Annotated in this window: 54 protein-coding genes (2 of these 54 cut by a window edge); 23 read left to right on the top strand and 31 right to left on the bottom strand. The window is 66.7% G+C overall.

The features are described 5' to 3' along the window. Together IB268_RS13885 and IB268_RS13880 are read right to left on the bottom strand one after the other, a co-directional pair. On the bottom strand, window positions 1-1,289 hold the 5' portion of the coding sequence (locus tag IB268_RS13885) for an MFS transporter (RefSeq protein ID WP_119451939.1). 151 nt of this gene lie to the left of the window's left edge; 1,289 of the gene's 1,440 nt are visible here — the first part of the coding sequence; its start codon is at window positions 1,287-1,289; its stop codon lies off the left edge, out of view. A 46-nt stretch (window positions 1,290-1,335) separates the two neighbouring features. After that, a complete protein-coding gene (locus tag IB268_RS13880; RefSeq protein ID WP_054453774.1) occupies window positions 1,336-1,764 on the bottom strand; it encodes a VOC family protein in 429 nt (142 codons plus the stop codon). An 89-nt stretch (window positions 1,765-1,853) separates the two neighbouring features. Here IB268_RS13880 and IB268_RS13875 point away from each other — a divergent pair, with 89 nt between their 5' ends. From IB268_RS13875 to IB268_RS13855, 5 genes are all read left to right on the top strand, one after another. Then, window positions 1,854-2,198: a GFA family protein gene (locus IB268_RS13875; protein WP_119451940.1), complete on the top strand. Its 345-nt coding sequence runs from the start codon at window positions 1,854-1,856 to the stop codon at window positions 2,196-2,198. Between the two features lie 106 nt (window positions 2,199-2,304). Further along, the gene (locus IB268_RS13870) at window positions 2,305-2,712 is read left to right on the top strand and encodes a carboxymuconolactone decarboxylase family protein (protein WP_192354386.1); all 408 of its coding nucleotides are present in this window, start codon (window positions 2,305-2,307) and stop codon (window positions 2,710-2,712) included. A 9-nt stretch (window positions 2,713-2,721) separates the two neighbouring features. Then, window positions 2,722-3,333 (top strand): LON peptidase substrate-binding domain-containing protein, encoded by a 612-nt coding sequence (locus IB268_RS13865; RefSeq protein ID WP_192354385.1) that lies wholly within the window; start codon window positions 2,722-2,724, stop codon window positions 3,331-3,333. Between the two features lie 57 nt (window positions 3,334-3,390). Continuing rightward, entirely contained in the window at window positions 3,391-4,230 is an 840-nt protein-coding gene (locus IB268_RS13860) for a hypothetical protein (RefSeq protein ID WP_054453784.1), read from the top strand. Window positions 4,231-4,650: 420 nt separating this feature from the next. Continuing rightward, on the top strand, window positions 4,651-5,292 hold the full coding sequence (locus tag IB268_RS13855; protein ID WP_054453786.1) for a phospholipid-binding protein MlaC: 642 nt from the start codon (window positions 4,651-4,653) through the stop codon (window positions 5,290-5,292). A gap of 33 nt (window positions 5,293-5,325) precedes the next feature. Here IB268_RS13855 and IB268_RS13850 read toward each other — a convergent pair whose 3' ends face one another. The 5 genes from IB268_RS13850 to IB268_RS13830 all read right to left on the bottom strand — a co-directional run bounded on the left by IB268_RS13850 (window position 5,326) and on the right by IB268_RS13830 (window position 12,109). Beyond that, entirely contained in the window at window positions 5,326-6,555 is a 1,230-nt protein-coding gene (locus IB268_RS13850) for a PepSY domain-containing protein (protein WP_225591369.1), read from the bottom strand. Continuing rightward, window positions 6,555-9,086, bottom strand: a complete 2,532-nt coding sequence (locus IB268_RS13845; RefSeq protein WP_192354384.1) for a TonB-dependent siderophore receptor — start codon at window positions 9,084-9,086, stop codon at window positions 6,555-6,557. The genes IB268_RS13850 and IB268_RS13845 overlap by 1 nt, the downstream gene beginning before the upstream one ends. Window positions 9,087-9,187: 101 nt before the next feature. Then, window positions 9,188-10,198, bottom strand: a complete 1,011-nt coding sequence (locus IB268_RS13840) for a FecR domain-containing protein (protein WP_192354383.1) — start codon at window positions 10,196-10,198, stop codon at window positions 9,188-9,190. Window positions 10,199-10,202: 4 nt separating this feature from the next. Next, window positions 10,203-10,715 (bottom strand): sigma-70 family RNA polymerase sigma factor, encoded by a 513-nt coding sequence (locus tag IB268_RS13835; protein ID WP_054453792.1) that lies wholly within the window; start codon window positions 10,713-10,715, stop codon window positions 10,203-10,205. Between the two features lie 338 nt (window positions 10,716-11,053). Then, the gene (locus IB268_RS13830) at window positions 11,054-12,109 is read right to left on the bottom strand and encodes an RNA methyltransferase (protein WP_175213487.1); all 1,056 of its coding nucleotides are present in this window, start codon (window positions 12,107-12,109) and stop codon (window positions 11,054-11,056) included. 760 nt (window positions 12,110-12,869) lie between these two features. On the opposite strand from IB268_RS13830, the gene IB268_RS13825 reads away from it, so the two are divergent. Beyond that, a complete protein-coding gene (locus IB268_RS13825) occupies window positions 12,870-13,616 on the top strand; it encodes a lysozyme inhibitor LprI family protein (RefSeq protein WP_225591368.1) in 747 nt (248 codons plus the stop codon). A gap of 523 nt (window positions 13,617-14,139) precedes the next feature. Here the strand turns inward: IB268_RS13825 and IB268_RS13820 are convergent. Next, window positions 14,140-14,430 carry a hypothetical protein gene (locus IB268_RS13820; protein ID WP_054453796.1) on the bottom strand — a complete coding sequence of 97 codons (291 nt, stop codon included), beginning with the start codon at window positions 14,428-14,430 and terminating at the stop codon, window positions 14,140-14,142. A 136-nt stretch (window positions 14,431-14,566) separates the two neighbouring features. Between IB268_RS13820 and IB268_RS13815 the strand changes: the two genes are divergently transcribed. Continuing rightward, window positions 14,567-15,280, top strand: a complete 714-nt coding sequence (locus IB268_RS13815; RefSeq protein WP_119451952.1) for a phytanoyl-CoA dioxygenase family protein — start codon at window positions 14,567-14,569, stop codon at window positions 15,278-15,280. Between the two features lie 63 nt (window positions 15,281-15,343). Here IB268_RS13815 and IB268_RS13810 read toward each other — a convergent pair whose 3' ends face one another. Then, the gene (locus tag IB268_RS13810) at window positions 15,344-15,727 is read right to left on the bottom strand and encodes an I78 family peptidase inhibitor (protein ID WP_054453798.1); all 384 of its coding nucleotides are present in this window, start codon (window positions 15,725-15,727) and stop codon (window positions 15,344-15,346) included. Between the two features lie 188 nt (window positions 15,728-15,915). Here IB268_RS13810 and IB268_RS13805 point away from each other — a divergent pair, with 188 nt between their 5' ends. The 6 genes from IB268_RS13805 (at window position 15,916) to IB268_RS13780 (ending at window position 22,944) form a co-directional block, all read left to right on the top strand. Beyond that, on the top strand, window positions 15,916-16,764 hold the full coding sequence (locus IB268_RS13805; RefSeq protein ID WP_082400960.1) for a MurR/RpiR family transcriptional regulator: 849 nt from the start codon (window positions 15,916-15,918) through the stop codon (window positions 16,762-16,764). A 19-nt stretch (window positions 16,765-16,783) separates the two neighbouring features. Then, complete coding sequence (locus tag IB268_RS13800) at window positions 16,784-18,031, top strand: diaminopropionate ammonia-lyase (protein ID WP_192352217.1); 1,248 nt, start codon at window positions 16,784-16,786, stop codon at window positions 18,029-18,031. Beyond that, window positions 18,028-19,284 carry a M20 family metallo-hydrolase gene (locus IB268_RS13795; RefSeq protein WP_054453802.1) on the top strand — a complete coding sequence of 419 codons (1,257 nt, stop codon included), beginning with the start codon at window positions 18,028-18,030 and terminating at the stop codon, window positions 19,282-19,284. The genes IB268_RS13800 and IB268_RS13795 overlap by 4 nt, the downstream gene beginning before the upstream one ends. 18 nt (window positions 19,285-19,302) lie before the next feature. Further along, on the top strand, window positions 19,303-20,256 hold the full coding sequence (locus tag IB268_RS13790) for an N-carbamoyl-D-amino-acid hydrolase (RefSeq protein WP_192328092.1): 954 nt from the start codon (window positions 19,303-19,305) through the stop codon (window positions 20,254-20,256). A 147-nt stretch (window positions 20,257-20,403) separates the two neighbouring features. Then, a complete protein-coding gene (locus IB268_RS13785; RefSeq protein WP_054453806.1) occupies window positions 20,404-21,735 on the top strand; it encodes an MFS transporter in 1,332 nt (443 codons plus the stop codon). A 66-nt stretch (window positions 21,736-21,801) separates the two neighbouring features. Further along, window positions 21,802-22,944, top strand: a complete 1,143-nt coding sequence (locus IB268_RS13780) for a YgeY family selenium metabolism-linked hydrolase (RefSeq protein WP_192354382.1) — start codon at window positions 21,802-21,804, stop codon at window positions 22,942-22,944. On the opposite strand, the gene IB268_RS13775 is transcribed toward IB268_RS13780, so the two are convergent. Next, window positions 22,941-23,846, bottom strand: coding sequence for a LysR family transcriptional regulator (locus IB268_RS13775; RefSeq protein WP_192354476.1), 906 nt, complete (start codon window positions 23,844-23,846; stop codon window positions 22,941-22,943). The two genes, IB268_RS13780 and IB268_RS13775, sit on opposite strands and share 4 nt — an antisense overlap. Window positions 23,847-23,947: 101 nt before the next feature. On the opposite strand from IB268_RS13775, the gene IB268_RS13770 reads away from it, so the two are divergent. Further along, on the top strand, window positions 23,948-25,234 hold the full coding sequence (locus IB268_RS13770) for an SGNH/GDSL hydrolase family protein (protein ID WP_192354381.1): 1,287 nt from the start codon (window positions 23,948-23,950) through the stop codon (window positions 25,232-25,234). 16 nt (window positions 25,235-25,250) lie between these two features. On the opposite strand, the gene IB268_RS13765 is transcribed toward IB268_RS13770, so the two are convergent. The 4 genes from IB268_RS13765 to IB268_RS13750 all read right to left on the bottom strand — a co-directional run bounded on the left by IB268_RS13765 (window position 25,251) and on the right by IB268_RS13750 (window position 32,314). After that, complete coding sequence (locus IB268_RS13765; RefSeq protein WP_192354380.1) at window positions 25,251-28,475, bottom strand: error-prone DNA polymerase; 3,225 nt, start codon at window positions 28,473-28,475, stop codon at window positions 25,251-25,253. 6 nt (window positions 28,476-28,481) lie between these two features. Further along, a complete protein-coding gene (locus tag IB268_RS13760; RefSeq protein ID WP_192354379.1) occupies window positions 28,482-29,951 on the bottom strand; it encodes a DNA polymerase Y family protein in 1,470 nt (489 codons plus the stop codon). Further along, a complete protein-coding gene (imuA, locus tag IB268_RS13755; RefSeq protein WP_054453813.1) occupies window positions 29,881-30,585 on the bottom strand; it encodes a translesion DNA synthesis-associated protein ImuA in 705 nt (234 codons plus the stop codon). Before imuA ends, IB268_RS13760 begins: the two co-directional genes overlap by 71 nt. A 193-nt stretch (window positions 30,586-30,778) precedes the next feature. Next, window positions 30,779-32,314 carry an amino acid permease gene (locus tag IB268_RS13750; RefSeq protein WP_119448973.1) on the bottom strand — a complete coding sequence of 512 codons (1,536 nt, stop codon included), beginning with the start codon at window positions 32,312-32,314 and terminating at the stop codon, window positions 30,779-30,781. 185 nt (window positions 32,315-32,499) lie between these two features. Between IB268_RS13750 and ypfH the strand changes: the two genes are divergently transcribed. Next, window positions 32,500-33,204, top strand: coding sequence for an esterase (gene ypfH, locus IB268_RS13745; RefSeq protein WP_192354378.1), 705 nt, complete (start codon window positions 32,500-32,502; stop codon window positions 33,202-33,204). Here ypfH and IB268_RS13740 read toward each other — a convergent pair whose 3' ends face one another. From IB268_RS13740 to queE, 7 genes are all read right to left on the bottom strand, one after another. Next, window positions 33,205-34,626 (bottom strand): efflux transporter outer membrane subunit, encoded by a 1,422-nt coding sequence (locus tag IB268_RS13740; protein ID WP_054453819.1) that lies wholly within the window; start codon window positions 34,624-34,626, stop codon window positions 33,205-33,207. A gap of 51 nt (window positions 34,627-34,677) precedes the next feature. Beyond that, on the bottom strand, window positions 34,678-35,592 hold the full coding sequence (locus IB268_RS13735) for an HlyD family secretion protein (protein WP_054453821.1): 915 nt from the start codon (window positions 35,590-35,592) through the stop codon (window positions 34,678-34,680). Between the two features lie 2 nt (window positions 35,593-35,594). Continuing rightward, window positions 35,595-35,807: a DUF1656 domain-containing protein gene (locus tag IB268_RS13730; protein WP_013394149.1), complete on the bottom strand. Its 213-nt coding sequence runs from the start codon at window positions 35,805-35,807 to the stop codon at window positions 35,595-35,597. Next, window positions 35,804-37,855 (bottom strand): FUSC family protein, encoded by a 2,052-nt coding sequence (locus tag IB268_RS13725; RefSeq protein ID WP_119448977.1) that lies wholly within the window; start codon window positions 37,853-37,855, stop codon window positions 35,804-35,806. The genes IB268_RS13730 and IB268_RS13725 overlap by 4 nt, the downstream gene beginning before the upstream one ends. Then, a complete protein-coding gene (locus IB268_RS13720) occupies window positions 37,852-38,328 on the bottom strand; it encodes a MarR family winged helix-turn-helix transcriptional regulator (RefSeq protein ID WP_054453825.1) in 477 nt (158 codons plus the stop codon). The genes IB268_RS13725 and IB268_RS13720 overlap by 4 nt, the downstream gene beginning before the upstream one ends. Window positions 38,329-38,506: 178 nt before the next feature. Beyond that, entirely contained in the window at window positions 38,507-38,950 is a 444-nt protein-coding gene (gene queD / locus IB268_RS13715; protein ID WP_013394146.1) for a 6-carboxytetrahydropterin synthase QueD, read from the bottom strand. A gap of 28 nt (window positions 38,951-38,978) precedes the next feature. Next, a complete protein-coding gene (queE, locus tag IB268_RS13710; RefSeq protein ID WP_192352211.1) occupies window positions 38,979-39,611 on the bottom strand; it encodes a 7-carboxy-7-deazaguanine synthase in 633 nt (210 codons plus the stop codon). A gap of 93 nt (window positions 39,612-39,704) precedes the next feature. On the opposite strand from queE, the gene arfB reads away from it, so the two are divergent. Next, window positions 39,705-40,121 carry an alternative ribosome rescue aminoacyl-tRNA hydrolase ArfB gene (gene arfB, locus IB268_RS13705; protein ID WP_054453829.1) on the top strand — a complete coding sequence of 139 codons (417 nt, stop codon included), beginning with the start codon at window positions 39,705-39,707 and terminating at the stop codon, window positions 40,119-40,121. A gap of 2 nt (window positions 40,122-40,123) precedes the next feature. Beyond that, the gene (locus tag IB268_RS13700; protein WP_119448980.1) at window positions 40,124-40,807 is read left to right on the top strand and encodes a DUF2238 domain-containing protein; all 684 of its coding nucleotides are present in this window, start codon (window positions 40,124-40,126) and stop codon (window positions 40,805-40,807) included. Here the strand turns inward: IB268_RS13700 and IB268_RS13695 are convergent. Beyond that, the gene (locus IB268_RS13695; RefSeq protein WP_192352210.1) at window positions 40,779-41,720 is read right to left on the bottom strand and encodes a LysR substrate-binding domain-containing protein; all 942 of its coding nucleotides are present in this window, start codon (window positions 41,718-41,720) and stop codon (window positions 40,779-40,781) included. The genes IB268_RS13700 and IB268_RS13695 overlap by 29 nt on opposite strands. A 125-nt stretch (window positions 41,721-41,845) precedes the next feature. Here IB268_RS13695 and IB268_RS13690 point away from each other — a divergent pair, with 125 nt between their 5' ends. The 4 genes from IB268_RS13690 to IB268_RS13675 all read left to right on the top strand — a co-directional run bounded on the left by IB268_RS13690 (window position 41,846) and on the right by IB268_RS13675 (window position 45,872). Further along, window positions 41,846-42,832, top strand: a complete 987-nt coding sequence (locus tag IB268_RS13690) for a tripartite tricarboxylate transporter substrate binding protein (protein WP_054453834.1) — start codon at window positions 41,846-41,848, stop codon at window positions 42,830-42,832. A 27-nt stretch (window positions 42,833-42,859) separates the two neighbouring features. Further along, window positions 42,860-44,269, top strand: coding sequence for an amidase family protein (locus tag IB268_RS13685; RefSeq protein ID WP_175181045.1), 1,410 nt, complete (start codon window positions 42,860-42,862; stop codon window positions 44,267-44,269). A 154-nt stretch (window positions 44,270-44,423) separates the two neighbouring features. Further along, on the top strand, window positions 44,424-44,771 hold the full coding sequence (locus IB268_RS13680) for a helix-turn-helix transcriptional regulator (protein WP_054453838.1): 348 nt from the start codon (window positions 44,424-44,426) through the stop codon (window positions 44,769-44,771). Window positions 44,772-44,819: 48 nt separating this feature from the next. After that, window positions 44,820-45,872, top strand: a complete 1,053-nt coding sequence (locus tag IB268_RS13675) for an alkene reductase (protein WP_054453840.1) — start codon at window positions 44,820-44,822, stop codon at window positions 45,870-45,872. 16 nt (window positions 45,873-45,888) lie between these two features. Here IB268_RS13675 and IB268_RS13670 read toward each other — a convergent pair whose 3' ends face one another. Beyond that, window positions 45,889-46,737 (bottom strand): lysostaphin resistance A-like protein, encoded by an 849-nt coding sequence (locus IB268_RS13670; RefSeq protein WP_370540018.1) that lies wholly within the window; start codon window positions 46,735-46,737, stop codon window positions 45,889-45,891. 150 nt (window positions 46,738-46,887) lie between these two features. On the opposite strand from IB268_RS13670, the gene IB268_RS13665 reads away from it, so the two are divergent. Beyond that, window positions 46,888-47,262 carry an MAPEG family protein gene (locus IB268_RS13665; protein WP_175181044.1) on the top strand — a complete coding sequence of 125 codons (375 nt, stop codon included), beginning with the start codon at window positions 46,888-46,890 and terminating at the stop codon, window positions 47,260-47,262. 11 nt (window positions 47,263-47,273) lie between these two features. Continuing rightward, the gene (locus IB268_RS13660) at window positions 47,274-48,251 is read left to right on the top strand and encodes a glycerophosphodiester phosphodiesterase family protein (protein ID WP_192354377.1); all 978 of its coding nucleotides are present in this window, start codon (window positions 47,274-47,276) and stop codon (window positions 48,249-48,251) included. A gap of 6 nt (window positions 48,252-48,257) precedes the next feature. Here the strand turns inward: IB268_RS13660 and IB268_RS13655 are convergent, their stop codons facing one another. The 8 genes from IB268_RS13655 to IB268_RS13620 all read right to left on the bottom strand — a co-directional run. After that, window positions 48,258-48,692 (bottom strand): carboxypeptidase-like regulatory domain-containing protein, encoded by a 435-nt coding sequence (locus IB268_RS13655; protein WP_054453848.1) that lies wholly within the window; start codon window positions 48,690-48,692, stop codon window positions 48,258-48,260. Between the two features lie 119 nt (window positions 48,693-48,811). Continuing rightward, the gene (locus IB268_RS13650; protein ID WP_119448986.1) at window positions 48,812-49,600 is read right to left on the bottom strand and encodes an NRDE family protein; all 789 of its coding nucleotides are present in this window, start codon (window positions 49,598-49,600) and stop codon (window positions 48,812-48,814) included. Between the two features lie 3 nt (window positions 49,601-49,603). Continuing rightward, window positions 49,604-51,583, bottom strand: a complete 1,980-nt coding sequence (locus tag IB268_RS13645) for an FUSC family protein (RefSeq protein ID WP_370540017.1) — start codon at window positions 51,581-51,583, stop codon at window positions 49,604-49,606. Window positions 51,584-51,609: 26 nt separating this feature from the next. Then, a complete protein-coding gene (locus IB268_RS13640) occupies window positions 51,610-52,092 on the bottom strand; it encodes a YbaK/prolyl-tRNA synthetase associated domain-containing protein (RefSeq protein ID WP_192354376.1) in 483 nt (160 codons plus the stop codon). Window positions 52,093-52,211: 119 nt separating this feature from the next. Continuing rightward, window positions 52,212-52,931 (bottom strand): response regulator transcription factor, encoded by a 720-nt coding sequence (locus tag IB268_RS13635; RefSeq protein ID WP_054454806.1) that lies wholly within the window; start codon window positions 52,929-52,931, stop codon window positions 52,212-52,214. Window positions 52,932-53,062: 131 nt separating this feature from the next. Beyond that, window positions 53,063-54,547, bottom strand: a complete 1,485-nt coding sequence (locus tag IB268_RS13630; RefSeq protein ID WP_175164388.1) for an efflux transporter outer membrane subunit — start codon at window positions 54,545-54,547, stop codon at window positions 53,063-53,065. A gap of 6 nt (window positions 54,548-54,553) precedes the next feature. Continuing rightward, a complete protein-coding gene (locus tag IB268_RS13625; RefSeq protein ID WP_054453857.1) occupies window positions 54,554-55,699 on the bottom strand; it encodes an ABC transporter permease in 1,146 nt (381 codons plus the stop codon). Beyond that, window positions 55,696-55,824, bottom strand: partial view of an ABC transporter ATP-binding protein gene (locus tag IB268_RS13620; protein WP_192354375.1) — the end only. The gene runs 837 nt beyond the window's last position; 129 of the gene's 966 nt are visible here — the last part of the coding sequence; its start codon lies beyond the right edge, outside the window — the gene reads right to left on this strand; its stop codon occupies window positions 55,696-55,698. Before IB268_RS13620 ends, IB268_RS13625 begins: the two co-directional genes overlap by 4 nt.

Raw genomic sequence — 55,824 nt, 5'->3', positions numbered from 1 at the left:
GCCGCTGCCAACCCCGCGGTACGCGCTGCGGCCAGGCTGGCCAGCACCGCCAGACCTAGCGCGCCGCCCATCATGAAAGCTGTGTTGACTACGCCGGACGCCAGGCCGGACTGGCTGGGCTCCACATCGCTCATCGCGGCCAGCAGCATCGGGTTGAAGGCCACGCCCGCGCCCAGGCCCAGCAGCAGCATGGCTGGCAGGACATCGACGGCGAAGCTGCCGTCCGCCGGCGCGCGCGCGAACAAGGCCAGCCCCAGCGCGGCAATGAACAAACCCGTGGCCAACGGCCCGCGGATACCAAAGCGCATCACCAGCTTGGCCGACAGCCCCAGCGAGAACGCCGCCATGATGAGATTGGCCGGCAGAAAGGCCAGGCCGACCTCCATGGGGCTGTAGCCCAGCACCAGCTGCATGTACAGCGCCGACACGAAGAACCACGCGAACATGGCCGCGGCCCACAGCACGCCGACGACGTTGGCCGTGGCCACGTTGCGCAGGCGGAACAGCCCCAGCGGCATCAGCGGGGATTCCACCCGCGCTTCGATCGTCAGGAACAGCGCCATCAGCGCGGCTGCCGCGCCCAACAGGGTCAACGACTGCGTCGAGGTCCAGCCGGCCTCGTTGCCGTTGACCACCGCATACACCGCCAGCATCAGCGAGGCGGTGACGCTCAGCGCGCCGGCCACGTCCAGCCGGGCGCCGGCGGCGGCAGGCGGTGCGGCTGGAATCAGCCGCAGGCACAGCGCATAGACCACCACGCCGATGGGCAGGTTCACCAGGAAGATCCAGTGCCAGGACAGCGCGCTGGTCAGCAGCCCGCCCAGCAGCACTCCGATGCTGCCTCCGCCCGCGCAGACAAAGCCATACACGCCCATGGCGCGCGCCCGTTCCCCGGTTTCGGTGAACAGATTCATGATGAGCGACAGCGACACCGCCGACACCACCGCGCCACCCAGGCCCTGCGCCGCGCGCGCGCCGATCAGCAGGGTCTGGCTTTGGGCCAGGCCACAGGCCAGCGATGCCACAGTGAAGACCACCAGGCCCGCCAGGAACATGCGGCGGTGGCCGAACAAGTCGCCCAACCGTCCGCCCAGCAGCAGGAAGCCGCCGAAGGTCAGCATGTAGGCGTTCACCACCCACACCAGCGAGGTCTCGGTGAAATGCAGGTCTTCGCGGATGGAGGGCAGGGCGACGTTCACGATGGTGGTGTCCAGCACGATCATCAACACGCCCAGGCAAAGCACCATCAGCGCCCACCAGCGTTGCTTGCCATGTATTCCATGCGTCATCAGTTGTTGCTCCGTGGATGGCGGTTCGATCCGCCGCGTTGCTTTTCTAGTGGGAAACGCGCCCGCCACTGACCATCCAGCGCGTGCCGTAGCGGTCTATCAGCGAGCCATGGGCCTCGGCCCAGAAGGTCTTCTGCAAGGGCATGGTGATGCTGCCGCCGTCGGCCAGCAGGTCGAAGACGCGTTGCGCGTCCGAAACCGTGGGATAGGCCAGCGCCAGCGCCACGCCCTGCTTGCCGGGATAGGGATGCCCGGCGGTCGCGTCGCTGCCCATCAGGGTCTGCTCGTCCAGGCCCAGGCGGGCGTGCATGATACGGCCGGCGTCTTCGTCCGACAAGACCGGCATGGCGGCGTCGGGCGGGGCGTCCGCATAGCGGATCATGGCCTCCATCCGCCCGCCCAGCACGCGCTCGTAGAAGTGCATGGCCTCGGCGCAATTGCCGTCAAAGCTGAGGTAGGCGGATAGTTGGGGCATGATGTCTCCAGGGTGACGAACGGACGGTGCCAGGAGGGCGGCGCCGCTCTATGATGGAAGCCTGACCCCACGTACAAAGGAGCCCGGCCATGCTGAAAGGAAGCTGCCATTGCGGACAGATCGCGTTCGAAGTCGATGGCGAACCGTCCCAGGTACTGGAATGCAATTGTTCGCACTGCAGCCGCAAAGGCTATCTGCTGTGGTTCGTGCCCCGCGCCAGCGTGCGCCTTGCCACGCCCGCCAGCGCCATGTCGACCTACCGGTTCAACAAGCACGTGATTTCACACCACTTCTGCGCCAATTGCGGCTGCGCGCCATTCGGCTTCGGCGTGGGTGCCAAGGGCGAAGAGACAGCAGCGATAAACGTGCGCTGCCTGGAAAACGTGGATCTGAACGCCTGGCCCCGCATCCCGTACGACGGCCGCAGCGTCTGAGCGCCGCGAACCGCGCTACATCATAGGGCAAGCGCGCGCCGCGCGATATGGCGAGCGCGTGACATGTCTTTTCATCGAATTGAACGAGTTTTCAGGGAAGCGCCGCATGAGTACCGTAAAACTGCTGTCCGACGACGACGTCCGCCAAAGCCCCCAAGCCTGGGCCGTGTTCGAAGACATCCGCGCCACGCGCAAGTCGGATTTCGTCAATAACTTCTGGCGCGCCCTGGCTAACGATCCGCCGCAGCTGGAGCGGGTCTGGGGCCAGCTCAAGCAGGTCATGATGGCGGACGGCGAACTCTCTCCCCTGATGCGCGAAATGATCTACATCGCCGTGTCCACCGCCAACGGCTGCACCTACTGCATCCATTCCCACACCGCCGCCGCCCGCGCGAAGGGCATGACCGACGGCCAGCATGCCGAATTGCTGGGCGTAATAGGCATGGCCGCGCAGACCAATGCCATGGTCACCGCCATGCAGGTGCCCGTCGACGAGGAATTCATCGTGAAATAGGAGGCCGCCATGTCTCTGATCCCGCTGTTTCCGCTATCCAACGCGCTGTTCCCCGCAGGCGTGCTGCACCTGCGCATCTTCGAGGTGCGCTACCTGGACATGATCCGCCGCTGCATCGCGGACGGCAGCGAATTCGGCGTGGTCGGCCTCTTGTCGGGCCAGGAGGTCCGCACGCCGGAAGGCACGGAGACCCTGGCCCCCGTCGGCACCATGGCGCGCATCGACGCCTGGGACGCGCCCATGCCGGCCCTGCTGGAACTGCGCTGCGTCGGCACCAGCCGCTTCCGGCTGCTTTCCAGCGAGGTGGCAAAATACGGCCTTTGGATGGGCCAGGCCGAGCCCATCCCCGATGACCCGCCCGCACCGGTGCCGGCAGCCATGCAGCCCAGCGCCGACGCGCTGGGACGCCTGGTGGCCCAATGGCAGCAAGATGGCGTGTCCCCCGAAAGAATGCCCCTGGGCTCGCCGTTCCGGCTGGATGACAGCGGCTGGGTCGCCGACCGTTGGTGCGAACTGCTGCCCCTGCCGCCCGACGACAAGGCCGCCTTGCTCGCCATGACCGACCCGGTGGCGCGCCTGGCGGCGATCCAGGACGTGCTGCGGGGGCAGGGGCTGGCTTAGGAAAGATGCCAGGGCCTCGTATAGATACCAGGCTGGGCGTAACCGTATTTGGACACCATGGAAATCAGGATAGACGAGGGCCTGCGCGCCTACATAGACCCCTTGACCGACGACGAGCGCGAGGCGCTGGAACGCAGCCTGCTCGCCGAAGGCTGCCGCGACGCCCTGGTGCTATGGGGCGACCTGCTGGTCGACGGCCACAACCGCCATGCCCTGTGCATGAAGCACGGCATCCCCTTCGAAACCCGCCAGAACACCTCGTTCAAATCCATCGAGGACGTGCACCTCTGGATGATCGAAAACCACCTGGGCCGGCGCAGCGTGTCGGATTTCCAGCGTGGGGTGCTGGCGCTGCGCAAGAAGGAAATCCTGCAGGCGCGCACCGCGGCTGCGCCCGCGCCCGACGATCCGCCCTGGGACGAAGACTCCGGCGAACCGCCGCCGCTGCCGGCCGCAGTCGTGTCGCAGGCGCTGAGCCGGCAGGCTCTGGCTCGGGCTGCGCGTATCAGCAGCAATACCTTGGGGCAGATCGAGAAGATACAGAAGGCTGCGGCGCCGGAACTGGTGCGGGCGGTGAAGGATGGGGCTATCTCCATCAATGCCGCGGCGGCTGTGGCGACGTTGCCGCCTGAGCGGCAGGCTGCTGCTGTGGCTGGCGGCAGGAAGGAATTGCAGCAGGCGGCTCGTGAGGTCCGCCAGGCTAAAGCGCCGCCACCGCGTGAGGCTGTGCCGGATATTCCTATTGAGAACATTGCGGATTTGCCGGCGGAGGTGGCGCGGTTACGGGAGTTGCTGACTCGGCTGACGGATGAAAGGGATCAGTTGAAGAAGAAGGTGATGCATTTGACGGTGGCGTTGGCGGAGGCGAGGAATGCGTCGGGGGGAGGGGATGACTAAAGGCCTGGTTGGGAAAGGCTGAACGGCTTGCCAAGCGTGGGCTTTGCGTTGCTCAGCCTAAAGCCAGCTTCCGTCGTCGCTGTGATTAGTCGCGCCAGCCGCTAAGTCGGTTCGGCTTACGGTTGCGCCGCTGTATCGCCCGGAAGGATTGGATTGCTCCTTCCGGGCTAGTTACTTGCACAGCGATCACGAATAACCTATTCGTTAAAAAATGAATGAAGGGCGATCACGAGAAAGTGACGCTGGCACTTGACTACATCGCGGAGCGCGCGAAGTTGAAGGCTGACAGCGACGCTGCAAAACCCTGCCGGGATGCCGCAAACGCCAAACAGTCGCGTCCCACGACCCGCAGTTTTTTCATCGAGTACGGGCGTCTCGCGTAGGACGCTTGCATTCTCCACGGCTGATGGATGAAAAAAGATGCAAAACATGCTTCCGAAACTTCTGCTGCTGAGCTTTCTCTTGATGGGATCCTCTGGAAGTGCAACCGCGCAGCCCTCTCAGAAAACGGATGCCGATGCCAAGAAGGTTGCAGCGGCACTTCTAGCTACAGCGAGCCCGCAGAAGGAGACCAGGCAAGCGTTCGCTCAGCGTGTTGGCCCTACCTTCAAGCGCCTGGTAGCAACCGAGACCATGACGCGAGTTGTATTGGGACCAGCGTGGGGATCAATGTCAGCGTCAAGGCAGGCAGAAGCCGTCGATCTTTATAGCCGGTTCCTGATGAGGACCCTCCAAGGCGCCTTCGAAAACCCGTTGCCCTCGCAGTTTGAGTTGGAGGATGGGGAGAGGTTCCGAAGTAAGCCCGGCTCGGCTACTGTGTATCAGATCACCTGCCTCACGCTGAAAACAGCAGACTGCATTTACTATTCGGCGAAATCGAAGGCCAACGAGTTCACCATGGCGTTTCAACTTCTTTATATTGATGGTAGGTGGCAGGTGGTCGACATGCATGTGAGCGGGATGTCCGTTCAGCAGGTCTATCATTCGAATTTCAGTTCCATTATCAAGTCTGATTCGATCGAAAAGTTGCTGGAAGAGCTTCGCGCGCGAGTCGATAGCTGATCTGGCTGGTATTTCGCCGCTGACCATGGGCGCTCATGGTGAGGGGAGGGAATTTCCTTTGCGGAATTGCAGTCTGGCACCTTTTCCCCGCCGTTTGCGCACCCAGATCACCAATCCAGTCACGCTCAGCGTCGCAACAAAAATCCCCATGAACGAAATCAACACGCGCCCCGGCATGCCCAGCAGCCGGCCGGAGTGCAGCGGCAATTGCGCCTGCATGAACACATCGCCCCAGGTGCCTTGGCCCGGCACTCTTTCGCCGACGATCGTACCGGTGTCGCCGTCCAGGTAAAGCACGTTGTTCCCCATGCCGTTCTCATCCCGGTCGTCTTCCGGCGTGTAGAACGTCACGCCATAAATGCCGAAGCGCTGCGCATAGAAAAGAGACCCGGCGGGGGCAGTCCAGCCTCGACGGCTGCCTTCGGCCTCGGCTACGGCGATAGCCTGCTCTCGACGCAACAGCGGGTCGGTCAGTTCCCGCTCGCGACTGCCCTGGCGTGACTGAAATGGCGAGGGCGTGATCGGTGAGAAAACCGACACGAGCGGCTGCATCACTTGCGTTCCCAGGTTCAGCGACACCGAGGTCACGGCCAGCATCAGCAGCAGGCCCCATACCCATACGCCACCCGAGCGATGCACGTCGAAATTGAGTTTGACGCCGCCCTGGCGCAGCCGGAAGCTCAGCGACTTGCGCCAACTGCGCACATTGGGAAATGAGATACAGAGAGCCAGGAAACTGTCGATGATCCAGACCGCCGACACCACGCCCATCAGCCACACCCCGAATTCGATTCCCCAGCCTTTGGGGATGTGCAGGGTGTAGTGCAGCTTGTAGAGAAAGGGCAGCAAGTTCTCGCGCGACAGCGATATCTGGCCCCACTGCCGCTGCCCCTGGACCTGGCCGGTGGCAGGATCCACGGCCAGTTGATTGAAGCCGAGGACGTAGGGCGCTGCGGTAGCGGGATCGATGCGCGCGGCGACACCCAGCATCGCAGTGTGGCCAGGCTCCAGCGTCAGCGGGACAAAGCTGACTCGCAGGCGCGGGTCAGCCGCCTCGACCCGGCGCGCCAACTCCAAGGGAGCTAGTGCGTTAGCTGTCGCACCGGAGGCGGCCACGTACAGTTTGGGGTTAGCCCACTCGTCGAGTTCGTGATTCCATGCGATCAGCGCGCCGGTCAAGCCGGCGACGAACAGGAAACCCGCGATGAACAGGCCGCACCAGCGATGCAGCAACACCATCGCGCCACGCATGCCGCCGCGCATCAGAATTGGTAGCGTGCCGACAGCGTCACACTGCGCGGCTCGCCATAGACATTGCTCGGAAAGCCCACATTGCCGGACAGCGCGTTGTAGTACTTCTTGTCAAAGACATTATTGATGTTGAGCTGTACATCCAGTTTCGGCGTCGCCTGCCAGCCCACTACCAGGTCGGCCAGGGTGTAGGCGTCCTGGCTGATACGGAAGGGAACGCCGCTCGTGGTGCCCTGGTTGTAGATGGAGCCCTGGCGGTAGACCGAGCCGCCGATGCGCCAGCCTTGCAAAGCGCCAGACAGCCGGTACATGGTCGACAGCTTGAACAGGTGTCGCGGCGTGTCGGTGTCGAACAGCTCGCCCACATTGTCGGGGTTCGCATCCTTGCGATAACGCGCGATGGCCACCGTGTAGCCCAGGCTCACTTGCCAGTTGGGGGTGATGGCGCCCTGCAATTCGAATTCCACGCCCTGGCTGCGTACTTCGCCGGCGGCCGAATAGCAGGCGACAGTCGGGTAACCGGCGCATTGGGTCTGATCGGTGCTGCGGAAGGCGCGGTTTTTCTGGTCCATGCGGAACAATGCTGCCGAGGCATTCAGCGCGCCATTGAAGTATTCGCCTTTGATACCGATTTCATAGTTTTGCCCGATCACCGGATCCAGCAGATTGTTGCTGGCGTCCATGTAATTCTGAGGCTTGAAGATGTCCGTGTAGCTGGCGTAGACGGAGTGCTGGTCGTTCAAGTCGTAGACGATGCCGGCGTACTTTGTCAGTTGGTTATTGATGCGGTATCGGTTATGCGCGCTGACGGATGGCGTGTTGGCGGTAAAGCTGGGATACGTGTTGACGGTGTCGTTGTAGTCGAACCAGTCCAACCGTCCGCCCAGTATCAGTTTCAGCCGATCGGCCAGGTTCAGGCGGGTCGTGGCGTATAAGCTTTGCTGGGTGATGTCGGCGTCCATCCAGTCGCGCAGCGGGATATTGGGATTGGCGACGGCACTCGGATCGAAGTCGTAGAGATCGAGGTTGTCGTAGAGAACCACGCCTTGACGGCTGTTGCCGTCGAAATCGATGTTGCGGTAGCTGGCGCCCAGTACCAGTTCATGCGTGCGGCCAAGCAATTGAAAGGGACCGTTGGCATACAGGTCCACGCTGCTCTGCTTTTCCGTATGGGCGTTGCGTGCGCCTAGTTGGCGGTATTTTGCAGTGGTGAAGTTGTAATTGAGGTAATGGCCCAGCATGTCGACCTCGGCCTGCGCGTAGTAGGCCGAAAGATGCGTACGCCAGCCATTTTCGAATCGGTGGTCGAGTCCCACGAACGCCGAAGTGGTGTTCTTGTTCCAATGTTCCCAGTCATTGGCATATGAGGTGGATCGAGGCAGATCCAGATCGCTACCGTCGCGGGCCACGGGCAAGCCGGTAAAGCCATTGCCATGCAACCTGTTCTCTTGGTGCAACGCGCTGAGCGTGAGCGTAGTGGACGCAGTCAAGTCCTTTTCCAGGATCCCGTAAAACGTCTGGCCGCTGCTGTTTTCGCCACGCTTGTAGCTTCCGTAGTCCTGAGTGGCGATCACGGCGCGGCCGCGTAGACTGCCGTCCTCCGATAGCGGACCAGAGGCGTCCAGCTGGGCTCTATAGTGGTCCCAACTGCCGGCGCTCACGTCGGCGGATACCTGCGGCACATCGGTCGGCCGCTTGCGTACCAGATTGATTGCAGCCGACGGATTCCCTGCACCCTGCACCAGCCCGGTGGCGCCACGCACGATCTCCACGCGGTCATAAATAGCCATGTCGGTGGACAGCAGGTCCTGCGACAGGTTGGAGCTGTCCAGGCTCACGGGCAGACCGTCGAACATGATGTTGTCCACATACATGCCGCGCGCATAAAAGGAGGCGCGCTCCGGGCCGAAGCGCCGGTACGTCAGACCGGGGGCAGCCTGCACCACATCGTTGATCGTCTGCAGGTTCTGATCCTTGATGCGTTCGTTGGTAATGACGGTGACCGACTGCGGTGTCTCGCGCATGGACAGGTTGAGCCGGGTGGCCGTGGCCATGCTGCTGGTGGTGTACGAGTCCGTGCCCTCGGTAGTGCCGTCCGCTACCGATGTTCCGGTTACTGTAACCATGGGCAGCGTGGCGGCGTCGGACGCAGCGGACGAGAGCGTCTCGTCGACTTGCAGCACGTAGGCGCCATTGTCCAGTTGCACGGCCCGCAGGCCGCTGCCGGCAAGCAGAAGGCTCAGCGCGCCCGCGGCGGGATGGCGGCCATTCACGCCGGCCGTGCGCTTGCCCTGGGTTTGCTCGGCGGTAAAGGTCAACATGATGTTGGCCGTGCTGGCCAACTGACGCAAAGCGGGCGCCAGCGGCCCGGCGGCAATCCTGAATTCGACCGCGGCGGTCCCTGCTGCGGGAGGCGCGGCGCCTTGCGCCAGCACGGCGGCCGGAACGCCGGCCGCGAGGGCGGCGGTCAGCGTCAGGGCGGCAAGCGCAGTAGACGATGGGTAAGGGCGCTCCGAATCGTGGGCGCGGTGCAGGTTCGGCATGTTCTTCCTCTGGATTGGACCTCCGAAAATCCCGGTCCTTCCTAGGTAGGTGCCGCGAACATGCCAATCGGGCAGTCAATTCGAAAAATTTTTTTCGGGCCTCAATCGGCCGGTACGATCGTCGCCCAGTAACGGGTGCGCCATTGCACGCGTACCGGCAGCACGCTGGGCAGCGTAGCCAGGATCCTGTCCGTGTCCGCCAATGGAAAGACACCCGAAAGCCGCAGATTCGCGATTTGCGGATCGACGCGCAGTACGCCCCGCCGATAGCGATCCAGTTCGGCAGCGAAGTCGCCCAGCCGCTGCTCGTCCGCCACCAACTGACCCCGCGCCCATGCATCCGCCTGCTCATTGATCGCGCGCGGCGCCCCAACAGCATCGCGGCTGAACTGTGTCTGCTGGCCGGCGTGCAGCACACTCGCGCCGGAGCCGGCGCGGGGAGAGACTTCCACAGCGCTTTCCAGAACCGCCACACCGGTCTGTCCAGAGCGCTGCCGTACAGTGAATCGTGTACCCAGCGAACGGATGCTGCCCTCGGCGGTCACTACCGAAAGTGGCCGCGGATCGGCCAGCCCCGGCCCGTGGCGAGTCGCAACCATAATCTCGCCCGCCACCAGCAAGATTCGGCGCTGGTCCGCATCAAAGCGCACATTTGCCGCGCTATCCGTGTTCAGCGTCAGCCGGGTGCCGTCGTCCAGCGTGACTTCGCGTTGCTCACCCGTGTTGCTGCGGTAGTCGGCCGTGCGGGCCTGCCAGGTGTCAGTGCGCGAAGCGAGCAGCCCGGCGCTGGTGGCCATTCCCCCCCACAGGAGCATTCGGGTGACCCGCCGGCGGGCGGCGGAGGAGGGCTGATCGGTCGTGGCGTACGACGACAGGGCCGCGTAAGCCGGAGCACGCTCCAGTGATTTCATCCGGCCCGTGACAGATTCGACATGTTGCCAAGCGGCCTCATGATCGACATGTGCCTGGCGCCATTGGCGCCATTGGCGTTGCTGTTCATCGCCAGCCTCCCCGGACATCAGCAGCGTGAGCCAGTCCGCCGCAGCGTTCGCAGTGGCCCGGCTGATGACGCGGCCGCCAGGCAGGGTTAGCGTGTCTCTATGAGAGGCCATGAATTCAGGTCGCCAGCGCGAACATGCATTCGCGGTTGGCCCTGGTCAGATACTGCTTGACTGAACTGGTCGAAGTCCCCAACCGTTCGGCGATTTCGGCGTAGCTCAGTTCGACCAGGTGCGCCAACAGAAAGGCTTCTCGAACCTTGGGAGGCAGGCCATCGAGCACGCGGTCGATCTGCTGCAGGCTCTCGACGGCCATCAACTGTGCTTCCGGCGAGGGAGCGACTTCTTCCGGCAGGCAGGCGAGAGCCTCGAGATACGCGGTTTCAAGCAACTGCCGGCGGTGGCGGTGTGCGAGGAGCCGCCGGGCAACCGTCGCCAGAAACGGACGCGGCTCCCGGATCTCGATAGCCGCGGTCTTGCGGTCCAGCAGGCTTAGAAAAGTGTCCTGCGCCAGGTCGGCTGCCGCGAAAGTGTCGCCGACGCGCTTGCGCAGCCATCCCTGAAGCCACTTGCCGTGCTCGACATACAGTCCCGCCAAATCATCGGTTATAGGTAGATCCTGGGCTGGCATGAGGACGGAATGTGGAAGCAAACGAATCGAATGTGGAAGCAAACGAATCAAATGAGAATTGATCGCATTATACATAGACAGCTAATCAATTCGGCAACCCGGCCATCGGACGGGTGCGGGGGCTCGTTCCAAGCCGGCGGCTTCGCCACCCGGGGCTCGCGCGCGAACGCACGCAAATGGAGCGTCGCAAGGACCACGTTCTCTATTTTTTTGTCGCTATGGGGGGTCTGGCTGCACATTGCCGCTTTCGCGGCAAACTCGACAACGTAGAAGTCCGCGGCGGGCCGAGATCAACTTTCTCGAAAAGGTTGCCCACGCCAGCGGCGGATAGTCCTGAGCTAGGCTATTTCTGCCTTTGCACTGCGCTTTCTGCGCAATTCGACCACCTGCGCCGCGCCAACGGCCCGAGCGCGCAACTGCCCACAGCCCCCATCCACATCCTGCCCGGCGCTATTCCTGACCTTGGTCAGCACGCCACGGCTTTGCAGATTACGGACGATCTCGCGGATGCGCTCGGTATCGGGGCGCTGGTAATCATCCCCTTCGAGACTATTGAAGGGAATGACGTTGAGCACCCCATACTTGCCCTTCAGCAGACGCACGACCGCATCGAGCTCGTCGTCGCCGTCGTTGATGCCCTTGAGCAGCGTCCACTGATACTGGATCGGATAATCGGTGTCGCGAGCGTATTTCTCGCCCAGTTCTATCAGTTCCTCAGGCGCAATTTTCGGTGCGCGTGGCAGAAGGTGCACACGCAGATCGGCCTTGGTTGTGTGCAGCGACAACGCCAGCGCGGGCTTGACGCGTTGCTGCGGCAGGGCCTCGAATACGCGCAAGTCGCCCACGGTGGAGAACACCAGATTCTTGTGGCCGATATTGCCTTCGGTGCCGAGCAGGTCGATTGCTTCAAGCACGTTGTCGAGGTTGTGCGCCGGTTCACCCATGCCCATGAAGACGACTTTCTTCACCGCGCGCTGACGCCGCGCCAGCACGACCTGGGCGAGGATTTCCATGCTCGTGACCTGGCGGATCAGGCCGCTCTTGCCGGTCATACAGAAGCGGCAGCCGACCGCGCAGCCGACCTGGGTGGAGACGCAGAGCCCGTCGCGCGGCAACAGCACGCTTTCCACCATCTGCCCGTCGGCGAGTTCGACCAGCAAGCGCGAGCCGTCGTTGCCGGCGTGTTCGGAGCGGACGCGGGCAAGGGCGTCCAGTTCCGCCGTCAAGGCGGGGACGGCGTTGCGTAGCGCGAGAGGCAGGAAGTGTTCGGCGCTCCGACGTCGCGTGCCGGTGTCGAGCGCTTGCCCTTGCAGCCAGACGCGCAGGAGCCGGCCGCGATGGACGGGCAAGGCGCCAAGAGCGGCGAGGCGTTGGTCGAAGTCGGAATAGCGCATGGGGGGCGGATTTTACCTTGCGCCCGGAAAATGGAGAAAGGGCGCTTACCTTGAGCTTGGACAGTTATGGCTGTGTCTCACCCTAGGCGATAAAAGAGCTGAAGCAGTGCCGTGAGTATCCCTATGCTGGCATGGAGATATTTGACTGACAGCAATGGGTCGAGAAAGGTCATTCGGATCCGGCGGCTCTCGGCCAGAAGCCGACAGTCATCAGGGTCCCCGAGCAGCACAGTGCCGCAACGCGAGATGAGCGCGGGGCAAGCCTATACACATTTGTTACCTTTCAAGTCCATTGAGCAAACTTGCATCTTCATTGAACTCATACAGCCAGGGTTCTTTAGTCGCCGAGGCTGCCCTGCGTCATTCCGATGCTCGCCCCGGCGGGGCTGCGCTTCGGATGACTCCGGGGTCCTCGGCTGGCAGTCGCCTAATGCATTGGCTTTGGATACCGTTCATGGGCAGATGCCGTGAGCGGGTGTCCGGGCAGAGGGATCCGAAGCGCAGCCCCACCGGGGCGAGCATCGGAATCCCGCAGTCCGGGCGCCGGCGGCTCAAGAACCCTACCTTGAATAAAGGTGTCAGACTACAAATACGCTAGCCAGATGCTGCAAAATTGTAGTCTGACACCTTTTTTTCAGCGACAAGATTGCAAGACCAGAGATGTGCATTAGCTCGGTTAAGCTGATTTGGCGTGTCACGAGGGAGATGTGTTGTGCTGTACGCAAGACATCATCGACATACAACTTGAGAAGAAGGGATCATGACCCAGCCGCATTCAACACGCCCACCCGCTTACGCACTGAAGATGCTGTATGCACCTGCGATAAAGCTTCTCTTTACGTTGGGCCTTGCAACTCTATGGACTGGCTCCCAAGCTGCAAGTTTTGATTGCAACAAGGCCGTGAGCGCTACGGAAAGGTTGATCTGTAGCGATGCCGAGACATCCGCGCTGGATGGAAAATTGCATGGGGCCTATGAAACAGCACTAGCCGCAACCGATGCCTATGGCAAGAAAGAGTTGGCGAAAGAACAGCGCAACTGGATTAAATACGCTCGTGATATTTGTCAAGACAGCGCCTGCCTGCAGCAAACATACATGACCCGCATCGCCATGCTGGCTCGTAATGAGGAACATATTGCCAATGGCGAGGTGTACTCGGACTGCAAGCTGCCGGGCAACCAAGCCGTTAGTGGCGAGTGCGTTAATGTAGTGTCGATTCGTGATCCCAACTCCCGTGTTGAATCGTTCAACCAATCGTTGTCGTATCAGAAGCAAAACGGCCGAATCATCGGTTGTAGCCGGCTGATTGACCTACCGGTTGGCGTCGCCGGGAGTAATCACAGTTTTGGCGGCTCCTGCGTATTGCAGGAAGGTACGCAGCGCAAGAACGTGAGGATCTGCAACGACGATATGTTCGGGCATTTCCAAGTAGAGCCGTCCACGCCACAGGATGCCTCAGACAAGCGCCTGGTCGACTTTACTTACGCGCAATGCTATGGCGGTTGATGGTAAGCGCCCGGGCCTATCCGTGATTTAGTGTGTGAGGCATATCATGAGGACTAAAGATCATGGATATGCCGATGAAGAAGAGGCGCATAGCAGCGGATCCGGCGGCTCTCGGCCAGAAGCCTCCTACAGCCAGGGTTCTTTAGCCGCCGAGGCTGCCCTGCGTCATTCCGATGCTCGCCCCGGCGGGGCTGCGCTTCGGATGACTCTGGAGTCCTCGGCTGGCAGTCGCCTAATGCATTGGCTTTGGATACCGTTCATGGGCAGATGCCGTGAGCCGGTGTCCGGGCGGAGGGATCCGAAGCGCAGCCCCACCGGGGCGAGCATCGGAATCCCGCAGGCCGGGCGCCGGCGACTCAAGAACCCTGCCTCACAAAACTGAAGCGTTAGGGCTTCGAGAAAAGGTGTCAGCCTACAGTTCGCTACCTAAGAGCTGATCAAGAAAGACCACGGGAACGCAAGAGGTCGCGGGGGCGACCATCCGATAATCGGAGTGGAATCCGATCACCCCTGTCGCAAGTGTTCAGGCGCTCAGAAAGCGCAAGACTTCGGCCCAATCGTTAGTCGACAGGGCGACGTCCTCGTAGTCGCCAGCTTCCTCGTCGTAGCGCGAAACGCAGAAGCGCTGGCTTCTGCCGGATTCGCGGTCGGCGTAGTTGGCGTAGTCGACATACACTTTCAGGCTGCGCTCTTCGTTCTCGAATGAGGGAGCGGCATCGATGTAGCTCGACGTATCGAAATACCCTTCGGGCAGGGGCGGCAGGGTGGCTATGTCGAAGTCGGGAAATTCGCGGCGTAGTCGTTCAAGGTTCATAAGGAAAGCAAGTGGAGGCTGGAGACCTGACATTTTACGTTGCTCAGTGTCAGTCGCCACGATGGCTCCCGAAATCGAGTTTGGAAATGACGTTTACGACCCTCTGGACAGAAGCCGTTCCACGAAAGTCTCGAACATGACAGGCAGAACTCTCAATCAATCAGAGCTCGACTTCTTCCATAGCGAAGGGTACTTGCGATTGAGCGGCGCACATTCCAAGCGCTGTCTTACGCCGCTTCGGGAGCGCATTCTGCGAGAGCTATCGCGGCTCAAGGTCTGGGCCGGCGGAAAAAGTCTGGGCAGTTCGCTGAACAATTTGGCGCCGTTTCAGCAGATCGCAAAGCTATCCTCGATGGTGAAGATTGCGGATCTGGATGAAACGCTGAACACGGCGGAAATTCGCAACGCAATCGCTGGCCTGACCGGCAGAGCCCCGCAACCCGGCCAAGGCACGCAGCCCTTGCTGTCTTTGCCTCATCAGGGGCCATGGTCTCTGCGCAGCCTGAACTGGCACGTTGACCTGGCTGCGAAATCCGGCGCCGAGGTCCCCGGCATCCAGGTGTTCTATCTGATCGACGACGTTATTGAGCACGGGGGCGCGACTTTGGCGCTGGCCCGTTCTCATCGCGTGGCGGGTGTAGCGGCTGGGAGGCTTCGTGGATCGTTGAAAACGCCGGGTGATCTCGAAGCTGTTCTCAGCGCATCCGACACCAAGATCATCGAGATGTCGGGACGGGCTGGCGATGTGTTTTTGATGGACATGCGCGTGCTGCACACCCCATCCGTCAATTCGTCCAGCCGTATCAGGATGATGGCCACGACTCGTTTCAGTCTGCGCGCAAGCGGATAGGAGCGGGGTCTGCCGGGGGTTGCGGACTCCACCGCTAGTCTTTCGCGCCAGCCAGACCTGCGATCAACCGCAGCGAATCGCAGTCATGACGTCCTTGTCATCCACGATCAAATTCAAGCGCGTGGCGTTGTACTCCATCGTGACCAGTTGGCCCGGGCGCAGCATGCGTGCGGTGGCGCTTCCGCTGCGGGTACGCAGGTCTTCCATGACGGAAGCAGTCGCTTTCTGGCCGATCTGGGATTGCAGGGCTGCGGCGTCGCAGGTCTTGCCGCCGCCCATGGACGACCCGCCGTATGAAGACCCGCCATAGCTGGTCCCCGCATCAGCGGAAGACGAGGTGCCGGAGGAGCTGGAGGCCGCCGGCGAGCTGGATGAGCGCGGGGCGCCGGTGTTGGCGCACGCGGTCAGGCTGGCGACCAGCAGGAAAGGGATCAGCTTTCGGATCATGTAACGCTCCTTACAACAACACGTCTGAAAAAAGCCATGATAGACCAGCGCGGGCGCGCTGTGACCTGGGCCGGGCAGGGCCGCTAGCGGCATTCGTGAGCGCGGCTTCGATGATCCAAATTTTGCATTGACACTAAAGTTTCATAAGAATATATTTCTGAAACCATAGTTTCATAGGCGGGATCATCATGACTTCGGTGTTGCAGGAGCGCATCCTCGCGCTGCAGGACAGCTTCACGGACAGCGAGCAGCGGTTGGCCAGCGTGACCCTGGAGTGCCTGGGCAATATCGCGGCCTATTCGGGCGCCGAGCTGGCGCAGAAGGCGGGCGTGTCCAAGGCGACCGCGGGGCGGTTTTTCCGGCGTCTGGGGTACGAGAACTTCAACGAAGTGCGGGCGCAGGCGCGCGATGAGGCCGACCGTGGGTCGCCGCTGTACGAGATGGCGGGCGTGCGTCCGCCGGACGCGACGGGGGATGCGCTGGCGGAGCATCTGGCCACCGATTTGCAGAACCTGGCGCAGACCTTCGAGCGCCTGGACAGCCGCGACGTGGAGCGGGCCATCGAACTGTTTGCCGGCGCTCGCCGTATCTGCATTGCGGGCTTTCGCAATGGACGGGTGCTGGCGCAGTACGCCTGGGCCTTGCTGACGCAACTGCGCGACGGCGTTGCGCTGGTGCCGGGCGCGGGTTTGAACCTGGCCGAGGATCTGGCTGACCTGGGGCCTGACGACGTGTTGCTGGTGATGGATTTCCGGCGTCGCGTCACGCTGCTCAAGCCGATTGTCGAACATGCGAACCGGGTGGGCGCGAAGGTCGTGGTGCTGACCGATCCCACCGCCACCGAATTGCCCGCGCGCTCGGACCTGGTGTTGCGATGCGTGAACAGCGGCGCGGCCGTGTTCGATTCCTACGTCGCGGCCACCAGCGTCATCAATCATTTGTGCTCGGCCCTGGCCCGCAAGCTTGGGGCGGCCGCGCGCGAACGTCTGCAGAACATAGAACGCCTGCACGAACACTACGGCGACTTGCATCGCTGATTTCCAAGAGGAGACTGACTTGAACCATCCCATTCCGAACGTCCGGCTGCAGTACGCGCCCAATCCGGCCTTCGAACCCGCCGCGCCTTACGGCCAACGGCAGCTGGAGGTGCTGGGCGGCCAGGCCTATGCGCAGGCGGAGGCGCAGATCCGGCGCTGGCCGGGCTATCAGCCTACGCCGTTGCGCGATCTGTCGGGTCTGGCCCATGCCGTAGGCGTGGCGGGCATCCGGTACAAGGACGAGGGCGGCCGCTTCGGGCTGGGCAGCTTCAAGGCCCTGGGCGGCGCCTATGCCGTCAGCCGCCAATTGCTGCGGGAATTGGCGGTCAAGCTGGGGCGCGACGATCTGTCGGTGGACGACTTGCTGTCCGGCCGCTACCGGGAGCTGACGCAGGCCATGACGGTGACCTGCGCGACGGACGGTAACCATGGCCGGTCGGTGGCCTGGGGCGCGCAACGCTTCGGTTGCCAGTGCGTGATCTACATCCACGCGACGGTCAGCGAAGGGCGCAAGCGGGCGATCGAGCAATACGGCGCGCAGGTCGTGCGCACGCCGGGGAACTACGACGACTCGGTGCGCCAGGCGGCGCAAGACGCGGCGCGGCTTGGGCGCTATGTGGTCTCGGATACTTCTTATCCCGGCTATATGGAGGTGCCCAAGGACGTGATGCAGGGATACGCAGTGATGGCCGACGAGGCACTGCGCCAGCTGCGCGAGGCGGGCGATGGCGAGCTGCCGACGCACGTGTTCCTGCAAGGCGGCGTGGGCGGGCTGGCGGCCGCGGTGTGCGCGCATTTCTGGGAGCAGCTGGGCGAGCGCCGTCCGCGTTTCATCGTGGTGGAGCCGGACAAGGCGGCCTGCCTGTACGAGAGCGCCCGCGCCGGCAAGCCGGTGGCGGTGCACGGCGATCTGGATACCGTGATGGCCGGGCTGGCCTGCGGTGAAGTATCGCTGCTGGCGTGGGAGGTGCTGCATCCCGGCGCGCAGGCTTTCCTGACGGTTGACGACGAGGCGGCGCTGGAGACGGTGCGTCTGTTGGCGAGCGGCAAGTATGGCGATGCGCCCATCGTCGCCGGCGAGTCGGCGGTGGCGGGACTGACCGGCTGCCTGGCGGCGCTGGCCGATCCGGCGGTACGCGATGCGCTGGGCCTGGACGCTGGCAGCCGTGTGCTGGTGTTCGGCAGCGAAGGGGCGACCGACCCGGAACTGTATCAACGCATCGTCGGCAAGAGCGCTGCCGAGGTCGAAGCCGAGGCCGTGGCATGACTGGCGCCGCGCTTGAGGCAGGCCGGCAGGCCGTGCGGGTCGACGGCGCCCGGCTGTTGCGCCGCATTGCGGACCTGGCGCAGGTCGGCGCCATCGAGGGCGGCGGCGTTTGCCGCCTGGCGCTGACGGACGCTGACCGGCAGGGACGCGATCTGGTGGTGCGGTGGATGCGCGAACTGGGCCTGGCCGTGACGGTGGACGGCATCGGCAATGTGGTTGGCCTGCGGGCCGGGCGCAAGGCCGGTCCGCCCGTGATGACGGGGTCGCACATCGACACGGTGCGCACCGGCGGCCGCTATGACGGCAACCTGGGGGTGCTGGCCGGGCTGGAAGTGGTCGCGGCCTTGAACGACGCAGGCGTGGTCACTGAAAGACCGATAGCGGTGGCGTTCTTCACCAACGAGGAAGGCGCGCGCTTTGCGCCCGACATGATGGGCAGCCTGGTGTTCCAGGGTGACCTGGCGCTGGAGGACGCGCTGGCCACGGTCGGCATAGACGGCACCACGGTGGGCGAGAACCTGGCCCGCATCGGCTATGCCGGGACGGCCCCGGTAGGCAATAACCAGGTGCACGCCTTTGTCGAACTGCACGTGGAACAGGGACCGGTGCTGGAGCACGAGGGCTACACCATCGGCGCGGTGACGGGCGTGCAGGGCATCCACTGGATCGAGTTCACCGTGCGCGGCGTGTCCAACCATGCCGGCACCACGCCGATGGGGTTGCGCCATGACGCCGGCATCGTGGCGGCGCGCATCGCGTGCTTTGCGCGGGATCTGACCGTCGAGTTGGGGGCGGGCCAGTTGGCGACCGTGGGGCAGGTGAATCTGTTTCCCAACCTGATCAATGTCATTCCCAACCGCGCGACCTTCACGCTGGACCTGCGCAACACCGACGGTGCGGCCTTGCAGGAGGCGATTGCGCGCTGCATGACGTACGCGGCGCAGGCTGCGGCGGCTGAGGGGGTGGAACTGAGCCATCGGGTGCTGGCCGATTTCGCGCCGGTGGCGTTCGACGAGGCCATCGTCGGCCGGGTCGAGGACATCGCGCGCAGCCGCGGGCACCGCGTGCGGCGGCTGCCCAGCGGCGCCGGACACGATGCCCAGATGCTGGCGCGCATGTGCCCCACGGGCATGGTGTTCGTTCCCAGCGTGGGCGGGCTGTCGCACAACGTCGCTGAATTCACGCAGGACCAGGATATCGAGGCGGGCGCCGGCGTGTTGCTGGAACTGATGCTCGAACTCGCAGAACAATGAAACCGTAGGAGACTGAACATGTCACGCATCATCAATGTCGCGGCCGCGCAGCTGGGGCCGATCCAGCGCAGCGACTCGCGTCGCGACGTCGTCGAGCGCCTGCTCGCGCATCTGCGCCAGGCCCATGCCATGGGTTGCCAACTGGTGGTTTTTCCGGAGCTGGCGCTGACGACTTTCTTCCCGCGCTGGTACATGGAAGATCCGGCCGAGATCGACGCGTTCTATGAAAGCGAGATGCCGGGTCCGCAGACCCGGGTACTGTTCGAGACCGCGCGCAAGCTGGGCATAGGCTTTTACCTGGGCTATGCGGAGCTGGCGGTGGAGCAGGGCGTCAAGCGCCGCTTCAATACGTCTATCCTGGTGAACCAGAACGGCGACATCATCGGCAAGTACCGCAAGGTGCATTTGCCCGGGCATGCCGAACACGAGCCGTGGCGCGCTTTCCAGCATCTGGAGAAGCACTATTTCGAGCCGGGTGCATCGTTCGATGTCTGGCGCGGCTTTGGCGGCGTGATGGGCATGGCCTTGTGCAACGACCGTCGCTGGTCCGAGACCTATCGGGTCATGGGCTTGCAAGGCGCGGAAATGATCCTGCTCGGCTACAACACGCCGGTGCACAACCCGCCGGCGCCGGAGCATGACGACCTGTCCATGTTCCACAACCATCTGGTGATGCAGGCGGGCGCCTATCAGAACGGCACCTGGGTGGTGGGCGTGGCCAAGGCCGGCAAGGAAGAGGGCTGCGAGATGATCGGCGGCAGCTGCATCATCGCGCCGTCGGGCGAGATCGTTGCCGCCTGCTCGACCAAGGGCGATGAGCTGGCGATCGCGCGCTGCGACCTGGACCTGTGCCTGTCCTACAAGAGCACGACTTTCAATTTCGACCGCCACCGGCGTCCCGAGGCTTACGGCCTGATCACGGAACGCAGAGGCGCGGTGGAACCTGCGCCGGAGGTGGCGGTAACCGCCTGACCTGCGGCGCGGCCAGCGCGGACTGTCGATAGACCGTCCGCATAACCGGCCCGGACGTTCCCTTCCCATAAAAAACAGCATGCGGGCGCCCCGAGCGCCTGCAGGGGAACGTTCGGCCTAAAAAAATACAGACCCCAAGGTGAAAATATGGACCAGTCAGTCGAGAGCATTGCGGCGCCTCCGGTTGCCGCAGACAAGGATCCCCTGGCGGCGCGGGATGATGCGCTGTATCGGAAGGTGGCGTGGCGGCTGCTGCCGTTCTTGATGGTGTGCTACATCGCGGCGTTCCTGGACCGGGTGAACGTCGGCTTTGCCAAGTTGCAGATGCTGGATGACCTGAAATTCAGCGAAACGGTGTATGGCCTGGGCGCGGGCATTTTCTTCATCGGCTATTTCCTGTTCGAGGTGCCGAGCAATGTGCTGATGCACCGCATCGGCGCGAAGAAGACCCTGGCGCGCATCATGATCCTGTGGGGCATCATCTCGGCCGCCATGGCCCTGACGCAGACGCCGACGCAGTTCTACATCCTGCGCTTCCTGCTGGGGGCGGCCGAGGCCGGGTTCTATCCCGGGATCATCCTGTACCTGACCTATTGGTTTCCGTCGAACCGGCGCGGCCAGATCGTGGCGGTGTTCATGACGGCGGTGCCGTTCGCGGGCATCCTGGGCGGGCCGCTGTCGGGCTGGGTGATGGAGGCTTTCCATGACACGCACGGCATGGCCGGCTGGCAGTGGATGTTCATCATCGAGGCCATCCCTTCGGTGCTGCTGGGCCTGGCGGTGTTCTGGTACCTGGATGACCGCATCGACGACGCGCGCTGGCTGTCGCCTTCGGAGAAGTCGCGGCTGGGCCATAACCTGCAGAGCGAGAAGACCGCCAAGACCGAACACGTATCGATGCTGACCTTGCTCAAGGACCGGCGCGTCGTGCATATGGCGCTGATCTGCTATTGCACGGTATCCAGCCTGTCGGGCCTGGCGTTCTGGATTCCGTCGGTGATCCGTTCGACCGGCGTGGTGTCGCTGCTGGACATCGGCCTGCTGACGGCGGTGCCGAACGTCTGCGCGGTGATCTCGATGGTGCTGGTGTGCCGCCATTCGGATGCAGTGCGCGAGCGCCGCTGGCACATGATCGTGCCGTTTCTGGTGGGCGGGACGGGCTTGGCGCTGAGCACGCTGTTCAGCCATAACCCGATGCTGGCCGTGGCCATGCTGTCGGTGGCGGCCGCCGGCTGCATGGTGTGCTCGCCCTTGTTCTGGAGCCTGCCGACGGCGTTCCTGGAAGGCAAGAGCGCGGCGGCGGGCATCGCCGGGATCAATTCCTTCGCCGGCTTGGCGGCCTTTGTCAGCCCCTATGCGATCGGCTGGATCAAGGATCTGACCGGTTCGACGGATTGGGGCATGTACTTCCTGGCCAGCTTCACGCTGATCGGGGCGGTGCTGGTGTACCGCGTGCCGAAGAGCCTGGTCAACCGGTAGGCCCGGTAGGCGGCTTCTCTACATCGGCGGGCGCGCCGCGCCCGCCACTTTCAGACAGGAATGATGATGACTCTGGACGTAGTTGCGTTGACCCAGGCGATGGTGCGCATTCCCAGCCTTTCCGGCAAGGAAGGCGAGATGGCGGCGCTGATGGCCGCGACGATGCGCGAGGCGGGGTTCAGTTCGGTGACGACCGATGGCAATGGCTCGGTGCTGGGGCTGATCGGCCCCGAGGATGCGGACGTGGCCTTGTTGTTCGACGGGCACATGGACGTGGTGCCGGTGGCGGGCGACTGGCGCTTCGATCCGTTCGGCGCCGAAATCCGGGATGGGCGGCTGTATGGGCGCGGTAGCACCGACATGAAGGGCGGCATTGCTGCGGCGATTTGCGGCGTGGCGGAGGCGGCGCGGGATGGCTTGAAGCACCGCGTGGCGGTGTCGGCCAGCGTGCTGGAGGAAGTCATCGAAGGGCATGCGCTGGCTTCGGTGCTGGACCTCTGCACGCCGCAGGCGGTGGTCATCTGCGAGCCGTCAAAATTGCAGATCAAGGCAGGCCAGAAGGGGCGGGTGGAACTGCTGCTGACCTTCCACGGCAAGCCGGCGCACGCGGCGACGCCGCACATCGGCGTCAATCCCCTGCATGCGGCGGCCCGGGCGCTGGCCGCGCTGGAGAGCCTGCCGCTGCCGCACGACGAGGTGCTGGGCCAGGCGCTGCTGGTGCCGACGGACATCGTGTCGCATCCCTATCCGTCGATCTCCATGATTCCGATCTCGACGACGATACGCTTTGACCGGCGCACCGTGTCGGGCGAACGCCTGGAGGATGTACTGGCGCAGATCCGCGGGCATCTGGCGACGCACGGCCTGTCCGACTTCACCTTGCGGGTCAGCGAGGATCAAGTGGCGACCTATACCGGCCAGCACGCCACGCCGCCGCGCTGGTTGCCGGGTTGGCGTTGCGACGCGCAGGCCGGCTTGTTGCAGGCTGCGCGCGCGGCGGTCAGCGCCAGCGGCCGGGACCCGGTGGTGGGCAGTTGGGCGTTCTGCACCAACGGCTCGGAATCGGCCGGACGCCGCGGCATTCCGACGATAGGGTTGGGGCCGGGCAACGAAGAGGACGCCCACACGATCGACGAATCCATCGCGCTGGAGCAGCTGGAAGGCGCGCGCGATATCTACCGGAATCTGGTGCGCGCCGTCTGCGGCTAAGGTGTTTGCATGCCGGGCAGGCTGGCCAGCCGGTCATTCAGGAAGTCGATCAGCAGCCGCGCCCGCAACGACTGGTAGCGGCGCGACGGATAGATGAGGAAGGCCTCTTGCGGCGTGGCGCTCCATTTCGGCAGCACGCGCAGCAGTTCGCCGCTGGCGATCAGGTCCTGCACCAGCCACGCGGGGCATAGTCCGATGCCGGCGCCCATGGCCAGGCTCTCGCGGATGGCCAGGGCGTTGTTGACGCGAAAGCGCCCCTGGGTCTGGACGGTGGCTAGGGTCGCGCCCTGGTGCAGTTCCAGGGTGTCGCCGGCAGCCAGCCAGGCAAAGCGCACGTATTCGTGCGCGGCCAGATCGCGGGGCGCGCGGGGCTTGCCGCGCTGCGCCAGGTAGGAGGGGGCGGCCACCAGGTAGCGCGGCGATAGGGCTGCCTTGCGGGCGATGGCGTTGGGCGGCAGATTGCCGCCCAGCCGCAGCGCCACGTCCACGCCTTCTTCCACCAGGTCCACGAACCGGTCGTTCAGGATCAGTTCGACCTGGATGTCGGGGTATTCGTCCAGGAATTCGCGCACCAGCGCGTTCAGGCGGAACTGGCCCAGCGCCACGGGCGCGTTGATGCGCAGGAAGCCGGCGGGCTTTTCGGTCTGGCCGCGGGCGTCGGCGACGGCTTCGGAGTATTCCTCCAGCACCCGCGTGGCGCGTTCGTAGAAGCGCTTGCCTTGTTCGGTGGGCACGACGCGGGTGGTGCTGCGTTCCAGCAGCCGCACGTTCAGGTCCTTTTCCAGCGCGGCGACGATCTTGCTCAGGGCGGGCTGGCTTAGGGCCTGTTCGCGGGCGACGGCGGACAGGGTGCCCAGCTCCACGGCGCGGACGAAGGCCCGCATTGCGCGCAGGGTGTCCAAGGTCATTCCTTTTTGGAAGAAGAGGTATGCAGTTTAGGGTTCTACCGGTGGAATTGGGAAGAACCTATCGTGACGTCACTTTCTCTTTTTCTGGAGTCGTCATGAACCGCTTCAATCCTTTTTCCCTGGTTTCTGCCGCTACCCTGGCCGCGGGCCTTGCGGTCCTGGGGCCGTCCGTGGCCGCCGCCGCGCAGCCGCCTGTTCAGTCCGATGCCGCGCGTTCCAGCTGGGTCAGCTCCTGGTTCGCCAGTCCGCAACCGCTGTGGGCGGATTCCTTCGTGCTGCCCACGGAAATGCCGGCCGAATTGCGCGGCCAGACTCTGCGCCAGACCCTGATGCTCAGCGTGGGCGGACCGCGCTTGCGGGTGGTGTTGTCCAACCGCTATGGGACTCAGCCGCTGGAGATTGGGGCGGCCAGCGTGGCGCTGGCCTCGGGCCAGTCCAGGATCCGTCCGGCGTCCAGCCGCGGGCTGGCCTTTGGCGGTCGGCCAAGCGTGACGGTGGCGCCGGGGGCGCAGGCGGTCAGCGATCCGGTGGACCTGCCGGTATCCGCGCTGGCCGAACTGGCCGTCAGCCTTTACTTCCCGCAGGCGACGCCGGTGACGACCTTCCATTGGGGCGCGCAGCAGACCGGCGCCCTGGTCCGGGGCAATGCCACTGCGGCGGCGGAGCTGCCAGAGGCGCAGGCGCTGCAAGGCCGGGCATTCCTGGCGGGGATCTGGGTGGAAAGCCCGAAGCGCGTGCCGGTGGTGGTGGCCTTTGGGGATTCCCTGACCGATGGCAACGGCTCGACGCCGGGCGCCAACCGCCGCTGGCCGGACTTCCTGGCGCGCCGCCTGGCGCCGCAAGGCATGGGCGTGGCGAACGCGGGCATTTCGGGCGCGCGGGTCTGGGGCGACAAGATGGGGGTGAACGCGATGGCCCGGTTTGACGCCGACGTGCTGTCGCAGCCGGGCGTGCGCACGGTGGTGATGATGCTGGGCATCAATGACATCGGCTGGCCGGACAGCGGCTTCGCGCCGGACGACGCGCCCATGACGGCGGCCAGATTGACCGAGGGCTACCGGCAATTGGCAGAGGCGGCGCGCCTGCGCGGCGTGCGCATCGTCGGCGGCACCATTGCGCCGTATGAAGGCTCTTTGCACGGCACGCCGCTGTCGGGCCACTACAACCCGGCCAAGGACGCGGTGCGGCGGGAGGTGAACCGCTGGATCCGCGAAAGCGGCGTGTTCGACGCGGTGGTGGATTTTGACGCGGTGCTGCGCGATCCGGCGCATCCGGCGCGGCTGCTGCCCGCGTATGACTCGGGCGATAGCCTGCATCCCAACGATGCCGGCTACCAGGCCATGGCGCAGGCATTGGACATGGCCACGCTGTTCGGCGATTGAACCGCGGCCGCAGCGGTCAGTGGAAATTCCGGCTCTGGGTGTTCAACCCGCCCAGCAGGTCGGACAGATCCACCAGCCGCTGCGCGATCAGGTGGCGCACGCCGTCCACGCTTTGCCAGGATCCGTAGACGCCCAGCAGCGAGGCCCCCAGCAATTCGCGGCGTTGGCGTTCTATGAGTTCCGGGCGCACGACCACGTTGACGGGGCCGGTCTCGTCTTCCAGCGTGACGAAGATCACGCCCTTGGAGGTTTGGGGACGTTGGCGCACGGTGACGATGCCGCAGGCGCGGGCCACGCGCTTGTCGGGGTAGCTGTTCAGCACCGAGGCGGGCTGGAAGTTGCGCGCCGCGAGCTGGGGGCGCAGCAAGGCCACCGGGTGGCTGCGCAGCGTCAGGCCCACGCTGCGGTAGTCGGCCGCCACGGCCTGGCCCTCGGACGGGGCGGCCAGCTGTGGCGCCTGGGTTTCCTGGATGGCGGCGTCGCGCAGCAGGTCGCGGCTCTGCACGCTGGCGGCGGCTTCCCAGCTGGCCTGGCGGCGATGGCCGGCCAGCGTGCGCAGGGCGTCGCCAGCGGCCAGCGCGTTGAGGTCATGGCGGGTGAGCGCGGCGCGGCGGGCCAGGTCGCCGGTGTCGGTAAAAGGGGCGGCAGCGCGCGCGTCTTCGATGCGCCGGGCGGCGTCTTCGCGCATGCCCTGGATCAGGCTCAGTCCCAGCCTGACGGCGGGACGGGTGCCGTCGGCGGCGGGCGCGTGCGGATGGGGGGGCCGGCGGGCGCCAGGATGACCGTCGGGCAGGGTCTCCAGGGCCGAGTCCCAGCCGCTGACCGTGACGTCCGCCGGCAGCACGCAGACGCCGTGGCGGCGGGCGTCCTGCACCAGTTGCGCGGGGGCGTAGAAGCCCATGGGCTGGGAGTTGAGCAGGGCGGCCAGGAAGGCTTCGGGCTCGTGCCGCTTGAGCCAAGAACTGGCATAGGCCAGCAGGGCGAAGCTGGCGGCGTGGCTTTCGGGGAAGCCGTATTCGCCGAAGCCTTCGATCTGCCGGAACAGCGCCTCGGCGAAATCCAGTTTGTAGCCATGGGCCAGCAGGCCGCCGACCAGCTTGGTCCGATACTTGTCCACGCCGCCCTTGCGCTTCCAGGCCGCCATGGAGCGGCGCAACTGGTCGGATTCGCCCGGCGTGAAGCCGGCGGCCACCACGGCGATCTGCATGACCTGTTCCTGGAAGATGGGTACGCCCATGGTGCGGCTGAGCACGCCGCGCACTTTTTCGCTGGGATAGGTTTCGGGTTCCTTGCCCTGGCGGCGGCGCAGGTAGGGATGGACCATGCCGCCCTGGATCGGGCCTGGGCGCACGATGGCCACCTGCACCACCAGGTCGTAGTATTCGCGCGGACGCAGCCGCGGCAGCATGGTCATCTGGGCGCGGGATTCGATCTGGAACACGCCTATGGTGTCGGCGTCGCAGATCATGTCGTAGGTGGGCGTGTCGCTGGCGGGGATGTCCTGCAGCCGCAAGGGTTGGCCGCGGCGCTGGCCAGCCAGCTCCAGCGTGCGGCGCAGGGCCGACAGCATGCCCAGCGCCAGCACGTCCACTTTCAGCAGGCCCAGCGCATCCAGGTCGTCCTTGTCCCATTGCACGACGCTGCGGTCTGCCATGGCGGCGTTTTCGATGGGCACCAGGCGCGACAGCTTGCCGCGTGAAATCACGAAGCCGCCGGGGTGCTGCGACAGGTGACGCGGAAAGCCCATCAGGGTCTGCGCCAGCGCCGCCCACTGGCGCGCCACCTGCGATTCCGGGTCCAGGCCGCAGGCGCCCAGGGTGCGCAGCATTTCCTTCTTGCCGTCCCACCATTGGTGGGCGCGCGCCACGGCGTCGATGACGCCTGCGTCCACGCCCAGCGCGCAACCGGTATCGCGCAGCACGCTGCGCGGCCGGTAGGAAATGACCACGGCGGTGAGCGCGGCGCGTTCGCGGCCGTACTTGCGGTAGATGTACTGGATGACCTCTTCGCGGCGCTGGTGCTCGAAGTCCACGTCGATGTCGGGCGGCTCGTTGCGTTCCTTGCTGATGAAGCGTTCGAACAGGTTGTTGCCGCGCACCGGATCCACTTCGGTGATGCCCAGGCAGTAGCAGACCGCGGAGTTGGCGGCGGACCCGCGGCCCTGGCACAGGATGCCCTCGCCGCGGGCGTACTGGACGATGTCGTAGACCGTGAGGAAATAGGCTTCGTAGTGCAGGTCCGTGATCAGGGCCAGCTCTTTTTCGATCTGCGCGGTGACGCTGTCCGGCGTGCCTGAAGGAAAGCGGCGGGCGGCCCCGGCCAGGGTTTCCTGGCGCAGATAGGTGGCCGGCGTGTGGCCGCGCGGAATGATTTCGTCCGGGTATTCGTAGCGCAGCTCGTCCAATGAGAAGGCGCAGCGGCGGGCCACGGCCAGCGTCTGGGCCAGCGCTTGCGGCGGGTACAGGTTGGCCAGGCGCATGCGAGTACGCAGGTGCTGTTCGGCGTTGCCGGACAGTTCATAGCCGCATTGCGATACCGGTTGGCGAGTGCGGATGCCGGTCAGCGTGTCGTGCAGCGGCTTGCGCGAACGCAGATGCATCTGCACCTGGCCCAGCGCCACGATGGGCAGGTCCGCGGCCTGCGCGGCGTGCTCGACCGCGGCGCGGTGCAGGTCGTCGCGCGAGCGGTGCAGCAAGGTCAGCCCCACCCAGGCGCGGTGGGGGAAGACGCGTGCCAGCCAGCGCGCCTGCTCGGCCATGCGGTCGGCGTCGGTGCCGTAGGCGGGGCTCAGGATGGCCAGGCATTCGGGCAGGTGGCGCAGATGGGCGTGGCCGCTGGGAGGATGGGTAAGGTCTTCGGGCGCCAGCTGGTATTCGCCCTTGGGCGCGCGGGTGCGGGCCAGGGTGATCAGTTCGGACAGGTTGCCGTAGCCCTCGCGCGTCTGCGCCAGCAGGGTCAGGCCCAGTGGCGCGGCGTCGGGCGCGGCGCGCAGCTGGAAGGTGGCGCCGATGATGAGCGGCAGCTTGCGGGCCTTGGCCTCCACGTGGGCGCGGACCACGCCCGCCAGCGAACATTCATCGGTGATGGCGAGCGCGGCGTAGCCCAGTTCGGCGGCGCGTTCGACCAGTTCCTCGGGGTGCGAAGCGCCCTGCAGGAAAGAGAAGTTGGACTGGCATTGCAGCTCGGCGTAGCCGGGCAACTGCGCCAGGATGCCGGGGGTGTCGTCGTCGTCCAGGCGCATGGCGTTTCAGGCGTAGAGCCCATGCAGGAACCAGCGGGCGTGCTCGTCGTCGCGCTCGCGGTAGATCCAGTAGCGCGCGGCGGCGGCGTCCTCGGCGACGAAGTAGTCGCGCACGGTCAGGGCCGGGTCCCACCAGCCGCTTTCGATGCGTTCGGGGCCGCGCATCAGGCGCAGCGCCTGGCCGCCGTATTGCGGCCGGTGGCCGGACAGCTTCAAGGGCAGCGGCGGGTCCAGCAGCCAGAAGGGGCGGTCCAGCAGGGCGGGCAGGGGCGCGGGGCGTTGGGGCGGCGACAGCGCGTCGCCCCAGGCGTTGGCGGCCTCGGGGCGGTGGTCGGGTACCGGGTGGGCGTGGCGCACCTGGTCGCGGCCCAGCCGCGCCACCAGCAGGTCCAGCAGCCGGGCATGGTCGGCAGGCGTGCCGCCGGGCTCGGGGAACAGGGTGGTGCTGGCGGCGGGCTGCTCGACCGTGTCGGGCGCCAGCAGCGCCACGGCGATCACGGGCGCTTCCAGCGTGAAGCGCGCCAGCTTTTCCCGCAGCAGGTGGAGGATCTGCGGCGCCTGCCAGACCGGCTGGGCCAGGGCCAGCTCCAGTTCGGTGGGCGGCCGGGCGTGGCGGCCGCGTTCGTGTTCCATGCTGAGCACCACGCGGCGTACCGCCAGTTGCCGGGCGCTGAGCCAGCCGCCCAGCTGTTCGGCCAGGCGGCGCGCCACCGCGAGCACCGCGTCGGTGTGCTCGACGTAGTCGGTGAGTTCGATGCGGCGCGAGAACTGGTGTGGCGGTTCGACCCAGCGGTGGAGCTCGGGCGCCAGGCCGTAGGCGGCGTCCAGGGCCTGCAGCAGTTCGGGGGCGCTGCGCCGCTGCAGCCCCGCGCGCGGCAGGGCGCGCAGGTCCGCCAGGGTATGGCAGCCGATGCCGTCGAGCCAGTCGCGGCGGGCCTGCGCCTGCGGCAGCAGGGCTAGCGGCAGGGCGTCCAGCCGCCGGGTCAGCGTGGGCAGCGTGAGGGTACGGCGGGGCGCGCGCCGGCCGGGGCTGCGCGCCAGCAGCCAGGCGCCGGCGGCGGTCGGCGCCATGCCTAGCGACACGCGCAGGTCCAGGGCGCGCAAGGTGGCGGCGACCCGCCGGTGCAGCGCCTTGGGGCCGCGGAAGAGCATCAGGCTGGCGCTCACGTTCAGGAGCAGCGTGTCGCCGTCGGCCAGGGCGATTTCGGGCGTGTATTGCAGCAGTGCCAGCGCCGCGCCCTGCAAGGCTTCGGACTCGGCCTGGGCATCGCGGGGCAGCAGCTCGACCTCGGGAGCGATGGCGGCCGCGCCCGCGCGGCGCATGCCCGGCTTGACGCCGGCGCGGCGGGCGGCGGGCGTCAGGGCGGCGACGCGTTCCTGTTCCAGGACCGCGAACGCCTGCCCCTCAAGCGGCCAGTGCGGGCGCAGTGCGTCCAGCGGCAGGCAGCGCAGGAAGGCGGCGATCCAGAGGCGCATGGCGGGGAGAAACAGGAATGGTGGCGCCGGTGTCCAGGCCCACGTACAGCGGCGTGTCGCAGGCGGGTCCGCGGCGCTTCAGGATATGGACGGACAGGCCGCCCGCGGCCGGCGCCAGCGCCAGCCGCAAGGGCGCGGGCGTGGCGTTCTGCGCCGCGCTGCTGGGGCGCACCGCGATGAACAGCAGGTCGCTGGCCTGGGCGGCCAGGTGCAGGCGGCGCAGGGATTCGGGGCGCACATGAGGCAGCCAGCAGATCAGGGCTCCGCAACTGCCGTTCTTCAGGATCTGTTCGGCGGCCCAGAGCGCGTCCACGGGTTTTTCCGGCGCCACCCAGAGCAATTGACGGGGATCCAGCCGCCAGCTCATCCAGCTGGCGATGTGGGGCGCGTGCGGCGGCTGCACCAGCGCAATGGCGCGGCGCGTTTCCAGTTGGGCCAGCGCCGGACGCAGCAGGCGGATTTCGCCGATGCCGGGGTGCGGGACCAGCAATTCGTTCAGGGAACCCAGCGGCCAGCCGCCGTCTGGCAGCTCGGCCGAAAGCGCGGCATGCCCGGTGGGCAGGGTGCGGGCGGCGCCTTGAGCCAACTGGGTGGCGCGCCACAACGCGGGATGGATACGTTCTGGGGACTGCATGGCAAATCGGTTGCCGGGAGATAGGAACCCGGTGGAAGTGGCCGATGAGTCATTATAACTGTATATATGTACAGTATTTAAAGGGGGCGGAGCATGCCGCGAACTAAAAGAAAACCCACCCGTACACCTTTCGATGCAGAGGGGTGGGCCGTGTTGGATACGATTTTAGTTGCTTCAGGCAGGCGGATCGCAACTAAGCGCGGGCGTTCTCACTAGTAGCTGCCGAGGCCGCCACACCCGCCGCGCGATCCAGGTCCAAGCCATAAAACCGCATATCCTCGTACCGGATCCAGTGCGATTTGCGCACCAGCCGGTGGCCGATCCACAAGGCCAGGAACAGCGGGATCGCCAGGTAGGTGGAGATCACGCCGATCCAGTCGATGCGGTCTTGCAGGAAGGCCTGGTAGTTCTGGCCCAGCGTGACCACCAGGCACAGGACGAAGGCCAGTAGCGGACCGAAGGGGAACAAGCCGGCCTTGTAGGGCAGGTCGGCGGTGTCGTAGCCATGCTTCACATAGCCCTGGCGGAAGCGGTAATGGCTGACGGCGATGCTCAGCCAGACGATGAATTCGGTCATGCCGGCGAAGTTCAGCAGCCAGATGTAGACGGCCTTGGGGCTGTACACCAGGCTGAACAGGCACAGGCAGGCCAGCAGCGCGGTGGCCATCAGCGCATACAGCGGCACGCCGCTGCGCGTCACGCGCCGGAACAGGGCGGGCGCCTGGCCTTCCACCGCCATGTTGAACAGCATCCGCGTCGCCGCGTACATGCCGGAATTGCCGGCCGACAGCACCGAGGTCAGGATCACGGCGTTCATCACGGTGGCCGCCGACAGCAGCCCGGCGTGCTGGAACACCAGCGTGAAGGGGCTGACCGCGATGTCTTCCACTTCGTTGCGCAGCAGTTGCGGGTCGGTATAGGGCAGCAGCAGGCCGATGATCAGGATGGCCAGCACGTAGAACAGCAGGATGCGCCAGAACACATGGTTGATCGCGCGTGGCACGTTGCGGCGGGGATTTTCGGATTCGCCGGCGGCCACGGCCACCAGTTCGGTGCCCTGGAACGAATAGGCCACCACCATCGCCACGCCGACCCAGGTGGCCACATTGCCCACGAAGGGCGCGTCGCCGACCGACCAGTTGGCCAGTCCCACGGGCGTGCCGCTGTGGATGATGCCCACCAGCATCGCCAGCCCGACGCCGATGAAGCACAGCACGGCCACGACCTTGATGATGGCGAACCAGTATTCGGCTTCGCCGAAGCTGCGCGCCGAAAAGGCGTTCAGGCCGAAGGTCAGGGCCAGGAAGGCCACGCTCCATATCCAGCCGGGCGTATCGGGGAACCAGTAGGCCATGACCAGCTGCGCGGCCACCACGTCCACCGCCACCACCGTGGCCCAGCTGATCCAGAAGTTCCAGCCCAGCGCGAAACCGAAGCCGCCGTCCACATAGCGCGAGGCATAGGTGCAGAAGGAACCCGATACCGGCATGAAGGTGGCCAGTTCGCCCAGGCTGGTCATGATGAAGTAGACCATCAGGCCGATGGCCAGGTAGACCAGCAGCGCGCCGCCCGGGCCGGCCTGGGCGATGGCGGCGCCGGAAGCCACGAACAGGCCGGTGCCGATGGCTCCGCCCAACGCTATCATCGTGAGGTGGCGCGCCTTGAGCACGCGATGCAGCTGGTTCTGGCCGGCAGGCGTGGCGCCGGATTCTGTCGTCGGAGTTTGCATTACTGGGGTAGGAGGTTGCCGCGGCGGCGGACCATCAGGCACGGGCGCGCGGGCCTGCCCGCCAGGCAATGCCGCGCAAGCCAGCCGGTCCGTGGCGGTGCGGCAAAGGTTGCTTCAAGGCGCGCATTTTACAATGCGGCTATTCCGGGGCCGTTCGGCGGCCCCAGCCAGCACGGAGCAGTTTCATGGCGTCTTCCACTTCTATCGAATTTCTTCCCAACGCCGGCGTCGACGTGCGCCAGCTGTTCATCCTGCTGCACGGCGTGGGCGGCAGCCCCGACGACATGGAGCCGCTGGCAAAAGCCGTGCGCGCGGCGTTCCCGAGCGCGGCGGTGCTGGCGCCCCAGGGGTTCGAGCCCTACGACGGCGGCGGCGACGGCCGGCAGTGGTTCTCGGTACGCGGCGTGACCGAGGAAAACCGCCCGGAACGCGTGGCGCAGGCCTTGCCGCCCCTGGAGACCTATGTGCGCGAGGCGCAGGCCCGTTTCGGCCTGCTGCAGTCGGACACGGCGCTGGCGGGCTTTTCGCAGGGCGCGATCATGGCGCTGGAACTGGTGCAGGCGCACGACGGCATCGCCGGTCGCGTCATCGCGTTCTCGGGCCGCTATGCCCAGATGCCCAAGAGCGCGCCGCAGTTCACCACGTTGCACCTGCTGCACGGCGCCGCCGATCCGATCATGAACGTGGAGCTCATCCAGGCCGCCCAGGCGCGCCTGACCGAGCTGCACGGCGACTCGACCATCGACATCGCCACCCAGGTGGGGCACGCGTTGCATCCGGCGCTGATCGAGCGCGCCATCGTGCGCTTGAAGACCTGCGTGCCGTTGCGCAGCTGGGAGGCCGCGCTGGGTCTTAACCAGACGCCGCCCGACGGCACCCCGGTGCATTGATCATTTTTCCCAGCCGCCGCCCAGCGCCAGGAACAGCGCGATCTGGTCGCTGCTGAGGTCGGCCTGCGAGGCGGCCAGCGCGCTTTCATTGCTAGCCAGCGTGCGCTCGGCGTCCAGCACGGTCAGGTAGTCGGTCTTGCCGTACTGGAACAGGCGGCTGGCCTGCGAGGCGGCCTCGGCGCTCTGGTCGCGCGCGGCGCGCAGGGCGGCGTCGCGATCCAGCTGACGCGCGTAGACCACCAGCGCGCTTTCCGTTTCCCGCAGGGCGTTCAGCACGGTGGCGTCAAAGCGCGCCGCCGCGGCCTTGGTGCTGGCCTGGGCCTCGGCGATGCGGGCCTGCGCGGCGCCAGTGTTGGGGATGGTCCAGGAGATCAGCGGACCGACGCTCCAGCTGAAGGTGCCGCGGTCGCCGAACATGGCGGCCGGACCGCCCGAGGCCGCCGACAAGCCCAGAGAGATCTTCGGATACAGGTCCGCGGTAGCCACGCCGATGCGCGCGGTGGCCGCGGCCAGCGTGCGTTCGGCCTGGCGGATGTCCGGACGGCGGCGCAGCAGTTCGGCGCCGTCGCCCACGGGGATGGTCTCGGTCAGGCGCGGGGCCTGGGCGCATTGCAGCAGCGCGGGCGGGATCTGGCCCGGCGTCTGGCCGGTCAGCGCCGCCAGGCGGTACAGCGCGGTGCGCTGCTGGGCCTGGAATGGCGGCAGGTTGGCCTGCAGCTGTTCAAGCTGGCTGCGGGCGCGGGTCACGTCCAGCGTGGTGCCGCGGCCGGCGCGTTGCAGCCGGTCCACCGCGTCCAGCGATTGCTTCTGCACCTGTACCGAATGCTGGGCGGAGGCCAGCTGCATGCCGGCCGCGCACATATTGGCGTAGGCCCGGGCGGTCTCGGCGGCGACGGTGACGCGGGTGGCGTCATAGGCGGCCTGCGCGGCCTGCTCGTCGCCGCTGGCCGCTTCCACGGCGCGGCGGATCTGGCCGAACAGGTCCAGCTGGTACGACACGCTGGCGCCCATGGAATAGGACCAGCGGTTGGGCGGATCGATGCCGGGCTGCAGTTCCTGCAGGCCGGACACGTGGCCGAAAGTGGGCGAGGCATTGACACCGATGGACGGCTGCTGCTGCGCCTGCGCTTCACGCACGGCGGCCTGGGCCCGTTCCAGGTTGGCGCTGGCCACGCGCAGGTCGGTGTTGGCGGCCAGGGCTTTCTCCACCAGGCCATCCAGCACGGGGTCGTCGTACAGGCGCCACCAGCGGCCAGGCACCGCATCCTGCCGGAACGCCGCCTCGCGCGCCTGCGTGAAGGGCGCCTGCGCGCTCTGCCGCTCGGCCACCGATCCGGGGGGCACCTGGTAGTCCGGGCCCACGGCGGCGCATCCGGCCAGCGCAAGGGCCAGCGTAAGAGGCAGGAGGTATCTGGTGTTCATGGCGGTTACGGCTGTGCGTCGATTAGGGGTAAGGGGTTGAAAAAGTGGTGATCAGGACGGCTGGTGCGCCTCGGTCTGCGAGTGGGCAGGGCCGGAATCCACCGATACGGTGGCGGTCTGGCCGGCCACCAGGCGCACGCCTTCGGGCACGTCGTCGATCTTCACGCGCACCGGGATGCGCTGCGCCAGGCGGACCCAGTTGAACGTGGGATTGACGTTGGGCAGCAGGTTGGCGCCGGTGCTGCGGTCGCGGTCGGCAATGCCCATGGCAATGCTTTCGACGTGGCCGCGGATATGGTGCGAGTCGCCCATCAGCGTCACGGTGACGGGATCACCTTCATGGATGCCGGGCAGCTTGGTTTCCTCGAAGTAGCCTTCGACGTAGAACGAGCCGGAATCCACCAGCGCCATCACGCCGCGGCCCGCGGTGGCGTAGGAGCCGGCGCGCAGGTCCAGGTTGGTAATGCGGCCGTCGTTCACCGCCAGCACCCGGCTGCGTTCCAGGTTCAGGCGCGCGGTGTTGAGCTGCACTTCGGCCTGGGCCAGCGCGGCTTCGGTCTGCTGCAGCTTGGTCTGGCTTTGTTCCAGCGCCTCGGCGGCCACCAGTTGGCCCAGCGAGCGGTTGCGCTTGGCGTCTCGCACCGCCTGGTCGCGCGCCACTTGCGCGGAACGCACCGAGGCCTGGGCCTGGTCGTAGGCCAGCTGGAAGCGCGCGCGGTCGATCTCGAACAGCACGTCGCCGGCCTTCACGTCCTGGTTGTCGTGCACCGGCACGCTGGTCACCAGGCCGGAGACATCCGGCGCGACCTGCACCACGTAGGCCTTGACGCGGCCGTCGCGGGTCCAGGGTTCGACTTCATAGTGCACCCAGAGCTGCCAGCCGGCGTAGGCGGCCGCGGCGACGACGACGGCGGTCACCGCGAACTTGCCGATGGCTGCGGGGCGCAGGGCATTGGGGAGTTTCATGCTTATCTCTGGAGTAAATAGGGGGAAATGAGGGATACGCCGTACAGCAGCACCACGAACAGCGCCAGGTCGAACAGCGCGGGGTGCCACACCAGGCGGTACAGCCCGGCGCGGGCCAGCACGCGGCGCACCGCCCAGGCCACGCCCAGGGTCACCACGCCCAGCACCAGCAGCCAGGGAAAATAGACGCCATAAAGATTGAATTCGCCGATCATGATGCTTGGCCCTCCAGGGTGGGATGGGCGGGTTGGTAGTCGGGCGCGTCGGGGAAGAAGGCGCGGCGCAGGCCCACCAGCGCGACGACTGCCCGGTCGCGGGCCGCGGCGCCCGGGGGCGTGGCCGTCACGCTGGCCAACGCGCGATCGATCTGCGCCAGGAATTCGGGCGTTTTCTCGCCGACCTGCCAGGCCGAGCGCGCGTGGAAGAACTTCGCCAGCCCGTCCAGCACCGGCTGGATGGCCGGTTCGGCCATGGGCAGGTGACGCCGGGCGCGCTGCAGTTCGGTGATGTCGCGGCCCACGCGCAGATCCTTCAGCGCGTCGGCGGCGACCAGGTCGTCCGGACGCTGGGCCAGCGCCAGGCGCGGCTGCAGGAGGCCGATGCGGTCCAGCATGCGGGCGGCGTAGGTGTGGCGCGAAGGCGCGCGCGGCGAGCTTGCCAGGGTTTCCAGTTCCTTCCAGTTGGCGGCCTGGATGCGGCGCGCGCTCCAGTCGGCGCTGACGGTGCGGAAGATGGCGGCGATGATGGCCGCGGTGGCCACGCCCATGCATTGCGCGACCTGCGTGTCGATGAAGGACACGATGTCGGCGGTGTTGGTATCCTGCAGCGCCATCGTGCCCAGGAAGCCGAACAGCATCGCCATGGCCTTGCCGGCGGTGGCGGGCCGGGCAATGAAGATGCCCAGCACGAAGGCCGTGGGCAGCATGGCCAGGGCCAGCATCTCGAACGAATGGATGGCGGGCATGATGCCCAGCAGGTACAGCGCCGACAGCGGAATCGAATACACCGTGTAGGTCAGGAACTGCATGATGCCGGGCACTGGATTGTCCTGCGACGCGAAGAAGCAGCTGAAGATGGCGGCCATGAGCGCGGCGGTGGCGCCGTTGCTCCAGGCGGTGCCGATCCAGAAGGCGCAGCAGACCGAAATGGCCACGCCCGCGGCCAGGGCCGACAGCAGCGCCATGCCGCGGTCGCGGTGCAGCGCGGCGTTGGGCGCGGGCTTGGAGCGCGGGGCGCGCAGCGGCGCGCCGGCCAGGCCCGCGCGGATCTCGCGGCGCAGCGCCAGGCATTCGTCATAGGTGTCGACCAGCTCGCGCAGCCGCGTCATCAGGCTGGCCAGCAGCACGTCGCGCCAGTTGGAGCGGCTGTCGATTTCAGGCGTGAGGCGGGTGGCGGCGGCGCGCAGCTGCACCGCGGTCTCGTGGGTGGCCTGCGCGCCGGCGTTGATCCATTCGGAGATGTCGGCGAGCAGGGCCGTGACGGGCTCCGGCAGCGGCTGGCCGCCGGCCTGCAGGGCGCGCATGCGGTCTTCCACGGCGGACACGGTGGGCGTCAGCGCTGCGATCTGGTCCTGCATGGCGCGCACCGCGCCCGAGGTCCAGCGCAGGTTGCTGGTGTCGAACGGCACGTGGGTGGACATCAGGCGCAGCTGCGTGATGTCGTTGGCCAGTACGCGGCGGTCGCGGTCCTTCTGCTCGGTGGCCTGGCCGCTGAGCGTGTCGTGCATCCAGTTGCGGGCGTCGCGCACGGCCTTGTCCAGCATCAGCGTCAGGGCAGGGGCCAGGCCGCGCGGCAGCACGATGCTGTGGATCAGCGTGGCGCAGACGATGCCCAGGCTGATTTCCTCGACGCGGGCGAGCGCGGTGTCGAACACCTGGGCGGGGGCCGTCACGCTGGGAAAGCCGATCATCGCGGCGGTATAGCCCGCCAGCATGAAGAGGTACGAACGCGGGGTGCGGTCCAGCACCGACAGGTACAGGCAGGCGCCCACCCACAGCACCATGGCGGCGGTCATGACCACCGGGGAATTCGACAGCCGCGGCACCAGGTAGACGGTGGCCGCCGAACCGAAGAAGGTGCCGGCCAGGCGGTACAGCGCCTTGGAGCGCACCGCGCCCGACCAGGGTTGGGCCACGACATAGGCCGTGGTCATGGCCCAGAACGGACGCGGCAATCCCATGCTGTAGGCTAGGTAGAGCGCCATGATGGCGCTCAGGTAGCTCTTGAGCGAGAAGATGGCTTCGCGGACGTTGGGGAGTTTCACGCTTGTTCGTCCTGTGGCTGGGTGCCGGCGCCGCCGCGGCCCAGGGTGACTTTCAGGCTGTCGAAGACCCGCAGGCAGGCTTGCAGGTCGGCTTCGCTTACGTCCCGGAACAGGTGGCGGCGCAGGTCGACCAGGACGTCCTCGACCTTGGCGCGCAGCGCCTGCCCGGCGTCGGTCAGGTGCAGGGTCCTGGCGCGGCGGTCGTGCGGGTCTTCGCGGCGTTCCATCAGGCCGGCGGCGACCAGGTGATCCAGCACGCGCACCAGCGAGGGGCCTTCCACGCCCAGCGCCTCGGCCAGCGCGCCCTGGCGTACGCCGTCTCCCAGGCGGCCGGCCAGGATCACGGGCCAGGCGGTGGCCTGGGAGAGGCCGTAATCGGCCAGGGCCTTGTCGGCGGCGCCGCGATAGGCGCGCGACAGGACCATCAGGGCGGAGGTGGTGGCCATGAGCTGGGAGTCGGTGGGCGTGTTCATGGAATAGATTGTATCCTATCTATTAGCTTACTAATAATTGAAAATGGCGATTATCTCCATGGATTTTCTCAATCGGGAAAATAGGGGGCGGGTTTTCCGTCTATGGAAAACCGGCAGCCGGGGGGGGGGGCGTGTCGCGGCAAGGACGGGCGCGGCAGCGGCCGCCGCGCCCCGGCGTTCAGCCGTTGCAGTCCGCCCAGCAGTTGGGGGTTTCGTACAGGCGCACGCGGGTCAGGCGCAGTTCGGCGCCATAGTGGCCGTGATAGTGCGGCGCCAGGGTCTGGAAGACGATGGCGGCCAGGTTTTCGGCCGTGGGGATGCGGTCCAGCACCACGGTCTTGTGGCCGGGCAGGCTGTCCAGGAAGCCGCGCACGGCGGCGTCGCCTTCATACACCAGGAAAGCATGGTCCCAGACGTCCACGATGTGGGTCTTGGCGATGTGCTTGATCTCGGAGAAATCCATCAGCATGCCGTTGTCGGACTCGCCGGGCGCCTGCACCACGTCGCCGGTCAGGGTGATTTCCAGCACGTAGCGGTGGCCATGCAGGTTGCGGCACTGGCTGCGGTGGTCGGGAATGCGGTGGCCGGCGTCGAATTCCAGCCTGCGGGTCACGGAAATCATGGCGCGCTCCGCAGGGGGCTAGGGTGAATCATGGAATGCCTATGTATTTGTGGGTCTGCAGGCTGAGCCGCCATTGCGGATGCTGCATACAGTACTGGACGGCCTGTTCGGTATTGGCCACGCGCGCGGGGCCGTCCATGGGTTGCAGGAAGAAGTGCTCGAAGTCCAGGTGCGCGAAGGCTTCGGGCTGCGCATTGGCCTGCGGATAGACCAGCTTGAGCTCGTCGCCGCGTTCCAGCACCACGGGCGCCGTGCCCTTGGGGCTGACGCAGATCCAGTCGATGCCGGCGGGCGGCTTGATGGTGCCGTTGGTTTCGATGGCCACCGTGAAGCCGCGCGCGTGCACCGCGGTCAAGAGCGGCGCGTCCAGCTGCAGCAGCGGTTCGCCGCCAGTGAAGACCACGTAGCGGTCATTGGCGCCCGGGCCCCAGGCCGCGGCGATGGCGTCGGCCAGCAGTTCGGGCGTGGCGAACTTGCCGCCGCCGTCGCCGTCGGTGCCGATGAAGTCGGTGTCGCAGAAGGTGCAGGCGGCGCTGGCGCGGTCGCTTTCGCGGCCGGTCCAGAGGTTGCAGCCGGCAAAGCGGCAGAAGACCGCCGCGCGGCCTGCGTGGGCGCCTTCGCCCTGCAGCGTCTTGAAGATTTCTTTGGCGGAGTAAGTCATGGTGGTGCCGGCGGCCGGATAAGGCCGGACCCCGGATAAATCAGGCAAAAGCGCATTATTTTACTTTGCGCGGCGCATCTATACTTGCGGGCTATGTTTCACGTCCAAGATTCCATCTACCTGGATGAACGCGACCTGGCGTTCACCATGATCCGCGCCCAGGGCGCGGGCGGCCAGAACGTCAACAAGGTGTCCAGCGCCGTGCACCTGCGTTTCGACGTGCGCGCCTCCAGCCTGCCCGAAGAAATCAAGGAAGCGCTGTGCGCGCTGAGCGACCACCGCGTCTCCAAGGACGGGGTCATCGTCATCAAGTCGCAGGCGTTCCGCAGCCAGGAAAAGAACCGCGCCGAAGCCATCGAACGCCTGATCGCCATGGTGCGCGCAGCGGCGCGCACCGACAAACCGCGCCGTCCGACCAAGCCCACCCGCGCCTCGCAGCGCCGCCGTGTGCAGCGCAAGGTGCTGCACGGCGAAGTCAAGCGCCTGCGCGGCCGGGTCCAGGGAGACTGACCATGGCCGACGCGCGCCGGCGCTACCTGTACACGCTGGGCGCGCTGTTCGCCGTGATATGGACGGCGCTGGCGATTGCGCCGCATGACCGCGCCGACTGGGCGCTGGAGAACGCGCTGGTGCTGGCCTTCGGCGCGGCGCTGCTCTTTACGCGGCGCTGGTTCGTGTTTTCGCGCACCTCGTACACGCTGATCTTTCTTTACCTGTGCCTGCATGCCGTCGGCGCGCACTACACCTATTCGCTCGTGCCTTACGACGACTGGTGGCGGGCGCTGACGGGACACAGTTTCAACAGCATGGTCGGCTGGGAGCGCAACAATTTCGACCGCGTGGTGCATTTTTCCTACGGCCTGCTGCTGGCGTATCCCATCCGCGAGATCTTTCTGCGCGTGGTCGAGGTGCGCGGCTTCTGGGCGTATTTCCTGCCCATGGACGTCACGCTGTCGACCTCGGCGCTCTACGAACTGCTGGAGTGGGGCGCCGCCGCCACCGTGGGCGGCGACCTGGGCGCGGCCTATCTGGGCACGCAGGGCGATATCTGGGACGCACAGAAGGACATGGCGCTGGCGGCCGGGGGCGCCGTCATCGCGATGGCCATCACCGCCCTGGTCAACCGCCGCGCCCGCCGCGACCTGGCGCGCGACTGGGCCGACAGCCTCAAGCCGCGCCGCCAGCCTGGCGTGTAGCCACGGCACCCGCCTGGGCTAGCCGCTGGATGCGTCGGCGGAACAGGTCCGCCATGGTGGACGCCGCCAGCGACAGCGGCGTTCCCCGCAGCGTCATGATGCCTATGCTGGCGACCGGCATGGGCGCTTCGGTGCGGATCTGGCTGGCTTCGGCGCCGTAAGGCGGGATCTCTAGCATGCCCGCCGGGCAGACGATCAATGCGTCGCTGCGGACCATCAGGTTCCACATCACGCCGAACGTATCGCAGTCGATGACGCGTTCGGGCGGCTGCAGGCCGTTTGCGCGCAGGCCTTGCAGAAAGGCGTCGGTGTGGCTGCCGCCCGAGGTGTTGAGCAGCCATTCGCAGCCCGCGATGTCTTGCCACCGCGTGGCGTCCGCCAGCGGATGTCCGCGGCGGCAGGCAACCATGAATTCCAGCGGCCGCAGTTCCTCGAAATCGAACTCCTGCCCGCCATGGTTGTCCGCCATGCCGGACGCCAACGCGAAATCCAGCGAGCCGTTGCGCAAAGCCGGCAGGACAGCGGCCAGCAGGCCTTCCGAAACCTTGAGCTTGGCCGCGGGCATGCTCTGCCTGAAATCGTTCAGCACGTCAGGCAGCACGCTCAGCATCACCATGGGCGTCACGCCCACTGCCACCCGCGCCTGCGCACCGCTGAGCAATTGGCGGATGTCCTGGCGCGCCAGGGACAACTGGGCCTGGGCAAGCTGCGCCCGCACCGTCAGGTGTTCGCCGCATTCGGTGACCTCGATGCCCTGGGGGCTGCGCGTGAGCAGCGGCGCTTCGAGCTCCGTTTCCAGTTCCTTGATGGCCTTGGTCACCGCCGCCTGGCTCAAGTGCAGGCTGCGCGCCGCGGCGCGGATGCTGCGTAACTCGGCGACCTTCAGCCAGGCCCGGAGATGGTGGTCTTTCATGTGCCTCTCGATAGCGACAACCTGTAGTTGTCACCTTAACAAAGAAATAGCCTTATGCGCAGCGCGGGCGATCTCTAAGCTTCACGACGACAAGACCATGCAGTCCCGTACTTCAGGAGCAAGCCATGCAGATCTTTCCCCGTCGTGTAGGTCAGGCCATTTCATTGTGTTTTGCCTTGCTGGGAGCGGCAGGCGCCGGCGCGGCGCAGGCTGATTGGCCCCAACGGCCAGTCAAGCTCATCGTGCCGTATGTGGCGGGGTCCGGTCCCGACGTGGTGCTACGCCCGATCGCGGACGCCCTGGGGCGCGAACTCGGCCAACCGGTGATCGTCGACAACCGGGGAGGGGCGGGCGGTATTGTCGGCACGCAGGCGCTGGCCGCGGCGGCGCCGGACGGCTACACGATAGGCTTCGGCAACCTGGTCACGCTGGCAATCAACAAGAGCATGTACTCGAAGCTGCCTTACGACCCGCAACGCAGCCTTGCGCCCATCAGCCTGGCCATCAGCAATGCCCTGGTGCTGATCGCCCGCAACGACTTCCCGGCAAGCGATGTGCAGGGCCTGGTCAGCTATGCCAGGCAGCATCCGGGCAAGGTCAGCGTCGGCTCGTTGGGGGTGGGATCGAGCGCCCATCTGGCCGGGGAAATGCTCAAGAGCGAGACGGGCACGACCATGCTGCACGTCCCATACAAGAGCGGCCAGCAGGCGGTGGGCGACATCGTGGGCGGGCAGCTCGACGTGATGATCGACAACGTCGCGGGCGTGCTGCCCTTCATCCGCTCCGGACAGGTAAAGGTGCTGGGGGCGACCAGCCTCACGCGCGTGCCTGTCCTCTCGGACGTGCCCACCCTCGACGAATCCGGCTTGAAGGGATTTGAGGTGGTGTCCTGGGGCGGCATCGTCGCGCCCGCCGGTACGCCCAAGCCCATCATCGACAAGCTCAATCGCGCCATCGCCAAGGCGCTGCAGGACCCCGCGGTGCTCAAGCTCAACGAAACGCTGTCCGTCGATGCGACGCCGTCCACGCCCGAACAGTTCGCCAGCCTCATCGCCAGCGAGATCCCGCGGTGGGGCGAGATGGTCAAGCGCTCCGGCGCGTCGGCCGACTGACTGCGTTCAACCCCACAGGGAGCCATCATGACGAACGAACTCTGGCGCTGGAGCGCCGTCGATCTGGCCCAGGCCATCCGCCAGCGGGAAGTTTCCAGCCGGGAGGCCGTGCAGAGCTGCCTGCAGCGGGCGGCACAGCTAAATCCGGTCTTCAATCCGCTTACCGAGATCTGCGCCGACCAGGCACTGAAGGCGGCCGATGCCGCCGACGCCGCGGTGCGCGGGGGCGCGCCGCTGGGCCTCCTGCACGGCGTGCCGGTCACCATCAAGGCCAACGCCGATCTGGCAGGGTCGGCCACGACCAATGGCGTCGTCGCGTACCGGGACCTCATTGCCAGCGAGAACAATCCCGCCGTCGACAACTGGCTCAAGGCCGGCGCGGTCGTGATCGGCCGCAGCAACGTTCCGGCATTCTCCTGGCGCTGGTTTTCGGACAACGACCTGCATGGCCGCACCGTCAACCCGTTCGACGCCGCGCGCACGCCGGGCGGCTCCAGCGGCGGCGCGTCCGTCGCCGCCGCCCTGGGCATGGGGCCGCTGGCGCACGGCAGCGACCAGGGTGGATCGATCCGGTATCCGGCCTATGCCTGCGGCGTGGCGGGGCTGCGGCCCTCGCAAGGCCGGGTGCCGGCCTACAACGCCAGCCAGAAATCGGAGCGTCCGGTGGCTTCCCAACTGGCCGCGACCCAGGGCCCCTTGGCGCGGAACATTGCCGACCTGAGACTGGGGCTGGAGGCCATGTCGGCGGGCGATTCCCGCGATCCGTGGTGGGTGCCCGCGCCGCTGGACCTGCGCCAGCCTGGAGATAGCCGGCGGGTGGCGCTGTTCTGCGGCACCTCGGCCCTGAAATCCGATCCCGCTGTGCTGGATGCCTTGCTGCGCGCCGCAAAGTACCTGGAAGACGCGGGCTACATCGTCGAAACAGCAACGCCGCCCAGGTTCGAGGAAGCGGCCGAGCTATGGCGCAGCGTGCTGATGAACGAAGCGTCCGGCTCCATGGGCCGCGAAATCGAGCGTGCAGGCGACGCGGCGATACAGCGCGCCTACCGCAGCATGCTTGCGCACACCTCGCCGCTGGACAAGGACGGCTTTATCCAGGCGCTGGCGCTGCGCACCACGATACTGCGGGAGTGGGGCGCATTCTTCGACCGCTATCCCGTCCTGCTCATGCCGGTGTCGTTCGAGCGTCCATTCCCGATCGACCAGGACCAGCAAGGCGACGCGGCCATGGGCGACATACTGCGCGCGCAGAGCCCGCTGGTCTCGACCGCGATACTGGGCTTGCCTGGCCTGTCGGTCCCTGTCGGCCTGGCGGACGGTGTGCCGATGGGTGTCCATCTGGTGGCGGGGCGGTTCCGCGAAGACCTGTGCCTGGCCGCGGGCGAAGCCATCGAGGCGCGGGCGGGGTGGTCGGTGCTGGATAGGCTCGTGGCCTGAGCGGCGCGGAAGGAAGGGGAAGGGCGGCTATGGAGGCATCCGTGGCGGATGGCCGGGCGCGGATGCCGGGGCCATAAAGCCCTGTCCGCCGCAGGGGCATGACTATATATTGAATACTTCCGATATAAGATTCGATAAATTGCGATACTTCAATATGACGGTCTCCACTTCCAGCTCCGACCCAGCCGCCTCGTTACCGGCCATTGACGCCGACGCCATCCTCAAGGCGTTGGCCAATCCGGTGCGGCGCGACATCCTTGCCTGGCTGAAGACGCCGCACGCGTACTTCGAGGAACGCCCGGGCCATACTTTCGAGCATGGCGTATGCGCGGGCCACATCGACGAACGCTGCGGACTGTCCCAGTCCACCGTGTCCTCGCACCTGGCCGTTCTGCAGCGCGCGGGCCTGATCTCGGCGACCAAGGTGGGGCAGTGGATTTTCTACCGTCGCAACGAAGCCGCCATTGCCGCGTTCCTGCGGCAATTGAACCAGGATATGTAGCCCTGCTACGCCGCCAGCGGCCCCTGATCCGGGGCCAAGGATTTACGCATGAGCCAACTTTTCGAACCCCTGCGCGCAGGCGATCTGACGCTGCGCAACCGTATCGTCATGGCGCCTTTGACGCGCATGCACGCCAGTCCGGGCCGCGTGCCCAACGACCTGATGGTCGAGTACTACACCCAGCGCGCCGGCGCCGGCATGATCCTGACAGAAGCCACGGCCGTCACCCCGCAAGGCGTGGGCTATGCCGATACGCCGGGCCTGTGGACCCCCGAACAGGTCCAGGGCTGGCGCAAGGTCACGTCCGCGGTGCACCGGGCCGGCGGCCTGATCGTGGCGCAGCTCTGGCACGTGGGCCGGATCTCCGACCCCATGTTCCTGGATGGCGAACTGCCCGTGGCGCCCAGCGCCATTGCCGCCCGCGGCCACGTCAGCCACGTGCGTCCGGAGCGCGCCTACGTCACGCCGCGCGCGCTGGAAACGGCCGAGATTCCGGGCGTGGTCGAGGCCTACCGCCACGGCGCGAAGATGGCCATGGAGGCCGGTTTCGACGGCGTGGAAGTGCATGCCGCCAACGGCTATCTGCTGGACCAGTTCCTGCAGGACAGCACCAACCATCGCACTGACGCCTATGGCGGCTCGCTGGAAAACCGCGCGCGGCTGCTGCTGGAAGCGGTGGATGCCTGTATATCGGTGTGGGGCGCGGGCCGCGTGGGCGTGCATCTGTCGCCGCGCGGGGAAATCCACACCATGGGCGATTCCAACCCGGCCGCCACCTTCGGCTATGTGGCGCGTGAACTGGGCAAGCGCGGCATCGCCTTCCTGTGCGTGCGCGAATACGAAGCCGCCGACAGCCTGGGCCCGATGCTCAAGGCCGAATTCGGCGGCACGTACATCGCCAACGAAGGATTCGGCCGCGAGTCCGCCGAGGCCGCCATTGCCGCGGGCCGCGCCGATGCCGTGGCTTTTGGCGTGCAGTACATCGCCAATCCGGACCTGGCGCGCCGCTTCGAACTCAAGGCGCCGCTGAACCGGCCCAACCCGGCCACGTTCTATGCGCCGGGCCCGGGCGGCTACACCGACTATCCGGCCCTGGCCTGACCGGCGGGTCCGGCATTCAGAACACGGCGCGCATCGGATAGGTGAACAAGCCGAAGTGCGCCGCGTTCAGGCCCAGGTGCGCCAGCACCGCAGCGGCCAAGCCGCCGTATTTGTAGGCCAGCCCGTAGGCCGCGCCCGCCAGGCTGGCCAGCAGCATCCATTGCCAGCCGCCTGCGTAATGCGCCAGGCCGAACAGCACGGCCGCGATGATCAACGCCGCCCACGACCCCCAGGCGCGGCCGCGCCACAAGTCCGTCAGCCGCTGTTGCAGATAACCGCGGAACAGCGCCTCCTCGGCCAAGGTCACCAGCAAGGCGTTGTTGATCAGCCAGATCCAGCCCGATTGCGGCCACTTGGGCGCCCAGCCGACCACACCCAGCGCCAGCGCGCAGCCCAGGCAGATGGCGACGGCGCCCGCGCAAGCCAGGAACGCGGACGACAGCGTGGCGCGCGGAGTCAGTCCCGCCATCGGCGGCGTCAGCGCCAGCACGACCCAGAACGCCACCAGCGGCTTGTCCAGGTTCAGGTACATGCCGAAAGGCACGGCGTCCGGACTCAGTGGCGCTGGCGCGATGACCTGCGGGTTGTGAAAGCCCGGCAGCAGGTGCAGGAACAGCAGCGCGGCCAGCGCGATGAAGAGCGCATGGCCGGCGGTGCGCGCCAGCGCGCCCGATGCGGGCCGGACCAGCACGGCGGCCAGGATCAGCAACGCAGGCCAGGCCAGCGCCACGGCGTCTATCGTGCCATCGCTCCAGGCCCAGGCGTAGGCGGCGGCGAGCGGCGCCAGCGCCCAGCGGCGGGTGGCGGGTGGCCACAACATGGCGGCGGCGATGAACAGTGCGGACCAGGGGCTTAGCGCGGACACGGGCGTGGACGGGCGTTGAAAGGGCTGAGTGTAAACGCGCGGCTCTTTGCGGGCCGCACGGCATGCGCGCCGGACCGCTGAGCGCGTGTGCTGACGCCGCGCCGCGAACCCAGGTATCCTGGCGCCTGCCGGATACCTGGGAGCCAGACTATGAAGATGATCGCGTGGTTGATGTTGGCGGCGGCAGTGCTGCCTTTCGTGTCGGCCATCGTGGCCAAGGCGGGCGGAAAGAAGTTCGACAACAATGATCCGCGCGCCTGGCTGGCACGCCAGGATGGTTGGCGCGCGCGTGCCAATGCGGCGCAGACCAATACCTTTGAATCGCTGCCGTTCTTCTACGCGGCGGTACTGTTCGCGCTGTATACCCAGGCGCCGCCCGCGCACGTGGCCACGCTGATGGCCTGCTGGCTGGGCGTGCGGCTGGGCTATCTGGCCATGTACCTGGCGGGCTGGGGCGCGCTGCGTTCGCTGGTGTGGGCCATCAGCGTGGGCTTCATCATCGCGATCCTGTTCGCGGGTGTCTGACGGACGGCGCCATGCGCAAGCGGCGTGTCGCGGCACTGGCGGCCATCGCGCTGCTAGGCTTCATCTACATCAACAACGCTGACTGGGCGGCGCCCGATCCCGGTGCGCGGGTGACGCTGCTCGCGCATCGCGGCATCGCGCAACGCTACGACGCGGCGGGCCTGGAGCGGGACACCTGCACCGCGACCCGCATCGTCGAACCCACCCACGGCTATCTGGAAAACACCATCGCGTCCATGCGCGCGAGCTTCGAGGCCGGCGCGGACATCGTCGAGATCGACGTCCATCCCACCACCGATGGCCAGTTCGCCGTGTTCCACGACTGGACGGTCGATTGCCGCACCGAGGGCCGCGGCGCGACGCGCGAGCACACAATGGCCGAACTCAAGGCGCTGGACGTCGGCTACGGCTATACCGCCGATGGCGGCAAGACCTTTCCGTTCCGCGGGCGCGGCGTGGGCCTGATGCCGACGCTGTCCGAAGTGCTGGAGGCGTTTCCGCGCCAGCGCTTTCTCATCAACGTCAAGAGCCGCGATGCGGAGGAGGGCGCGGCGTTGGCGGCGGTGCTCAACGGCATGCCGCCGGCCAGGCGGGCAGACTTCATGGTGTATGGGGGCGAGGAGCCGGTAGGCCGGTTGCGCCAGTTGGCGCCGGGCGTGCGCACGCTGACGCGCTCGGACCTGAAGTCCTGCCTGTTGCGCTATGCGGCCGCGGGCTGGACCGGCCACGTTCCGCAGGTCTGCCGCGGCATGGCGCTGACGGTGCCGGTGAACGTCGCGCCCTGGTTGTGGGGCTGGCCCGGCCGCTTCCTGGACCGCATGGAGACGGCGGGCAGCAGCGTGTTCCTGCTCGGTCCTTACGCCGGCGAGGGCCATTCCACGGGTATCGACACCCCCGAGGACATACGCCGCGTGCCGGCGGAATACGCGGGCGGGATCTGGACCAACGAAATCGAAGCCGTGGCGCGCGCTTTCAGGCGCGGGCCATGAAAGCCGCTACTTCCATTCGAACACGGCGCGCGCGGTGCCAGAGTTCTGCACCGAGACTTCGCGCTGTTGGGCCTGGCCGTTGTAGGTCGCTGAAATCCTGTAGTTGCCGGCCGGCAGCTTGACCAGCATGTACGGGCCTTCGGCAGTGGTTTGCAGCACGGACTTGCCCTGCGCATCGCTGATGGTGACGGCGACATTGGCGACGTAGTCCGCCTGGCCGCCGCGTTGCGCCGCGAACGTCAGCGCCAGCGGATAGTCCTTGGCTGCAGCCTTCATGGCTTCGGATTCGTCCAGGCCGATGCCGCCGCTGACGTATTGCACCGAACCCTGCTGCTGCACTGCCGGCATGCCTGCCTGGGCGGTGGACAGGACGCCGGCAAAGGCCATGCTGCCCAGCGCCATCGCGGCGGCCATGGTGCAGCGTTCTAAACGCTTGTTCATGAGACTCTCCTGGATAGGACGATCTGCGCGGTGTCGTGCGCGCATGAACATTTCGACCCGCATGCCGGCGCGGAGTTCGCACCCGCGGGTCTCCGATATCAACCGATTGTTTCCGCAGCCTAGGTAAGCGTACCGCGTGCCGCGCTCCAGGAAAATGTCAGCCGGCTTTCGCCGCTGACCGAGCCGTCCGGGGCGAAGCGCCTTTCATCCAGCTGTCCGGCGCCATCATCGCGCAGCGCCAGTACGCTGGAACTGCGCGTGCCATAGTTCGGACTGACGATGAACGGGCTGCTCAATAGCCTTTCGCGATCCAGCGGCAGGCCGGTGGCGGGCAGGTCGGCGTCGTCGGCGGGCTGGCGGTCGGCCAGGGCGGCCATCAGCGCGGGCAGGTCGGGCTGCGGCCCGCTGCGCAGCACGGCCTCGAAAGCCGCCTTGGTGCGCGCCAGCTTGGGCCAGGGCGTGTCCAGCAGATGGTTGGACAGGGCATAGACGCCCGGAGCCAGGCGCCGCGGGCCGCCGTCGCGGTTGCTGAGATACCAGGCTTCGCGCGCATCGCCCACGATCAGGTTGAAGCCGTTGTAGGCCTGGCCGGCGGCATGCACTTGCGCCAGGTAGTCGGCCGGGGAGACCGTGCCGCGCAGATAGTCTTCGACCAGCGCGCCGCGCGAAGGCGCGTTCTCGATCATCCTGCCCGGCTCGCGAAAGTTGGTCACTAGCGCATGGCGTCCGCCGGTCGTCGCGCCCATCCAGCTGCCGCCGGCCAGGCCGTCGCGGCCGGCGTAGACCTCGGGGGCGTCAGGCCATTGCGCGGCGGGCAAGGTGGGGCGTTGATGGAATTCGTCGCGGTTGGCGGCGATCAGGACGGGGATGCCCGGCAGGGCATGCAGGGCCAGTACGGCAAGACACATGGTTCAGACCTGGTTGGCGGGTTTGTCGGGGATGGCTTTGCCTGGCGCGGCCGCGAAATCCGGGCCGGCCAGCGCGGCGCGCAAGGCTTCGATCTGGGCGGCCACGTCGCGCAGCGCGGGGGCGGTCGAGGCGATGGCGGCGGCCGGCATGGCCGCGCCTTGCGCAACGGCGGCGCTCATTTGGTGCAGGCTGGCCGCCAGTTGCGCCAGCTCCGCGGCGCTAGGCGCAGCCTGGTCGGCGGGCAGCGACCAGGCCGTGTCGGAAATGGCGTTGGCCACGCGTTCCAGCGCGACCTCCACCGGCCACCAGGCCAGTGCGCGGCGGCTGACCAGGCGCGGCTCGGACAGCCCGCGCTGCAAGGCGATGCGCAGATCGGACAGGCGTGCGTAGGCGCTGGCGCGCAGGTCGTGGCGGCTGGTGGGATCGGCCTGGAACACCGTGTTCAGGTAGGCGGCCAGCGTGTCCATGGCGGCGGCGACCGCGTTGTCCAGGTTGCCGCGTTCTATCCGTATCCATGGCAGGTAGCCCACCAGCAGCACGATGCCGGCGGCCACGGCCACATCGATCAGGCGCGCCAGCGCGATGGGCCAGCTGCCTGGTTGCAGCGCGCCGATCAGCAGCATCAGGATGGGCAGCAGGATGGCGGAAAACAAGCCGTAGTTGCGCCGCACCGACCAAGGCAGCAGGGACGCCAGCCCCGCCACCGTGAGCAGGCTGACGATGCCGTTGCGGTCCAGCGCCAGCACGGTCGCGCTGATCGCCACGCCCACCACGCTGCCCGCGCAGCTTTGCAGCGCCCGCGCGAACACCGAGCCGAAGTTGGGCTTGAACACCACCACCACGATCAGCGGCACCCAGTAGGAACGCGGCAGCGAGGCCGCCAGCGCCACGGCCTCGGCGGCGATCAGGCACAGGCCCAGCCGCACCAGGTAGCGCAAGGTGGTCGGCCCCGGCCGGTAAGTGCGCGCCAGCACGCGCCAGGGCGTGCGCGGCCGCGCCGGCGGCAGGCCGGCAAAGGCGTCGGCTTCGGACAGCGCGCCGCCGTCCAGCAGGGGCTGCACTTGGGCCAGCGCGTCGGCCAAGGGGGCCATGTCCACGTGGCGCAAGGCCGCGATGTCCTCGCGCGGGTCCGGCGTTGCGTCGTTTTCCACGCGGTCTGCGAGCCGGTTCATGACCCGCGCGCAGTCGCGCGGCAGCACGCGTCCGGCGCGGGCCAGCTCCAGGGCGGTGTTGGTGAGAGGCGTACAGGCTTGCAACTGGGCCGCCAGCCGGGCCAGTCGCGGGGAGGGGCCGGCCGCGCTGCGGCGCGCGGCCAGCACGGTGTCGTAGGCGGTCGTCATGGCCGCTTCCATGTCGCGCCGCGCGCTCATGGTGTGCGAGGTGCCGATGGCGGCGAACATGGCCGCCAGCTTGCGGTAGGCCATGGCGACGGCGGCGCGCTCGGGCGCCGTCGGATGGACCACCCAGCCCGTCAGGGTCAGCGCCAGGCCGAACAGGCCGCCGGCTCCCACCAGCACCGAAGGCAGCCAGGGCGGCAGGGTGGACGTCAGGCTGGCGCCGACGATGACATAGGCGGCGAATTGCAGCGTGGAGACGGCGGCGATGTTGTTGAAGGTGCCGACCAGGCTGGCTGCCAGCACCAGCAGCGTCATGGCGGCGGACGTCCCCAGTCCGTGCCCTGCAATCAGGGTGCCGAGGAAATATCCCAGCGCGCCGCCGAACACGGTGGCGCCAATGGACAGGGCGCGGTTGCGGTATGGGCCGCCGTTGTCCCCGGTGATGGCGGGCAGCGCGCCTAGCGCAACCAGGGCCGCCGCCGCGCTTTGGTCCAGCGCGAGTCCGACCGCCGAAGGCAGGCCGATGGCCAGCGCGGCGCGCAGCGCCACCCAGCGACTGACGGGCGAAGGCTCCATGTGCGCCAGGCTCATCAGCCAACGCATGTTGGCGTTGCGCGCGGCATGTTTCAGCGAGGAACGGAACACGGCGGCCTCGTGGCGCGGCCTGGGGATCAGGCCTTGATCAGCGGCGCCTCGTCGGGCGCGGCCAGCCGGAAGTAGTCTTCCGTATTCAGGAGGATGGAGGCGTCCAGGCGGCCGGCGTTGAATACGATTTCACCATGGCGTTCGCGCAGGCTTGGGTCCACCAGCAGGTGCAGGTCCGGATTGAAAGTGAAGGGCGGAATGGCCCCGATCTCGCAGCCGGTGAGTTCTCGCGCCAGGTCCTGCGACGCCAGCGAGGCCTTCTTGCCGCCGGCCGCGCGGGCGATGGCGTCCAGGTCGGCCTGCTTGTCGGCCGGGAACACCGCCAGCACGTTGCGGCGCTGGTTGGAGGATATCTTGACGCGGCAGACCAGCGCCTTGGCGCCCTGGCTGACCTCGGTGCTGCGGATCGCGGCGACTTCGACGGAGCGGCCAGCCGCGGCGTGTTCAATCAGGCGGTAGCGGGCCTGGTTCTGGGCAAGCAAGGCTTGCAGACGTTCGTAGACTTCCATGTCGGGGCGCGTAGATCGGGATGTGGCGGGGCGCAGGCCGGGAGTCGGCCTCGTACGCCGCATGATACGCCCGCCGCGCGGCGCCGCGGCGGCGCGTACGCTGATCCGGGCCAGCCTCCTCAGATTTCTCCGGTAAAGGCGTAACCCCAGCCCCAGACGGTGCGGATCGGCAATTCCAGGTTCAGGTCCTGGGCCTTGCGGCGCAGGCGGCTGACCAGCACGTCGGTGCGGCGCATCGATTCGTGGCCGCCATGCGAATCGGTGATGGCTGCGTCGGCGCGCGGCAGGCGCTTGTCGGCGGAAGCCGTCAGCTTGAGCAGGAACTCGCGCTCGGCCAGCGTCAGGGCCAGGCGCTTGCCTTGCGGGCTGACCAGCGTCCAGGCCGCATCATGGAATTGCCATTTGCCTGCCGCGTCGCCTGGCGCCGGCTGCGCCGGGCGCGGCTCGGCGTCGACGGCGCGCCGGCCAGGCGCGGGGATGCGCCGCACCAGCGCCTGCAACGCGGCCGCGATTTCCGTTGCGCCCGCGTCAGAGGGCAGGCAGACGTCTGCGCCGCAGTGCAGGCCGAGTATGCGATTTTCGGGCGAGTCGAAGGTGGAGATGGCGACGATGCCCGCGGTGGTGTCCAGGGCGCGCAGGCCAGCCACGGCCATGCAGAGATCGGACAGCTCGGCTTCCATCACCAGCAATGGGGTGCGGCGGGCCTGAAACAGGCGGAACAAGTTATTGGAGTCTTCGCACAACCGGGGCGAGAAGCCCATTTCCGCCAGCGCCGCGCCGCGGTGCGCGCGCACTCCGGGATCGGGAGAGAAGACGATCAGGTCTAGTAGGTCATTCATGAATCGTTGTGATCTGTGCAGCATGAGCGCATGCATGATGCATCGGATACAGCGATTTCCTAAACCCCGCACAACGCCACTTTATTACCCGAATTCTCGGGCAAGGTTACGCAAGGCGCGTCGCGGCACCGTTATGGTGCGTCGGCGGACGTTTCATTCCACCAACCGCCGCCCAACGCCTGCAACAGGGCGGCGGTGTCGGCGTGGCGCGCCGCGTCCGCGGCGGTGCGCGCAATGCGTGTCTGAAGCAGTTGGCGCTGGCTGTCCAGCAGGCTCAGATGGCTGATGCCGCCGGCCTGGTAGCGCCCTTGCGCGATGCGCTCGGCCTGGTCGGCGCGGCGCCAGGCCTCGTCGCTGGCCAGGTAGGCGTCGCCGTCGGTCTGCACCGCGCGCAAGGCGTCGGCGACCTGCCGGAAGCCCTCTAACACTGTTTGACGGTAACCGGCCGCGGCCGCGTCGTAGGCGGCCTCGGCCGAGCGCGTGCGCGCGCGCAGCTCGCCACCATGGAACAGCGGCTGGACCAGGCCCAGGCCCAGGCTCCAGACGTTCAGGCCATCGGACAGGTCGCCCGCGCGGGTGCGTTGCGAGCCGAAGCTGGCTGTCAGGGTGAATTGCGGATACTGGTTGGCGACGGCCACGCCGACATTGGCCGAGGCCTGATGCCAGAGCGCTTCGGCGGCCAGGATGTCGGGCCGCTGGCGGGTCAGGGCCGAGGGCACGCCGGTGGGCACGTCGGCGGGCAGCGTCAGGTCGGCCAGCCGCAAGGGCGCGGACCGCAGCTCGGCCGGCGCCAGCCCGAGGTAGGCGGCCAGCTGGTGCGTGGCCTGCGCCAGCTGGTATTCCAGCGGCGGCAGCGTGGCCCGGGTCTGCGCGACCAGCAGCTCCTGGTTGCGCAGATCGGCCTCGGACACGCCGCCCGCCTGCTGGCGCTGGCGCATGATGTCCTGCTGCCGCTCCTGCGCCGCAAGCAATGCCCGCGTGTCGGCCAGGCGTTCGTTCAGGTCGGCCTGGCGGATGGCGGCAGTGACCACGTTGGCGGCCAGCGACATGCGCGCAGCCTGCAGCTCATGCGCCTGGTAGTTCACCTGCGCGCCCAGGCCTTCCAGCGCGCGGCGATTGCCGCCGAACACGTCCAGCGTGTAGGACACGTCGATGGACGCGTTGTAGAGCGTGAAGGGCGGGGGCTGCTCGGCCACCGGCACGCCGAAGGCTGCTGGGTCCACCTTCTGCCGCGTCACCGACAGGTTGCCGTCGACCTGCGGCAGCATGCGGCCGCCGGTTTCGGCGTTCAGGTCTTCATTGGCCTGGCGCAAGCGGGCGCGCGCCTGCTCCAGCGTGGGGCTGGCCTGCAAGGCCTGCCGGACCAGCTGGTCGAGCGCTTCGGAGCGAAACAGCTGCCACCACTGCGCGGGGATGTCGACGCCGTCCTGCAGGCGTTGCTCGCCGCTGGCGGCTGAGGCATTGCGAGGCGCGGTGTAGGCGTCGACCCGCGGCGGCGCCGGGCGCTCGAAGTCCGGCCCCACGGCGCAGCCCGCGAGCAGCGCGCACAGGACCGGCGCAGCCAGGCGCAAAGGCGCGGCGGCGGACGGGAAGGGCAAGGGCGTGGAGCGGGACATGGCGGTTCAATCCAGGGTGCGGCGGTAGAACTTCACGGCGGCGGTCATGACGACCACGGTAAACACCAGCAGCGGCCAGATGCTGGGCCACAAGTCCCACCAGCCGTTGCCTTTGAGCAGGATGCCGCGGATCAGGCGGTTGAAGTGGGTCAGCGGCAGCAGGTTGCCCAGGTATTGCGCCCACATCGGCATGCCCTGGAACGGGAACATGAAACCGGACAGCAGCATGTTGGGCAGGAAATAGAACATGGTCAGCTGCATGGCCTGCAACTGGTTCTGCGCCAGCGACGACAGGGTGATGCCCACGGTCAGGTTGGCGGCCACGAACACCAGCGCAGACAGGTACACGGCCAACAGCGAACCCTGGAACGGCACGTGGAAGACGAAGTGCGCGGCCAGCAGGATGATGCTGGACTGGATCAGGCCTATCGCGATGTACGGCACTATCTTGCCCGTCATCACTTCGATGGGCAGCACCGGCATCGCCAGCAGGTTTTCCATCGTGCCGCGTTCGCGCTCGCGCGTCATGGCCAGGCCGGTCATCATCACCAGCGTCATGGTCAGGATCACGCCCATCAGGCCCGGCACGGTGTTGTATTGCGAGATCTGCTCTTCGTTGTAGAGCTGGTGCACCAGCACGTCGAAGGGCGGCTGGCCGCCGGCCAGGCTGGCCAGCGGTCCGGTCAGGTCCTTGGTCGCCACGGCCTGCGACAACTGCGTGGCCGCGCCGATGGCCAGTCCGGTCGCCATGGGGTCGGTGGCGTCGGCCTCGATCAGCAGCGCGGGGCGCTCGCCGCGCAGCAGCTTGCGGCTGAAGTCCGGCGGAATGGTCAGGACGAACAGGACGCGCCCTTGCGCCAAGGCCGCGCGGCCCGCTTCTTCATTGTCCAGTTCTTCGATGATGTGGAAGTAGTCGGACGATTTCATCGCCGCGACGAAGCTGCGCGTGAACGGGCTGTGGTCGGCGGCGATGACCGCCGTCGGCATCTGCTTGGGATCCGTGTTGATGGCGTAGCCGAACAGCGCCAGCTGCATGATGGGCAGGCCCACGATCATGCCGAAGGTGATACGGTCGCGGCGCAGCTGCAGGAACTCCTTGAGCACCATGCTCCACCAGCGCGACCAGGAAAAGCCTTGCAGATGGCGCATCATGGCGGGCTCGCGAAGTTGTCGGTGGAGCGTTTCATCAGGTAGATGAAGACATCCTCCAGGCTGGTGGCTATGGGTTCCAGGGTCAGGTCCTGGCCAGCGATGGCGTCCCTGAGCGTGCGTTCCAG

The sequence above is a fragment of the Achromobacter sp. ACM01 genome (assembly GCF_014851745.1).
Lineage (GTDB): Bacteria > Pseudomonadota > Gammaproteobacteria > Burkholderiales > Burkholderiaceae_B > Achromobacter > Achromobacter aegrifaciens.
This window is presented reverse-complemented; position numbering and strand designations above follow the sequence as displayed.

Coding starts and splice junctions, on each gene's coding strand:
- IB268_RS13760 (WP_192354379.1), bottom strand. CDS start 29,951: ATGCGCCTCTGGATCGCCGCCTTCCTGCGCTGCCTGCCGCTGGACGCA.
- IB268_RS13835 (WP_054453792.1), bottom strand. CDS start 10,715: ATGCCAGCCCAGGATCTACCTATAACCGATGATTTGGCGGGACTGTAT.
- IB268_RS13770 (WP_192354381.1), top strand. CDS start 23,948: ATGAACCGCTTCAATCCTTTTTCCCTGGTTTCTGCCGCTACCCTGGCC.
- IB268_RS13630 (WP_175164388.1), bottom strand. CDS start 54,547: ATGTCCCGCTCCACGCCCTTGCCCTTCCCGTCCGCCGCCGCGCCTTTG.
- ypfH (WP_192354378.1), top strand. CDS start 32,500: ATGGCGTCTTCCACTTCTATCGAATTTCTTCCCAACGCCGGCGTCGAC.
- IB268_RS13790 (WP_192328092.1), top strand. CDS start 19,303: ATGTCACGCATCATCAATGTCGCGGCCGCGCAGCTGGGGCCGATCCAG.
- IB268_RS13795 (WP_054453802.1), top strand. CDS start 18,028: ATGACTGGCGCCGCGCTTGAGGCAGGCCGGCAGGCCGTGCGGGTCGAC.
- IB268_RS13810 (WP_054453798.1), bottom strand. CDS start 15,727: ATGATCCGAAAGCTGATCCCTTTCCTGCTGGTCGCCAGCCTGACCGCG.
- IB268_RS13675 (WP_054453840.1), top strand. CDS start 44,820: ATGAGCCAACTTTTCGAACCCCTGCGCGCAGGCGATCTGACGCTGCGC.
- IB268_RS13870 (WP_192354386.1), top strand. CDS start 2,305: ATGAGTACCGTAAAACTGCTGTCCGACGACGACGTCCGCCAAAGCCCC.
- IB268_RS13640 (WP_192354376.1), bottom strand. CDS start 52,092: ATGGAAGTCTACGAACGTCTGCAAGCCTTGCTTGCCCAGAACCAGGCC.
- IB268_RS13625 (WP_054453857.1), bottom strand. CDS start 55,699: ATGATGCGCCATCTGCAAGGCTTTTCCTGGTCGCGCTGGTGGAGCATG.
- IB268_RS13660 (WP_192354377.1), top strand. CDS start 47,274: ATGCGCAAGCGGCGTGTCGCGGCACTGGCGGCCATCGCGCTGCTAGGC.
- IB268_RS13720 (WP_054453825.1), bottom strand. CDS start 38,328: ATGAACACGCCCACCGACTCCCAGCTCATGGCCACCACCTCCGCCCTG.
- IB268_RS13860 (WP_054453784.1), top strand. CDS start 3,391: ATGGAAATCAGGATAGACGAGGGCCTGCGCGCCTACATAGACCCCTTG.
- IB268_RS13805 (WP_082400960.1), top strand. CDS start 15,916: ATGACTTCGGTGTTGCAGGAGCGCATCCTCGCGCTGCAGGACAGCTTC.
- IB268_RS13840 (WP_192354383.1), bottom strand. CDS start 10,198: ATGGCCTCTCATAGAGACACGCTAACCCTGCCTGGCGGCCGCGTCATC.
- IB268_RS13635 (WP_054454806.1), bottom strand. CDS start 52,931: ATGAATGACCTACTAGACCTGATCGTCTTCTCTCCCGATCCCGGAGTG.
- IB268_RS13875 (WP_119451940.1), top strand. CDS start 1,854: ATGCTGAAAGGAAGCTGCCATTGCGGACAGATCGCGTTCGAAGTCGAT.
- IB268_RS13865 (WP_192354385.1), top strand. CDS start 2,722: ATGTCTCTGATCCCGCTGTTTCCGCTATCCAACGCGCTGTTCCCCGCA.
- IB268_RS13685 (WP_175181045.1), top strand. CDS start 42,860: ATGACGAACGAACTCTGGCGCTGGAGCGCCGTCGATCTGGCCCAGGCC.
- IB268_RS13730 (WP_013394149.1), bottom strand. CDS start 35,807: ATGATCGGCGAATTCAATCTTTATGGCGTCTATTTTCCCTGGCTGCTG.
- IB268_RS13655 (WP_054453848.1), bottom strand. CDS start 48,692: ATGAACAAGCGTTTAGAACGCTGCACCATGGCCGCCGCGATGGCGCTG.
- IB268_RS13830 (WP_175213487.1), bottom strand. CDS start 12,109: ATGCGCTATTCCGACTTCGACCAACGCCTCGCCGCTCTTGGCGCCTTG.
- IB268_RS13880 (WP_054453774.1), bottom strand. CDS start 1,764: ATGCCCCAACTATCCGCCTACCTCAGCTTTGACGGCAATTGCGCCGAG.
- arfB (WP_054453829.1), top strand. CDS start 39,705: ATGTTTCACGTCCAAGATTCCATCTACCTGGATGAACGCGACCTGGCG.
- IB268_RS13785 (WP_054453806.1), top strand. CDS start 20,404: ATGGACCAGTCAGTCGAGAGCATTGCGGCGCCTCCGGTTGCCGCAGAC.
- IB268_RS13750 (WP_119448973.1), bottom strand. CDS start 32,314: ATGCAAACTCCGACGACAGAATCCGGCGCCACGCCTGCCGGCCAGAAC.
- IB268_RS13815 (WP_119451952.1), top strand. CDS start 14,567: ATGACAGGCAGAACTCTCAATCAATCAGAGCTCGACTTCTTCCATAGC.
- IB268_RS13695 (WP_192352210.1), bottom strand. CDS start 41,720: ATGAAAGACCACCATCTCCGGGCCTGGCTGAAGGTCGCCGAGTTACGC.
- IB268_RS13850 (WP_225591369.1), bottom strand. CDS start 6,555: ATGCGCGGCGGCATGCGTGGCGCGATGGTGTTGCTGCATCGCTGGTGC.
- IB268_RS13780 (WP_192354382.1), top strand. CDS start 21,802: ATGACTCTGGACGTAGTTGCGTTGACCCAGGCGATGGTGCGCATTCCC.
- IB268_RS13700 (WP_119448980.1), top strand. CDS start 40,124: ATGGCCGACGCGCGCCGGCGCTACCTGTACACGCTGGGCGCGCTGTTC.
- queE (WP_192352211.1), bottom strand. CDS start 39,611: ATGACTTACTCCGCCAAAGAAATCTTCAAGACGCTGCAGGGCGAAGGC.
- IB268_RS13825 (WP_225591368.1), top strand. CDS start 12,870: ATGACCCAGCCGCATTCAACACGCCCACCCGCTTACGCACTGAAGATG.
- queD (WP_013394146.1), bottom strand. CDS start 38,950: ATGATTTCCGTGACCCGCAGGCTGGAATTCGACGCCGGCCACCGCATT.
- IB268_RS13665 (WP_175181044.1), top strand. CDS start 46,888: ATGAAGATGATCGCGTGGTTGATGTTGGCGGCGGCAGTGCTGCCTTTC.
- IB268_RS13690 (WP_054453834.1), top strand. CDS start 41,846: ATGCAGATCTTTCCCCGTCGTGTAGGTCAGGCCATTTCATTGTGTTTT.
- IB268_RS13650 (WP_119448986.1), bottom strand. CDS start 49,600: ATGTGTCTTGCCGTACTGGCCCTGCATGCCCTGCCGGGCATCCCCGTC.
- imuA (WP_054453813.1), bottom strand. CDS start 30,585: ATGCAGTCCCCAGAACGTATCCATCCCGCGTTGTGGCGCGCCACCCAG.
- IB268_RS13740 (WP_054453819.1), bottom strand. CDS start 34,626: ATGAACACCAGATACCTCCTGCCTCTTACGCTGGCCCTTGCGCTGGCC.
- IB268_RS13765 (WP_192354380.1), bottom strand. CDS start 28,475: ATGCGCCTGGACGACGACGACACCCCCGGCATCCTGGCGCAGTTGCCC.
- IB268_RS13855 (WP_054453786.1), top strand. CDS start 4,651: ATGCAAAACATGCTTCCGAAACTTCTGCTGCTGAGCTTTCTCTTGATG.
- IB268_RS13735 (WP_054453821.1), bottom strand. CDS start 35,592: ATGAAACTCCCCAATGCCCTGCGCCCCGCAGCCATCGGCAAGTTCGCG.
- IB268_RS13680 (WP_054453838.1), top strand. CDS start 44,424: ATGACGGTCTCCACTTCCAGCTCCGACCCAGCCGCCTCGTTACCGGCC.
- IB268_RS13845 (WP_192354384.1), bottom strand. CDS start 9,086: ATGCCGAACCTGCACCGCGCCCACGATTCGGAGCGCCCTTACCCATCG.
- IB268_RS13820 (WP_054453796.1), bottom strand. CDS start 14,430: ATGAACCTTGAACGACTACGCCGCGAATTTCCCGACTTCGACATAGCC.